Genomic DNA, 54,722 nt, shown 5'->3' on the forward strand with positions numbered 1-54,722 from the left:
TCAAAGTCGGCAATGCCGTTGCGAAAGACCTGCTCGAGAGCTACGCCAAGGCCGAATTCTTCACCAAGCTTCCCGAGGTCGAGGAAGAGATCAAGGTCGTCACCTATATCGCCGCCGAAGGCGATATCTCCACCGATCTTCTCAGCCCCGGTAACCAGGCGCACTCGCGTTCCGACCGTGAGCTGCACGGCAAATGCATGATCACGCCTGAGGCGCAGGCCGAGATCCAGGCGCTGCAGAAACAGCACCCGGACGCCCGCGTCATGCTGATCGCCGAAAAAGGCACCATGGGCGTCGGTTCGTCGCGTATGTCCGGCGTCAACAACGTCGCGCTCTGGACCGGCAAACAGGCCAGCCCCTATGTGCCTTTCGTCAACATCGCGCCGGTCGTCGCCGGCACCAACGGCATCTCGCCGATCTTCCTGACCACCGTGGGCGTGACCGGCGGCATCGGGCTCGATCTCAAGAATTGGGTCAAGAAGGTCGACAGCGATGGCAACCCGATCGTGAACAACGATGGCGATCCGATCCTCGAAGAGAAATACTCTGTCGCGACCGGGACCGTTCTGACGATCAACTCCAAGGACAAGACGCTCTGTGACGAGTCCGGCAAGGCGCTGGCCGATGTGGCTTCGGCCTTCACCCCGCAGAAAGTCGAGTTCATGAAGGCCGGTGGCTCCTATGCCGTGGTCTTTGGCAAGAAGCTCCAGACATTTGCCGCCGAGACCCTCGGTGTCGAAGCGCCTGAGGTCTATGCGCCCTCGAAAGAGATCACCAGCGAAGGGCAGGGTCTCACCGCCGTCGAGAAGATCTTCAACAAGAACGCCGTGGGCGTCACCGCGAAAGCGCCGCTTCTGGCCGGCTCGGACGTGCGCGTCAAGGTCAACATCGTCGGCTCGCAGGACACCACCGGTCTGATGACCAGCCAGGAGCTCGAGGCCATGGCCGCCACGGTCATCTCGCCCACGGTCGATGGTGCCTATCAGTCCGGTTGTCACACCGCCTCCGTGTGGGACAAGAAGGCCCAGGCCAATATTCCGAAACTCATGTCCTTCATGAACAAATTCGGCCTGATCACCGCGCGCGACCCGGAGAGCCATTATCACGCCATGACCGACGTGATCCACAAGGTGCTGAACGACATCACCGTGGATGACTGGGACGTCATCATCGGCGGCGACAGCCACACCCGGATGTCGAAAGGTGTGGCCTTCGGTGCCGATAGCGGCACCGTGGCTCTGGCGCTGGCGACCGGTGAGGCGACCATGCCGATCCCCGAGTCCGTCAAAGTGACCTTCAAAGGTCAGATGAAAGACTACATGGACTTCCGCGACGTGGTGCACGCCACTCAGGCGCAGATGCTCAAGCAATGCGGCGACAACGTGTTCCAGGGCCGGGTGATCGAAGTGCATATCGGCACGCTTCTGGCCGACCAGGCCTTCACCTTCACCGACTGGACCGCAGAGATGAAGGCGAAAGCCTCGATCTGTATCTCCAACGACGACACGCTGATCGGCTCGCTGGAACTGGCGAAATCCCGCATTCAGGTGATGATCGACAAGGGCATGGAGAACGAGGCCGGCACGTTGCAAGGTCTGATTGACAAGGCCGACAAGCGCATCGCCGAGATCAAATCCGGTGAAAAACCGGCGCTGACCCCGGACCAAGGCGCGAAATACTTCGCCGAGGTTGTCGTGGATCTCGACCTGATCGACGAGCCGATGATCGCCGACCCGGACGTGAACAACGCCGATGTGTCCAAGCGCTACACCCATGACACCATCCGCCCGGTCTCCTATTACGGTGCCGAGAAGAAGGTGGACCTGGGCTTTGTCGGCTCCTGCATGGTGCACAAGGGCGACATGAAAATCGTCGCGCAGATGCTCAAGAACCTCGAGAAGGAGACCGGCAAGGTCGAATTCAAGGCGCCGCTCGTGGTCGCTGCCCCGACCTACAACATCATCGATGAGTTGAAGGCCGAAGGCGACTGGGAAGTGCTGCAGAAATACTCCGGCTTCGAGTTCGACGATCTCTTCCCGAAAGCCCAGGCGCGCACCGAGTATGAGAACACGCTCTATCTCGAACGTCCGGGCTGTAACCTCTGCATGGGCAACCAGGAGAAGGCCGAGAAGGGCGACACCGTTCTGGCCACTTCGACCCGCCTGTTCCAGGGCCGCGTCGTGGAAGACAGCGCCGAGAAGAAGGGCGAAAGCCTCTTGGCTTCGACCCCGGTGGTGGTGCTCTCTGCGATCCTCGGCCGGACGCCGACGCTCGACGAGTACAAACATGCGGTCGACGGCATCAACCTGACCAAATTCGCCCCGCCGCTGGAAGTGCCGGGCACCGCGAAATCGGTCCATTTCTGAGGCCCGCGCAGGTCTGAGCCTGCGTGCGTTTGACATCGAGATCGGGGCGGCACAGTGCATGTGTCGCCCCGTTTCCGTTCCGGCCTTCCGTTCCGGGGGCGGTTCCGCCGCAGGGCCATTGGCTCTGTTTCATGCGCGGGCAGGTGATGAAAAACTGTCTAAAATTGTTCGGAATTGACCGGGGATTCAACATTTGAACGGCAAGATACGCAGGTTCGTTGTCCTGTTTAGAAATGGAATACCGTCATGTTGAAAGTCTTCGCTGCGCTGGTCGCCCCAGTGACCGCCCCCGTGACCACCGCTATGACCGCCGCGCTTGTTGCCAGCTCTCTGGCGGGCGTGCCCGCCACGGCCAGCGAACCGGTGCTCGACAGCGAATATACGCCGCTGATGCTGGTCTATATGCTTCTGACGGTGGAGAAATGGACCCATGATCCGGTGCTGATCGCGGCGATCCGGGCGCAGAATGCCGAGACCTCCGGCCTGTCCGACACGGATATCCTGGCCCAGGACGCGGCCTGGCGCACGGCCCAGTCCGCCGATCCGATGATCCGGCAGGTGCTGGACAATCCGGCCGCCGATCTGCTGCGGAACAAGAGTGCCGGCAGCGCTGGGCTGATCTCCGAGGTCATCCTCACCGATGCCAGGGGCCTCAATGTCGCCACCACCCAGATGACCTCGGATTACTGGCAGGGCGACGAGGCCAAGCATCAGGAGACCTATGGGATCGGGCCGGGGGCTGTGCATATCGATGATCTGGCCATCGACACCTCGACCGGCGTGTTTCAGGGGCAGGGGGCGATGACGGTGACCGACCCGGAGACCGGCGAGGCCATCGGCGCGATCACCGTCGGTTTCGTGCCGGGCATGTTCTGGGAGCGGGAAGACGAGCGGCGCAACTGACAGAGACCACCGAGAGAGGCGGCAGAGCGATCTGATGATCTGCGCCCCGTCACGGACCGCTTTCGGGCTGGTCCGGGCGGGGCGTTTCCATTTGAGATGTCAATCCGCCACAGGTTCCCGGCAAATTCACGTCAAACGCGGCTGTAACAGCTTCTCGCAAATCCTTGATTGGCCTCACGCGGGCGAAGCGCTTACATCTGTAGAGCAACCGATGGAGCCTCTATGCGACAGATTCTGGCAGTGCTGACCCACATGACCCCCTCCCGCAGTCTTGCAGGAGGGATTTTTGCGGCCAGCCTGACCCTGTTTGCGATTGGCCTCGGCCCGCAAGCGGCGAGCGCCCAGAGTGTCGCAGAGGCTGGCAGAGCCCCGGTCCCGACGCCGCAATTCGCCGACGAGCCACTGATCGTGGTGGAGCTGTTCACCTCGCAGGGCTGTTCGTCCTGCCCGCCCGCCGATCAGATGATGGGCGAGCTGGCGACCCATGACGGGGTGCTGCCGCTGTCGCTGCATGTCGATTACTGGGATTATATCGGCTGGCGCGATGCCTTTGCCCAACCCGAATTCACCCGGCGTCAGAAAGCCTATGCCCATGCCGCGGGCAAGCGCACGATCTACACGCCGCAGATGGTGGTGCAGGGCATCGATCATCTGGTGGGGGCCAAGCCGATGCTCCTGGCGGATCTGATCCTGAGACATCGGGAAAACGCCGGGGCGCCGGTGTCGCTGTCGCTGCGGCGCGAGGGCGAGGCCCTGTCGATCGAGGCGATCCCGACCGGCGTTCTGCCCTCTGCGATGCGGCTCCTGGTGGTGCGCTACGATCCGCATGAGCGGGTCGAGATCGACCGGGGCGAAAATGCCGGGCGGGTGATCGATTACACCAATATCGTCACCGAATTGCGTCCCGTGGGCGACTGGAACGGGGTGGCGCCGCTGGTGGTCTCCGATGTGAGCCTGCCGGGCCCGGCGCATACCGCCGTCATCCTGCAAACCGTGACCCCGCGCGGACCGGGCGCCATTCTCGCGGCCCAACGCGCCGACTGATCGCGTCATCGGGGGGCGGGGCTTGTCTGGTAGGCTGGTCCTCTGGTTGGCGGCGGCGGTCGGGGCGGCGGCGAAGCGTGCTCCGATATGGCGCCGCGGTGCAGCTTAATTTCATATAAAGAAATCATTTCTATTCATGGAAACTCTTAACCCGGGGGGATGTTGTGCGCCCTGTGGCCGACAGCCTCCCGGTTTTGACCTGTAGTGATCCATGGAGTCCCATATGCGCCTTTTTGAAAAAGCAACTGCCGTCGCCTTCTCCCTTGCTGTTCTGAGCAGCGGTTCCGGGGTGATGTCGGCACAGGCCGCAGAGGGATCAGACGCGTTGCGCAGCTATTTCGACACGGTGATCGCGCCGGAGCTGAGCGACCCGCTGCTGCTCGGCGCCATCCGCCAGCAGAACGAAAAGACCAGCGGGTTGAGCGAAGACAAGATCATCAGCCTCGACAAGGCCTGGCGGGCTCAGGTGGACACCGATGACCACCCGATGGTCGATGAGGTGCTCTCCGGCAAACTGCCCCGCAAACTGAACTCCGTCGTGGCCGCCGCCGGCGGGGTGATCACCGAGGTTTTCGTCATGGATGCGCTGGGTCTGAATGTCGCCGCCTCCATGGCCACGTCGGATTACTGGCAAGGTGACGAAGGCAAGTTCCAGAACACCTTTGGTGTCGGGGTCGGTGCGGTGGAGATCGGCGAGCCGGAATTCGACATTTCGACCGGCGTGTCCCAGGCGCAGATTTCCGCGACGATCACAGATCCGGCCACCGGCAAGCCGATCGGTGCGATCACCGTCGGGGTGATTGCCGATCTGCTGATGTGATCGCCCGGGCGGCTGAGCGCTGATCACCTGACCGCGACAGAAATCTGCGGCGTCGGAGGGGCCCGGCGCCGTTTCCATGTCAGAGTTGTTCTTCGTCCGGTTCGGGGCTGAGCTTCGTCTCCGGCGGCAGACGCTCCGGCTTCCAGCGCCGGTGAATCCAGAACCATTGCTCCATATGATCACGGGTGATCGCCTCGAGACTGTCGTTGAGCGCCTGCGCCATTTCTTCTGCCGTGCCATGCGGCACCGGGGCTTCGACCTGGACCTTGAAATGCAGCCCGTCTTCGAGGCGCACGCCGTAGATCGGGATCAGCAGAGCATCGTATTTCAGCGCCAGTTCGGCGGCCGAGAGCGCCGTGCGCACCGGCTTGCCGAAATAGGTCAGCATCGCGCCCTGATGCACATAGACATCCGAGAGAAAGCCGATCATTCCGCCGGATTTCAGATGTTTCAGCAATTGCGCATAGCCGCGGCGCCCGCGCGGGAACAAAGGCTGGCCGATGGTGCCGATCGCCTTCACGTAATGTTCGTTGAAGAACTTGTTCTTCATCGGATTGTAGAGCGAGCCGACATCATAGCCATGGGCAATGAGGGCGGCGCGCGGCACGTCGTAATTGCCGAAATGCCCGGTATGCAGGATCACCGGGCGTCGCGCGTCGCGCGCCTCGCGCAGGATCTCGGCACCGGGGCCGTCAAAGCGGATGTCCTTCATCTTGGCGATGAATTCGGAGCCTGAATAGATCTCGATCAGGGTGCGCCCGGCATTGTCGGCAACGTCGCGCATCAGCCGTTTGACCTCGGCCTCCGGCAGATCCGGCATCACATGGGCGAGATTGTCGCGCACCCGTTTGTCATAGCCCGCCAGGGGGGCAAAGACCCGCGACATGAACCAGCCCATGGCGCGCACCCGGCGGGCATAAGGCAGGGACAGCGCCAGCGCCAGCACGCCACGGGTGGCGAGATTGCCGATATACTGGCCGAGGCTGCCCTCGATCTCTCCGCGTTTGATCTTCATTCCCGTCCCGTTTCAGGTGGCGTCACGGCCCTTCGGGACCGTCTCGCGCGCCATGTTTTCCCTGTGCCAGACATAGAGCCCGGCCGCCACGATCACAAGGGCACCGAGCACGGTGAAACGATCCGGCACGGCGCCGAAGACCAGCAGCCCCCAGCCCGAGGCAGCCAGCAGACCGGCATAGGAAAAAGGCGCGATCGAGGAGGCCTCGGCCTCCGCATAGGCGCGGATCATCATCATCTGACCGATCGTGCCGAGACAGCCGATCACCAGCATCAGCGCCAGCGCGGGACCGTCCGGGGCGACCCAGCGGAACGGCACGATCAGGCTCAGGATGCCGGTGCAGATCAGCCCGGAATACAAAAGTCCGGTGAGCGGGCTTTCCTTGAGCCCGATGTGGCGGGTGGCGAGCGCATATCCGGCCAGACAGACGGCCGAGCCCAGCGGCCAGAGCGAGGCGAGCTGAAACACCGAACTGCCCGGGCGGATGATGATCAGCGCGCCGATCAGCGCCGCGGCGATCCCGGCCATGCGGCGCGTGCCGACCTTTTCGCCCAGGATCAGCGCCGCACCGAGGGTGATCAGCACCGGGGCGAGATCCGCCACGGCGGTGGCCTCGGCCAGGCCGACGGTCTGCAAGGCCTTGAAGAAACAGGCGGCGGCGGCAAGCTGCATCAACCCGCGGGCGAGTTGCAACCACGGGTGCTCGGTCCGGAGCGCGCGGCGCAAGCGCGGCGCGAAGATCAGCAAGAGCACCGCGAGCTGACCGCCATAGCGGGCCCAGAGCACCTGTGACAGATCGACTCTCTGGCCCAGCAGTTTCGCCACCATATCCATGGAGGCAAAGACCGTGACCGAGACCAGCATGTAGAGGATGCCGCGGGAATGCGCGGGCAGGCGGGAAAACCAAATCATGGCGAGACGCTAGGGGCGGGTCTGCATTTTGTCCATAGAGTCAAAATGCAAGCGGCATCTGCAGGCTGGCCTGCCTGTCACGACGGATGATGCCTGGCTGTCGTATGCCAGACGGCAATCGGGGCTCAATCGTCGCCGGTCAACAGGAAGATCTCGCCGGAGGATTCGAGATCGCGGATCGCGGCCACCACGGCGTTCATCGCCTCTTCGGCGTCGGTCTCCTTGACCTTGCCCAAGTTGTCCATTTCTTCGCGCAGCCCCTCGGCCATGCGTTTGGACATGTTCGAGAGGATGAACTCGGTGGATTTCGCGGCATCGCCGGTGGCGCCGGCAAGCGCCTTGATCAGCTGTTCCTGTTCGACGCCACGCACCACTTTGGCGACATCGCGCGGATCGATCCGTGTGGCGATATTGGCAAAGGTGAAAATGTTGCGGCGGACCTCGTCGGCGAAATCCTTGTCGGTTTCATCCAGCCCTTCAAGCACGCCTTCGCGGGTGGCCGAGGAGGAGAAATTGAGGATGGCGCCGACGCGTTCGGGGGGCTCTTCGGTGAAGGCAAAGGTCGGTTGCGAGTCGAGCTGGGCCGCCAGAGAGATGCCGATGCGCTGCACCACTTCGGGCGAGACGGAGGCGGTCATCGAGATCGCATAGGCGACGCGGCGGGCGCGCTCGCCCGGCAACATCGACATGAGCTGGGCGGCCTTTGCCACCTTGAGTTTCGACAGCAGAACCGCGCCCACTTCCACGCTTTCCTCCTGCAGGATTGGTAGGAGGCGGGGAATGTCCACATCGGCAATGCGCTGCCACGGATCACCAGTGAGCGAGAACCCGGCATTGGAACGCAGTTTCGAGGCGGTGGTGGGTGAGATCGTGCCGTCGAGCACATTGAGCGCGCCTTCGAGACCGCCGGGGAAAGACAGCCCGATGGCTTCGAGCTCTTCGAGGAATTCCTCGACCACGGAGGTCAGCGTGTTCTTGTCGATATAGCGCAGATCGGTGAGCTGATGCGCCAGTTCGACCTGCATTTCCTCGGGGAAGCTGGCCAGCGGCAGTTTGACTTCCTGCGCGGCGAGAAGTTTGACGATGATCGCCGCCTTGGCGCGTTTCGGCAGGCGCGCAGGCATGCGCGAGACCGGCGGGGGCATGTCGAAATCGCCCATCCCACCAAAGTCACCCAGATCGGGCAGAGATCCCATATCGTCGGAAATTTGCGGTAACCCGTCCACGCGCGCCTCTTTGCCTTTTCGTGATGCCTTTTCGCGATCACGTCACGATTCATGTCGTTGCTCATGTCGTCGCGACAGATCATGCGCGTTTCACACCATGACCGATTCATGTCGCAACGGGCCCACCATGGCGGAGGAGCCTTAACGCAAAGTGACTCGCGCGCGGAAATGATCCGGAAATTTACCAAAAATTTTGCGGGCTTGCGCGGAACGGCCGGGTGGCGCGGGCTGGGTTCAGCCCACCACCTGTTCGACGCAGCTGCCGGTTTCCTTGTCCCATGTATAGCCATCCGCGCAGGAGGCGGTCTTTTGTTCATGGGGGCAGGTGTAGCTCTGAGCCAGAGCAGGGCCGCCCAGCGGGGCGAGGAGGGCGAGGAGGAATAGAGTGCGTTTCAACATGAAAATCTCCCGAAAGCATGAGCCTCCAGGAGATCATATCATAGAATCACGAGATTTCTCAGTGTCGGCTGCCCCGGGCGGCGTGTCTTCGCCCGGGGCGCACAGTTATGCGCCACACATCAGCAGACACCGGGCCGGCGTGGTTGCGCCGAAGACCCGCTTGAAGCTCCGGCGCAATTATGCGCCGAAGACCCGCTTGAAGATCGTGTCGACATGTTTGGTGTGATAGTCCATGTCGAATTTCGCCTTGATCCCGTCTTCGCCAAGCGCCGCCACGACATCCTTGTCGGCCAGCAGCTGTTCCTGGAAATCGACGCGGTCTTCCCAGACCTTGAGAGCGTTGCGCTGGACCATGGAATAGGCGTCCTCGCGCGACACGCCGGCCTGGGTCAGCGCCAGGAGCACGCGTTGCGACATCACCAGACCCGGGAATTTGTTCATGTTGTCGAGCATGTTCTCCGGGAAGATCAGCATTTTCTCGACCACGCCGGCGAGGCGGTTGAGGGCAAAGTCCAAGGTCACGGTGGCATCCGGCCCGATGCCGCGCTCGACGGAGCTGTGCGAAATGTCGCGCTCGTGCCAAAGCGCCACGTTTTCCATCGCCGGGATCACGGTCATGCGCACCAGACGCGCCAGACCGGTGAGGTTTTCGGTCAGGACCGGGTTTTTCTTGTGCGGCATGGCGGACGAGCCTTTTTGCCCCATGGAGAAGAACTCGGCGCCTTCCAGAACTTCGGTACGCTGCATGTGACGGATCTCGATGGCGATATTCTCGATCGAGGAGGCGATGACCCCCAGCGTGGCAAAGAACATGGCGTGGCGGTCGCGCGGGATCACCTGGGTCGAGATCGGTTCGGGCTTGAGCCCCATTTTCTCGCAGACATGTTCCTCGACCGCCGGATCGATATTGGCAAATGTGCCGACCGCGCCGGAGATCGCACCGGTGGCAATCTCTTCCTTGGCGGCCTCGAGACGCGCCTTGTTGCGGTCCATTTCGGCATAGAAGCGGGCGAATGTCAGCCCCATGGTGGTCGGCTCTGCGTGGATGCCGTGGGAGCGGCCGACGCGCACGGTCATCTTGTGTTCCATGGCGCGGGTTTTCAGCGCGGCCAGAACCTTGTCGAGATCGGTCAGAAGGAGGTCGGCGGCGCGCACCAGCTGCACGTTGAGGCAGGTGTCCAGCACGTCGGAGCTGGTCATCCCCTGATGCACGAAGCGGGCCTCTTCGGAGCCGACATGCTCGGCCAGATGGGTGAGAAAGGCGATGACGTCATGTTTGGTGACGGCCTCGATCTCGTCGATGCGGGCGACGTCAAACTCGACATCCTTGGCTTTCCAGACCGCATCCGCGTTTTCCTGCGGGATCACGCCAAGCTTGGCCTGGGCGTCACAGGCATGCGCCTCGATCTCGTACCAGATTTTGAACTTGGTGGCGGGTTCCCAGATGTCGACCATCTCTTTGCGGGCATAACGGGGGATCATCGGCAGGCCTTTCGATTACAAACGCGTCGCGGCTCTCTTACGGGGAAGGGGGGCGCTGCGCAAGCCTGAGCCACGCCCGGCCTTCCGCCAAGCCTTCCGCTCGGTCAACCGTCAAAAAGCTTTGGAGCAGGAACGGAAAGTGGTAGTTTGATCATATTGGTTAATATCATTCCGCATAGGTGAGGAAATCCGGTGTTCGATTTTGGCGATCCGGAGATAACGTCGATGGCCCTCGAACTGCATGGCCGTGTCGCGGCGTCCGGCGTGTTGATCTACCGTGCGATTCCGAGCGAGGCCGGGGTCTTGCTCAAGGTTCTGGCGGCGACCAACCAACCGGTCGCGCACCGGCTCGACAATGTGCTTTTGCCAGAGAACACGATCGGCAATCTGGTGATGGAATTGAACCGCGAGATTGTCATCAATGACACGCTGACCCATCCTTTGGTCAAGGATTCAGGAGCGGTGTCGATCATGGGGATCATGGCCTATATCGGTGTGCCCGCGCGCCTCGACGGGCGGCCTTTCGGTGGCGTTTCCGTGGTCGATCAGCATCGGCGGCACTGGACCGAGGCGGAGGTCCTGGCGACCCGTGTCGCCGCGGCGCAGCTCGAGGCGCTGGCCCTTGAGCGGCGCAACGCAATGCCATAGGCCTGTCTTTGAGGGCGTGCGCCCGGAAAAAGGACAGGCGATGATCGGACTGCGGGATTTTATCGGGCTTTGGAAGCTGGACCGGGTGATTGACGATGCTTTGGCCGGGGCCGAGGCGCGGCTCACGGGCAGCTGTCGGTTCACCGCTGATCCGGAGGACGCGGGTACGCTGATCCAGGAGGAAAAGGGCCTCTTGCAGATGCCGGGGCTTGTGCGACCGGTGACGGCGGAACGGCGCTATCTCTGGCGGGCGCAAGGCGCTGACATATCTGTTTTTTTCGAGGATGAGCGGGTCTTTCACAGCTTCGACCCGAACCGGCCCGATCCGGCGGCCGAGCACGATTGTGCCCCTGACCGCTATGCCGTGCGCTATGATTTCTCCGCCTGGCCGGTCTGGTCGGCGGTGTGGACGGTGAAAGGTCCGCGCAAGGCGTACGTGAGCCGGACGCGCTACACGCCGCAACAGCTCGGAGACCTCAGCGGCTGAACAGCATCCGCATCACTGCGTGGCGGAGCGGATCGTTGGTGATCAGTACCAGGAGCAGCGCCACGAGACCGCCGATGCGAAACCAGAAAAGCCCGTCGATGAAGCGGGCGAAAGTGGATGTCCGGACGCGCTGAGCGTCATGCTCCGGGGGGCTCTGTCGTGCCAAGGCTCAGATCCTGATGAGGTGTCGCAATTCGAGCGCCGTCGCGATGAAATCTTCCCGGAGTGCGTCCCAGGCCGGCGCGATCCCCCCGGCAGATGAAATCATCAGCCCCAGGGCACCGGCGATCAGCAGGAGATGAAAGACATTCATCTGGTCCTGCTCGCGGCGCCCGCGTGTGGACCATTGGCCGCGCAGCATGGCGAAAATCCGCAGCTTCGATCCCAGGAGCAGGCGCAGCGGCAAGGGCACGCGTTTGATGGTCTCGCGCTCAATACGGGCGCGCTCTTGCCCGGTGAACCGGCCTTCGAGATAGCGCAGCTCGTGTTTCTGGCTTTCCGAGATATGGGGCTTGGCCTTGAGGGCCGCGATCCGTGCCCGCGTGCGCCGCGCATTTGGCGGCAGGAAGAAATGCCGCAGATATTGCGATTTCTCCGCCGTGCGGAATGTTTCGCGTTGGCGCGTCACGCTGCGCGCGACCCGGCGATTGTCCGGATGGCGGCTGTCGAGCGGGTGATAGGATTTTGAAAAGCCGAACATGGCGATCTCGTCTCGAGGCAACGGGGTGTCCTGTCGACCGGGGCCGACGGATTACTGTTAACCGCGGGACAAGGCGGGAATGGGGCAGGATCGGGATGATTTTCGATCGCGCTGTTCTCAGCCGTCGCAGGCGCATCCCGGGGCCTTGTGGCAGGTGTAGCTGCGGCTGATGCAGCTGTCGCCGCAGGCCTTGCCCTTTTTGCAGACCTTGCAACAGGCGGCGAGATAGAGCCGCGTGTCGCCGTTCGAAGTACTGACGAGTGCCTGCCAGAGATCGGTCGAGCGATCGGTGGGGACGGCGGCGGGAGCCCGTCCGATGGGGGTGCCGTCGGCGGCGAGCGCGGCGGGCAAGGCGAGAGACAGGCTCAGGCTGAGCGCGAGAAAGACGGGTTTCATCTAATGGGTCCGGTTTTGAAATCTGACCCATGTTAAGAAAGGTAAATGCCTCTGGGAAGGCGAAACCGCGTTTATGTCAGGCGTGTGCCGTGAAATCCCCCCTTGGCCACCTCGGTGCAGAGATCGACCCAGTCGCACCCGGCACAGGCGTTTCGGATCTCGCCGGTGGCGAAGGCGCTTCGAAGCCGGGTGAGGTACGCCTCGGTCAGGCTCAGCCGGGCGCCAGGGGCAATGTCGCGCCCCAGCAGCGCGGCGACATCACGCGCCGCCATGGCATCACGCGACAGCACCGAGGCGCCGTGGCAATGTTCGCGATGATCGCAGGCGATGGGCGCACAGATGTCGTCGGGGCCGGTGGTGATCTCGATCTCCTCGCCGGCGTTGAGACGGGGGGTGATCCCGTCGTAATTCTCCACGAAGCCGGGGGAATAACCCTTGCCGACATAGGTGAGCATGCACAGGAGGTGATGGGCGCGGAGGCGGATGGTCATGAAGGGCTTTGGAGCGCAGGGCGGATCACAGACATTGCGCCTGGACGGTCCAGCGTGCCTCGGGAACACCGCTGACCATTGAGAGCACGTCACTTCCCGGGGCGATGGCCGGACCATTGATCTGACATTGGGTCATGCCACGGACCAGGCTGACGGCAAGCCCGGCTTGCTGTGCTGCCGGGATCGTCGTCGGTGCTCCGCGCTTGCCCATGAAGAAGACGAGATAGCTCACTGTCCCCGTCGTTGCCTTGCCGGCGCGTTTGATTTCGACCGTCTCACCATTAACCCGCGCGGTACCGCCGGAGCGGCTGGTCTCATAGAGCATGTTAAATGTCGTCGTTGCCGCGGTCGGCGCCGCCTGCGCCAGAAGGGGCGCAGAGACCGTGACCGGGCCGGGCAGGGGGGCTGAGGTGGTGACGGGATTCGCCGGGGCGGGCACGTAGGGGGCTGGGATGATATTGAGCGGGCCAGTGCTTGCTGGCGTGCTCGCGGACAGGCTCGCATCTCCGTCGCCCGCCTGATGGATGCCAGAGGCATAGGGGTTTGCGGTCTTGTAGCTTTCATAATCCGGAGTGACATCGCCGCAGGCGCTCAGCGCCAGGAGCGCAATCGGAGAAAGGGCTTTGAAACTCAAATGCATAGAGGAAATCCTTTGGAATATTCGTGCTCAGCGTAGGGCAGCGGTCGGGACGAATCAAGGGTACCACCGCGTTCTGCGGATTGTTGTGGACAGCTAGGGGCGCGCGGCTGCGGATTGGGTCGCGGTCGCTTGGAAAACGGCCGGGTCTTCGATGTCGCTGCTCATGTGAACTCTGTTCTTGGAGAAGCGATCCTTTTGGTGTCGGACCCGAATGCGGCTGTGCGGGACGAAGGGGCGTTCGGCTGGTGAAGCGGTAGCCGTGACAAGCCTGCGGGGATAGGTAGGCGCGACGGCTTCGCCTTGTTCCGCACCGGAAGGCGAATGTCCCCAAAGGCCTCAAACCAGCCCTTCCTGGGCTGAGCAAGGGCAAGGAGCGCACAAAAGAAAAGGGCCCCCGAAGGCGCCCTTTCCGTAGTCGTGCAACTTCTGCCGCTTAGCAGGAGTAGTACATCTTGTATTCCACCGGGTGCGGGGTGTGCTCGTAGGCGTAAACCTCTTCCCATTTGAGGTCCATGTAGCCCTCGATCTGGTCTTTGGTGAACACGTCGCCTGCGGTGAGGAAGTCCATGTCTTTTTCGAGCTCTTCGAGCGCTTCACGCAAGCTTGCGCAAACGGTCGGGATCTCGGCCAGTTCTTCCGGCGGCAGATCGTAGAGGTCTTTGTCGGAAGCGGCGCCCGGATCGATCTTGTTCTTGATGCCGTCGAGGCCAGCCATCAACAGGGCGGCGAAGCACAGGTACGGGTTCGAGGACGGATCGGGGAAGCGGGCTTCCACACGTTTCGCTTTCGGGGATTCGGCCCACGGAATACGCACGCAGCCAGAGCGGTTACGGGCGGAATACGCACGCAGAACCGGAGCTTCGAAGCCCGGGATCAGACGCTTGTAGGAGTTGGTGGACGGGTTGGTGAAGGCATTGAGCGCTTTCGCGTGCTTCAGGATGCCGCCGATGAACCACAGGGCCTCATCCGAGAGATCGGCATATTTGTCGCCTGCAAACAGCGGCTTGCCGTCTTTCCAGATCGACATGTTCACGTGCATGCCGGTGCCGTTGTCGCCGGCGATCGGCTTCGGCATGAAGGTCGCCGATTTGCCATAGGCCTGAGCCACGTTGTGGATCACGTATTTGTATTTCTGCAGGTGGTCGGCTTGCTCGGTCAGCGTGCCGAAGATCAGGCCAAGCTCGTGCTGACAGGAGGCCACCTCGTGGTGGTGCTTGTCCACTTTCATGCCCATGTTGGCCATGGTGGTGAGCATTTCACCGCGGATGTCCTGACCGTCGTCGATCGGGTTCACGGGGAAATAGCCGCCCTTGACGCCCGGACGGTGGCCGGTGTTGCCCATTTCGTATTCGGTGTCGGTGTTCCAGGAGGCGTCGAGCGCGTCGACCTGGTAGGACACTTTGTTCATCTCGACGGAGTAGCGCACGTCGTCGAAGAGGAAGAATTCGGCTTCCGGACCACAGTAGAACGCGTCACCGATGCCGGAGGATTTGAGATAGGCCTCGGCGCGCTGGGCACAGCCGCGCGGGTCACGCTCGTAGCTCTCGCCGGTGTCGGGCTCGACCACGGTGCAGTGCACGCAGATGGTTTTCTCGGCGTAGAACGGGTCGATATAGGCCGAAGACGCATCCGGGATCAGCTTCATGTCGGATTCATCGATGGATTTCCAGCCAGCGATGGAGGAGCCGTCGAACATGAAACCTTCTTCGAAGAAGTCTTCATCCACTTCGGTGTGGCGCAGCGTCACGTGCTGCAGCTTGCCGCGCGGATCGGTGAACCGCACGTCAACATATTGGACGTCTTCGTCCTTCATGGTCTTGAGAACGTCTTGGATGCTCATTTGTGACCTTGTCCCTTTGGTTAAGTAACTAACATTTGGCGAAAGACGCGGCGGTGAAGCGGGCCCACCGCGGCGTCCTGCGCCTCCCTTAAAGCGCGTCTTCGCCAGACTCGCCTGTCCGAATGCGGATGGCCTGTTCGACCGGGGAGACGAAGATCTTGCCGTCGCCGATCTTGTCGGTCTTGGCGGCGGCAACGATGGCCTCGATGGCCCCGTCGACCTGATCGTCGCTCAGCACGACCTCGATCTTCACCTTCGGCAGGAAGTCCACGACATATTCTGCACCGCGGTACAGTTCCGTGTGGCCTTTTTGACGGCCGAAGCCCTTGACCTCGACGACGGAAAGCCCTTGCACGCCAATTTCCTGCAGCGCCTCTTTCACTTCGTCGAGCTTGAAAGGTTTGATGATCGCTTCGATCTTTTTCATGGACCTTCGACTCCCTAAACTTTGTTTGCTGACTGTGAGATCATTTCTCTTATCGGGTCACAATCGACTAACCTGAGGCCGTGACAAACGCCCACAGGATTCGCATATGTCTGCATAATATTTGTGCGATGCGGTTTTAAAAAGTGCGTTTTGAAAACTTTTGAGGCGAAACATGGCAGAATTGCTGACCAGTGCACAAATGCGCGCCATTCCTCCCGCGTCTTCGGGCACGGTCGCAACAGATGAGCGGAGATCAAAACGATGAGCGAGCTTCTGACAGCCGCACAGATGCGCGCCATTGAACAGGCCGCGATTGCGAGCGGCGAGGTCACCGGGCTTGAGCTGATGGAACGCGCCGGCCGCGGGGTGGTCGAAGCCGTCATGGAAGAATGGCCCGAGCTGGCGCAATCCTCCTACAAGGCCGTCGTGCTTTGCGGTCCCGGCAACAACGGCGGCGATGGTTTCGTGGTGGCCCGGCTGCTGAAACAGCGCGGCTGGGAGGTAGAGGTGTTTCTCTATGGCGACCCCGACAAACTGCCGCCAGATGCCAAGGCGAATTATGAGCGGTGGTGCGGGATGGGGGAGGTCCGGAATCTCTCCCTTAAATCTCTGAAAGAGGCGACACCTCGCCCCGCCGATCTCTGCGTTGATGCGCTTTTCGGAACCGGGCTGACGCGCCCCTTGGAGGGGGAGCTGTTCGACATCGTCTCCGCCATATCCACCGGGAATGGCGATTTCTTTGATCAACGCCTTGTCAGCATTGACGCCCCCAGCGGCCTGTGTCTCGACAGTGGCCGCGTTCTGCGGCAGCCTCCGTCGCAAGCTGCCATGAAACTCGCAGAGATATCCGGTCAAAAGGCCGAAGGTCCGGCACCGTTTTCGGATCTCTTCGCGAGACTTACGGTGGCCTTCGATTCACCCAAGCTTGGACATTATCTGGCCGACGGATCGGCGGTCTGTGGCAAACTGGTTGTGAAAGACATCGGTCTGATCAACTGGCGCTGCCTCCAAAGCCCGGCAAAAGCGAATGCAAAGACGCTAAACTTCATTGCCAGCGGCAGAGGTGTCCTGCGCCGTCCCGAGGTGAGGCTTGTCGAGCGCGAAAACCAAGTCGTGGATCTGCGTTGGTTTACATCGGGCCTGTTCGTGGGGCTTGAGAAGTTCTTCCCGTCTCATAAATCCCACAAATACGCTCACGGCCACGCTCTGATCCTTTCCGGCCTTTCCGGCAGGACCGGTGCCGCGCGTCTCGCCGCTCGGGCGGCTTTGCGCGTGGGGGCGGGGCTTGTGACGCTCGGTGTGCCGCACGAGGCGGTCACCGAGGTTGCGGCCCATATCACCGCCGTGATGCTCACCGAGATCGACACCCCGGAAATCTTATCCCGTGTGCTCACCGACGAACGCCTCAATGCGCTCTGCATCGGTCCCGGTTTCGGCGTTGTGCGCGCGGCGGAATTCCTGCCCGATGTGCTCGCTGCCAAACGCACCACCGTGCTCGACGCCGATGCGCTCACGGCGCTTTCCGAAAGCGAGATGGGCTTTGCCGATCTGCATGACAAATGCGTGCTCACGCCCCATGCGGGCGAGTTCAAACGGCTTTTCCCGGACATTGCGGCGCGTCTCGCCGAGCCGCCCGTCAAAGGCCCGGCCTATAGCAAGGTCGACGCCACCCGAGAGGCCGCCAAACGGGCGGGCTGTGTCGTGCTGTTCAAAGGCCCGGATACGGTGATCGCCTCGCCCAATGGCCGCTGTTCCGTCCATGCCGCCACCTATGAGCGTGCCGCGCCCTGGCTGGCCACGGCCGGCTCCGGCGATGTGCTCTCCGGGCTGATCACCGGGCTGATGGCGCGTGGCTTTGCGCCGCATCACGCCGCCGAGACCGCCGCCTGGCTTCATACCGAGGCCGCCCGCAGTTTCGGACCCGGGCTGATTGCCGAGGATCTGCCGGAGGAGTTGCCGAAGGTGTTTCGGGCGCTGGGGATCTAGGTCTTCTGTGAGCCCCTTTGGGGGCGCGGGGCAAGGCAACGCCGCCGCGCCTGTGCCTGCCCGTGTCACGCCGGGGGCGTGCTGCCAGCACGACCGGGCTGGCGCATTCTGAGCGGGTCCTGAGCTCATATGATGGTTGTATTTGGCACCATAAACTGCATCGCACAATCGTCGGAGCACCACCCCAGGGGCAGGCTTGTCACGGCTCTGTGCCTGGCCGCCAATGTCAGCGGCGTCCTGCAAAGCCGAGCCTCTCAGCACATGCAAAAGCCGCCCGGTGAGGCGGCGTTCCATCTTTCGAGACCGATGCGCAAATGTCACGCGGCGAAGGGCAATCCGCTCTCGCTCATCACCTGAATCCCGTCAGCATAGACCACTTCTTCGCGATCGAACACCAGTTTGAAGTGTTTCGGTGCGGTGGAATCGATGTTGCGCAGGGTGCGCATGCCGGCGCGCGTGATCACCCGGTCCCCCGGCTCGAGATATTCGACAGGCAGGATGCCATCCGCGGTCATGACCTGGGTGCCAAGGGGCAAGCCCTTGTCATGCTTGGGTAAAATGTCTCGCACGCGGAGCCGTTTCGACGGGTTTCGCCCGCCGTCATGCTCAAAACCGTGCCCGCTGCCTTTATAGGTCATGTCAGGGCCTCTAGATGGATCTGCCTCAGTATTTTCTTAAGAATATGGCAAGAATTCGTTAACGGGTAGAATTTTCTTGGGCGCGGGCGAAGGCCGGCGTGTCTGTGTGGCCAATTGCCCCTTTTCGATCCGGGATTGTTTTGCTATGCGGAGCGCCACGCGGGTGTGGCGAAATTGGTAGACGCACCAGATTTAGGTTCTGGCGCCGCAAGGCGTGGGGGTTCAAGTCCCTCCACCCGCACCACTTTGATTTTTCTTGATAAAAGTTGATTTCGGGTGGGGCTTTCGACTCGCGCCTTTACCGGGTTTGGCAGTCTGTTAGCACATTCACGTTTCGCTTTGTTCTGTCCCCGAGTCATCTGGGCTCGTTTCGAGGCCGCTTTCTGGCTCGCCCTTGCGGTATGTTTTTGCACCATCGAGCGTGTTTTGTGCCCGGTGACGGATTGGATGTCGCTCAGACCCACACCTGCGTCCGCGCGCTGCGTGGCCGCTGTGTCGCGCCATCCCTGCGGAACCAGACGGCTCTCGCCGGACATCACGCCAATTGTCTCGCGCACCTCCTCAACACATTTCTGGACCTGACGCTTTCCGATATGTTGGGTAAGGATCTTTGCGAGAATGTATTGGCCATTCTTTGGCTCTGACTTGAGAAAATCCTGAAGGCGAGACGGGCAATGGACTTGGATATTGGCGCCGCTTTTCTCCTGCACGACCTTCACATATTCGCCGTCGAAATCATCCCATTTCATGGCAATGCAGTCTCCGAGGCGCTGGCCGGTTCCAATGGCCAGCTCGTAGACGACACGAGCAGTGCCGTGCGGATCACAGGCGCTCTCGAAGGCTCTGAGCTTTGGCTCTGGCCAAGGCTCGTATTCGCCACCGGTCAGCTTCTCGATGTTGGTGACGGGATTGCGGTCAATCCATTCCAGATCGACGGCATGGCGCATCAGGATGGCCAGGACCGCGGTGCGTTCGTTCGCCTTGGACCAGGTGTCTTGTAACGCGTCACGGGCCTGGATCGCGAGTTTGCGCCGAAAAGAGCACACGTCTTTCACACCGTTTTTTTCACGGATCGCATTCACAATGCCGCCTGTAATTGGCGGCGGTTCCGGGGCAACCCAACGCTTTCGGCCCTTCCAGACATCGATCATACCGAGCTTCACTGCGCTGCGGTTTCACCAAGCCGACCATTTCGGCAAGAAGCAATATTCCTAACGCCCAAGCTCCGCTGGGCGGGCGACACAGACGTTCATCGGTCTAGGCTTCGGATTATTCATGAGCTTCGGAAATTGGCTTTGCGTCACGCCCCTCGCCGATAAACAGCACCATCACACCCGCCACGACCGCCAACCACAGCGATCCGATCCAGAGCAGGCGATAGCCCATGGTCGTGTCGAAGACATAGCCCCCGAGATAGGCGCCGAGTGCGCCGCCGATGGCGTGCCCGGCAGAGATCATACCCATGGCGAGGCCCATGCTGCGCAGGCCGACATGGCTGGCCACCAGGCTCGCGGTCACCGGCACGGTGGCGTAATCCACCGCGCCAAACAGGATACCAAAGAGAAACAGCGTCTCGATGGAACTGCCGGGCATGTTGACCAGCAGGAGGAAGGCCAGCGCGCGCAACAGATAGATGCCGGCCAGCAGCCGCCCCCGGTTGACCCGGTCACTCAGCCATCCCGCAGCGATCATCCCGATCAGGTTCACCGCCGACAGCAACCCGTAGGCGCCGGCGCTCGGCACCGGACCGAAGCCACAGAAGGCGGCGAAAGGCAGCAGGTGGGTTTCGATCACGCCCGTCGTGGTGAAACCGCAGATCAGAAAGCTCCAGAACAGCAGGTGAAAGGTGGGGCGGCGCAGCACGGTCCGGAGATCGTGGGTCAGGCCCGGCCCCGTGCCCAGGGTGCGCCCCATTGCCTTTGCGCCTCCAGCATCTTTCAGGCTCCGACACACACAGGGGATCAGCACCAAACAAGCAAGCGCCAGAACCGCGAAGCTCCAGCGCCAACTTGCAATGGCCATGAGGCTGGCGATGAGCGGCAGGATCAGAAACTGACCGCCGGTCGCACCCGAGGTCGCCACCCCGGTGGCGAGCCCCGCGCGGGCGGTGAAGGACCGCGCCACCGCCGTGGCGACCACATGGGTGGCGACGATCCCGAAGCCCAGGGCTGCGAAGCCGGCAAACCCGAGCATGAACATCGCCTGGCCAGTCATGGCCGCGACGAGGGCACAGCCAATGCAAAGCAGTCCGAGGCCCAGATTGAGCGTGAAACGCGGCCCCTTGCGATTGACGAGCCTGCCGGCAAAGGGCGCGACCAGTGCCATCACGATCAGCGCCGAGGCACCGACCCCGGAGATGAAGCGGCTCGACCAGCCGAACTCGGCCTGCCAGACCGGCATGATCAGCCCCAGCGCCGCGCGGGCTGAGAAGGCGAGCGACAGGGCGGCGAAGCCGAACAGGACGATGGTCCAGCTCAGGCGGGGCGGGGGGGAGCGGTCGATCTGTGTCATGCGGCTTCGATAGCCCCGGATCGGCCGCCGCGCATAACGAAGATCTGGCGGACTGACTTTAGCTGAGCTAAAGTCAGATATGGCCATCCCCATTCGAGACCTGCACACATTCCATGTCGTCGCCCGTTGCGGGTCGATGGTTGCGGCCGCGCGCGAGCTTGGCGTGACCCCCGGCGCGATCAGTCAGCGGATCAAGACCATAGAGGACAGATATGGCGCACGGCTGTTCACCCGCAGCCGCAAGGGTATCGCGCTGACCAAGGTCGGTGCGAGCTTCTGGTCGGAGATCCGCGAGGCTTTCGGAGCGATCGAAGCGGCCCATGCGGCGCAGCTTGCCGGACCGGCGACTCCGCTCATTCGCATCAACGCGGCACCGACCTATGCCTGGTCTTCGCTGGTCTCCGATCTCGGGGCCTTCCAGGCGGTGCATCCCAAGATCCGGCTCACAGTTGAGACAGAAGACCGGTTGGTCGATCTGCGCTCAGAACCCGTCGATCTCGCGATCCGTCATGGTCTCGGCACCTATCCCGGATTGAAATCGGTCTGGCTCTGCGCGCCGGAACTCATTGTCGTTGCCAGCCCCGACCTGCTGGCCGAGAAAGGGCCGATCCGCAGTGCCGCTGATTGCCTGAATTTCACCCTGTTGCCAGACTCGACCGGCAAGGATTGGCCGCTCTGGCTCAGGGCGCAGGGTGTCGACGAGACGCGGGCGCGCTACGGCACGGCGTTCAAGGATGATTTCCTGACCGTCAAGGCCGCGACCAAGGGGCAGGGCGTGGCGCTGCTCAATGATGTCTATGTCCGCGACGAGCTCGCCGCAGGCCGGCTGGTCCGCGCCCTCGATGCGAGCTGGCCCACGAAATTCGCCTATTACGCGGTGGGCCTGCCGGAGACATTCCAACGCCCGCCCGTCGCCGCGCTGGTCACGTGGCTGCAAGCGGCTTCGGGGCCTGAAAGAGGATGAGCGCATGCTAGGGGAACGCAGCATTCGGTCGTTTTGCATCCGCGCGACAGCTCGCGGCCCATGCCAACCATTTCTGTCGAGTGCGGCGAATGGCAAGAAGGTCCGCACATTTGACTTTGGTCCGAATCTTGGCCCACGGTTACTTCCGATCCATACCGGACTGAGCTGACCTCTTCGTTCAGATTAACGACAGGCCGCGAACAGTCCTTCCGGATCGTCGGTCGTGATCTGATCTACCCCCAACGTCATGAGGCGTTCGCAGAGCGCCACTGTCTCGGGCGTGATGGTTTGGACCGTGTAGGCGTCGATCCGGCGCCCCTCCGCATGGAACGCCGCGATCATGTCGAAACCGCGTCTGAGCGCATCGAAAATGAGCCGGATGTCGAGATAAATGAGCGTCGCCCGACCCGCCTCGGTCAACGCATGTGCGACAAACCCCGTATCATCTCCAGTCGCGGCCAGCGCGTCTCGCATGCCAAAATGACAGGGATCGTGTCCGACCTGCATGTCCGGCAAGGCCTGTGCCAGCCGCCTGACCGCTTTTGCGTCACCGCCAGACAGGACCAGGTGGCGCTGAACCGGTGCGACATCCCGTGCGAAGGCTTGGATGTCTGTCTCCGTGAGCGTCTCGGAGGTCTCTTTCAGATCGAGTTGCAGCAAGGCTCCTGCGCCGATCCGCGTCTCGGCAAGGCGTTGACAAAGATCGCCCAGAAGAGCGATCGGAGTCTCTGTGGCAAGGCCCGCATTGTCGCGCCGCGTGAGGGTCCGGAGCTCTGCCGCTGTGGCGGCGGACACAGGCCCCGTGCCGGTTGTTGCGCGATCCAGAGTGTCGTCATGCAGAACGGCAAACCCGCCGCCAGCATGCCGCACGATGTCGATCTCGACAGAGGCGCCGAGCTGCATGCCTTCGACAATCCGCGCCGGATCGAACTCCATGTCAGCGGCACATCGGCGCCCACGGTGCCATTTGAGCCAAGTGCGGCCTTTGGCGTGGTTCAGAGCAACGGGCGCGTCAGACATGTTCGATCTCACGCGTATCTGACGGCGTCACATCAGCGAGTTTTTCCGTGCCACGAAACACGGCAACATGGCTGGCTTTCAGTCCGACGGGCTCCCCCGTCGCAAGGCGCGTGGAGGGCGGGCACATGGCTTTGAGGCGGGTTCCGTCCTCCAGTTCAATGTCGACGAGGATATGTGTTCCATAGTCGGTTGTCCGGTGAACGCGCGAGCTGGCATTGGCATCGGGGGCGACCGTGATCGCCTCCGGCCGGATCGCCAGTTCGACAGGACCATCGTTGACCGGTGCCGAGATCTGGAAAAGCGGATGATCGCTGCGACCGCCGCGCATGTCGCAGGCGAGGAAGTTCATCGAGCCGATGAACCCCGCGACAAACCGCGTCTCGGGGGCACGATACATGTGATCGGGGCTGGCCACCTGTTCGATTTCGCCCCCTTGCAACACGACGATCCGGTCGGCCAGCGCCAAGGCTTCGTCCTGACCATGGGTCACGAAAAGCGTGGTGATGCCGAGGCGGCGCTGGATGTCGCGCAGTTCTTCGCGCAGATGTTCGCGCAGATGCTGGTCGAGGCTGGCAAAAGGCTCATCGAGCAAAAGGATTTTGGGCTCGAGCACAAGGGCCCGGGCGATCGCGACCCGTTGTTGTTGCCCGCCCGAAAGCTGCCAGACGCGGCGTTTGCCGTAGTCGGCGAGCCCGACCAGTTCGAGCGCCTCGGCCACTTTCGCCTGAATGTCCCGGCGTGGCATCCGGCGCAGTTTCAGGCCGAAAGCGATATTCTCCGCAACGGACATATGGGACCAGAGCGCGTGGCTTTGGAACACCATGCCGGTCGGGCGTTTCTCCGGCGGAATGCGTGTCACATCCTGACCGTCGATCAGGATGGAGCCCCGATCCGGCGTTTCAAACCCGCCGACCATGCGCAGGATGGTGGATTTGCCGGAGCCCGACGGCCCGAGAAGGCAGACCAGTTCGCCATCTTTGACATCGAGGGAAGTGTCGCGGATGACATCGGTTCCATCGAAGGATTTGCCGATATTCTTGAGAGTGAGTTGAGCCATGGTTTTCTCCTCAGACGCCGAAGCCCTTGGCAAAGGACGCGGACCCGACAAGGCGGCGGGTGAACATCAGCGCGAAGAAGCTGGGGACCCACAAGAGGACCGACAGCACCGCGCCATATTGCACAACGATCTGGTTGTTGATGAAAGTGATCATGAGAACGGGCATAGTGCGGATTTCCGGCGCACCGATGAGCCACGCGCCCTCGGTTTCGTAAAACGTGCCGACAAAGCTCAAAAGCACGGCGGCAAAGATGGTTGGGGCGGCCTGTGGCAGGCTGACTGACCAGAACACCCGCAACGGGCCTGCTCCGGCATCTCTGGCGGCGTCTTCCATGGCGCGGTCGACGTTTTGAAAAGCCGCCACGGGAATCCAGATCATCATCATCAGAGTGCCGACGAGTTGGATCAGAACGACGCCCCAGAAGGTGGAGATCAGCCCCAGATTGAGGAAAATCCCGGCGATGGCGACCAGAAGGCCGAATTTGGGAAAAGCATGCGAGGCGAGAAAGGAGAGGAACAACACGTTGCGCCCCGGGAAGTCCAGGCGCGCGAAGGCATAGGCCGCAGGCAAACAGATCAGCGCCGAGAGCATCGTCACCGTCAGGGAGAGGCGGATCGACAGGAACATGGCGCCCCAGACATCGGGCCGCGACAGGGTGTCGTTCCAGAACCGGAGCCCGAATTTCTGCGGCAAAAGGCTTGGGTAACGCCAAACCTCGGCAAAGGCCCAGATCGCGACGACGATGAGCGGGACAACAACGACAAGACCCAGGACGCCGGTGATACCGAGACCAAGCCAGTCTGTCTGTTTGGTCTTGTGGACTGGCACATGGGGGGCATGCGACGTGGTGGCGTGGTCTATGGCGGTCATTGCCGGGCCTCCCGGTTTTTGGCGATGGAGCGGACGTAGAACGCCCCGAACCCTGCACAGATGACAAAGGTGATGACGGCCTGTGTGACGGCCATGCGCGTGTCCTGAACCTGCGAGAACGTCCGCTGCATGAAGGGCCCCATCATTTCCGGCGAGGCGGGACCGAGGACATAGGGCAGGGTGAAGGCCGAGAAAATGCTCAGGACGGTAAAGGAGAGCACCACGAGCATCGCATTGCCGATCTGTGGCAAGATGATGTGGCGCAACAGGGCGACATGGCGGGCACCGGCGTCCCGCGCCGCTTCCACGGCATTGTCTGAGACACCGCCCAATCCTGCGACGAGCATCAGGGTCGTGAGGGGGATATTGTCCCAGACCAACCCGATCACCGGCCCCCAAGGGGTCAGATAGGGTGAGTTGATTTTCGGAAGCCCGATTGCATTCAGCACAAGATCAACGCCACCATTCGGGCCGATCGTTCGGATCAACGCATAGGCGAGAATGACCGACGGTACGAACATGGGAAAGAGCGCAAGGCCCTGAACGACCGCCGCGATCCGGCTTTTGGCAAAGCGCAGATACAGAGCCAGCGGCAGGCAAATGGCCATAAGCAATGCTGCGCAGACCACCGTGACCCAGAGCGTCAGCCAGAGATTGGCGAGCGAATAGCTGTCGGTGAAAAATCTCTGATAGGTGTCGAGGCTGAAACTTGCGCCGGCATCGCTGTTGACGAACAGGGTGCGGGCAACCGCGTTGAAGATCGGGTAGATGATGAGCCAACCCAGAAGAATGACCGGCGCAGCAACGAGAAGGAGGCCCGTGAGCCCCCTTCCGTGACGTTTCGCAAAGCCATCCTTCCGGACGTTGCTGTCCGGGGATGCCATGTCGGTCATTCTTGTTAGCCCCGCGAGATGCCCGGAGCGACGTTGCGATACCAACCGTCGTTGATCGCCGCGTCCCAATCGCCGCCCGGGAAGGTCGGGATCGAGGCCGGAATGACGTCTTTGTATTTTTCGCGCAGGGCGGTGTCGACATAGTCCCACGATACGCCCGGGAAACCGCCAAGCTCGGTGATGATCTTGGACTGAACCTCTTCGCTCAGAACGTAATTCGCAAGCTGCATCGCAACATCTTTGTGTGTGGCGTTGGTCGGCACGGTGATGCGGCTGAAGCCACCGCAAAGCGCGAGATCCTGAAGCTGAACGAGACCCGTGGTTTCCGGCAGGACGCCCATGCTGAGCGCCTGAAGCACCTGATCGGACCACACCGGCGTCATGGTCACCACGCCCTGCGCCAGAAGCTGGATCGACTGGGTATTGCCGGAGGTGTAAGCGCCTGCTTCATAGAGGCTCGGAGCCAGTGCTTTCAACAGTCCCCAAGCGCCCGGCAGCGTGTCGTTCGCATAGGCCTCGGAATAGTTGTCGAGGGTGAATTTCTGCGGATCGCGACCGTTGGCCTCGTGGATCGCACGACGCACAAAGTTGCCGCCGGAGCCACCTTTGTCCGGGCGGTTGTAGACGAATTGCCCCGGGTTCGCGTGAATCCATGCGGTCATTTCGTCCCAGGTTTTCGGCGCGTCTTCCGGGGACACGCGGGTGGCGTCATAGGCGAGCAGAACCTGAGATCCGCGGTACGGCAGATCGAAATCCGTCTGTTTCGCGGCAGGGTTCACCTTGTCCCAACCTTCCATGTCTGCTGCGGCAAAATTGATCCAGAGACCGGCTTCGATGGAGCCCGTAGTCTGGTCCGGCGTATAGGCTTCGAAAACATCGACCTGCGGGTCGTTGGATGTCCCAAGAGCCGCCATTGCACGATCGGCGATCGCACGCAGACCCGCACCATCCCCCGCATCGACAACACGCACCTTCGCGTCGCCGTTCACATTCCGAAAGCCCGGAAGAATGACGTTGGTCCAGAAATCAGAGATATTGCTGTCAGAGCCGGTGTAGACGTTGACGAAACCATCGGCGGCAAGGGCGATGCGCGGCATCGCGAGCGTCGCGGAGGAGACTGCGGCTGTTTTGAGGAAACCACGGCGAGAGATTTGGGAGGTCATGACATATCCTGTCTGGTCTTGGAATATCTCCGTCGAAAGGAAGATCGACGAATTGATCACGCAGCCTGATAAAAACGAACCAAAACGGTTTGATGATGGTTCGACGACACAAATATGAACTTAGGCAGCGCTAACATTCCTGCTTTGACAGGGCCTTGAAATGGTGATTGAGCAGGCGCGTTCTTTACCATCCGGACCGTCAAATGCCACTTTCCTTGCCTCTCACATTGCTTCCCGCCTGCATCTTCTTTGCCAATGCGACGCTCTATGTGACACTCTATTCCCGCCTGCCGGAAGTCAGCAGCGCTCAGGGGGGTTCGCCGTCGGCACTGGGGCTTGCGCTTTTGTCGCAAACGGCGGGCACATTGCTTGGCTTCCCAACTGCCTCGCCGTTGATTGACCGTTTCGGAGCGCGGCGCGTTGCGGGGGCGACCCTGCTGGCAGCCATGATCCTTCTGCCTGCCGCCGCAACCGGCATTATCGGTCCGGGGCTTTGGGGGATCGCCATTCCCTTGGGCCTCTATGGTTTTGCGATGGCCGTCATGGAAGTGGCAAAAAACCTGATCGCCGCGCGGATCGAAGAGCGTTCTGGTAAAAACGTGATTTCCAAAAGCCACGGCTTCTGGTCTGCCGGTCTTTTCGTCGGGGCGCTGATGGGCGGCTGGGCGGCGGGAGCGGGCATCTCTACCGGTGAGGAACTCCTCTGGATCGGTTGCGCCTTTCTACCGCTCGTTGGCCTTCTGCTTGTCCGGGCTGGTGATCCTGAGCCAATGGGACCTGCATCAGACAGCGAACCGCGATTTGCCAAGCCTGATGCCTTTGTCATCGGTCTTCTCATTCTGATCGCAGGGTTCAGCATCACCGAGGGGGTCGTCTACGACTGGTCCATGTTCTACCTTCGACAGGATTTGGCACTGGACGCCAACACGGCCGCGAAAATCTACGCCGCCTTCACCATCGGGATGTTCGTCGCGCGCATGCTCGGGGATGACCTGCGCAATCGTCTCCCGACGCCGCGCCTGATCCGCTTTATGGCGGTTTGCGTGGTGTTGGGCGTTGCGATCACGGTGTTCGGGCCGCACTTTGCCACCGGGCTGCTCTATGTCGGTTTCAGTCTGATCGGATCCGGTGTGGCCCTGGCCGCCCCCGTGGCGACAGCGCTGGCCATGCGCCATCCGACACGCTCGGCGACACGGACGATGGCCTCCTATTCACTCATTTCGCTTTTGGCGCTGTTTGCCGTTCCTCCGCTCATGGGCACGATTGTCGAAACCCACGGCGCTGTCTGGGCGATTGTCTTCGCATCGCCTCTGCTCGGCTTTGTTGCGATCTTCGCACCACGCATCGTCGCGCGCATGCGCAATCTCCCATCCGAACCACATTCATAGGAAAGCACCATGCCTCTGACATTCACCGGCCAGCTTGGCCTTGATCATATGGGCACGCATGTGCCACACGGTTTCACCCTGCCCGAGGGGGTCGGCACCCTGCGTCTGCGCTTTGCCCATGATCCTGCGCATCCGGGCAGCGGCGATATTCCGCACCAGTTGTCGATCTCCGTGTACGGGCCCGATGGCGCGCGCGGCACACGGCATAACAATGCCGACCAGAGCCCCGTGATCTCCACGCATTATGCGTCGCCCGGTTATCTGCCCGGTCCGATCGAGGCAGGGGAGTGGCGGGTCGAGATCGACGTTCACCGCATCCTGCCACCGGGCGGTGTCACTTACAGAATCGAGGTCGCATGGGACACCGAGGAACTGCGTGTCCCGAAAGCACCGCAGCCTCTCACCGGAGAGCGCAAACGCGGCGCCGGGTGGTACAAGGGCGATCTGCATGGCCATACGCTTCACTCCGATGGCCGCCTGACCGTCGAGGAATACCTCGACTACGCTCTTGAACGTGGCTTCGACTTCGTGGCCCTGACCGATCACAACACGACCTCCGCGCTGCCGGAGTTGATGGCGCGGGCGGGGGAGGCGATCACCATTATTCCGGGCGAGGAACTGACCACCTACAACGGGCATGCGCTGCTGCTGGGAACCACAGACTGGGTCGACTGGACCGTGCGCGACGGACAGACCATGGGCGCGCGCGCCCGTGATGCGGCCGAAGGCGGCAAGGTCTTTGTCATCGCGCATCCGAAGTCCGAGGGGCATCCGTTCTGCACCGGCTGTCGCTGGGCTTTCGCCGATCTTCTGCCCGGTGTCGCCCGTCATGTCGAGGTCTGGAACGGTCCATGGACATCCTGCCCGCAGAACCCCGGCGGGGTGGCACTGTTTTACCAATGGCTCAATCAGGGCTACCGGATGGTTGCAACCTGCGGCACCGACACCCATCGCCGCGCCGTCGCGGGACAGCGTTTCGGGTTCAATGTCATTCGAGCTGCGGACAACACGCTTCCTGCCCTGCTTGAGGGGCTGCGCGCGGGAGCGTCCTATGTCACCAGCGGTCCGTTGCTCTCGGCGTGGGCGAGTGGCTCAGGTGAGAGCGCCACATTCGGCGGATGCCTGCCCGAGGGGGACGTTGCGGCGACCTGCGTGCTCGGCGACGGCGATCTGCCTGACGGGCTTGGCCTGTCCTTGATCCACTGCGGTACCGTCATTGCACGCGCGCCCTGCGTCCCGGGCATGGAGCTGACCGAAACCTTCACGGCCGGCTCCGGAGAATGGCTCACATGGGAAATCAGGGACAGCGTCGGTCACCTTCACACACTCACCAACGCCATCCGCTTCGGCGGAGAAGAGGCATGGAGATAGGATATTGCCGCAGCTTTGCGAAACGGACTGACGCATAGCTGTCGTTCATGCCGGGGAGTGAACCGGTCCCAGTTTTTGGACCGGTTGGCAGCGTTTCCAAGGTGTATCCGGGTTAGGTTTTCTTCGTTGTCCTTCGGGGCATGCTGCCATTTTTTGATCACGGCCCTGCCAATATGCCTCCCTCGGTGTTCGATGCTCAAGGGAAGATTGGGGCGTTCGGTGTTGCAGAAGGTCATCCATCTGCTGATCACCCACCGCGTGTGGAAACCATCTGTGATTTCCTCGAGATAGAGGGCATCCTGTTTCAAGGAACGCCACTCGACCATTGTCCATCGGACCGATGGCGACCTCATGCCGAGCTGTTGCTGCGCCGCCAACTCAAGACCTTGCGGGTTGCCCAATCCATGGTCGCGACCAGATAGAGGAAGTGCGTCTGGTCATATCGACAAGATATTGCGCCGCGCGGCCACGGCGACGGCCTCGGACATCGTGAGCGCCGAGAGCTTGCGTCTTAGATTGCGACAATGCAGATCGACCGTGGGCAGCGAAATATTAAGCTGGTGGCCGATCCGGTCGCGTCGCAGTCCCGCAGCGGCCAGCTCCAGAACGGCGCGTTCGCGTGCGGTGAGGGAGGGGATCTGTTCGCTGACAAAGGTCGCATCGGGATTGTGCCAAAACACCACAATGCGCACCCGCTCAGGCTGAAATGGCAGGACATTGATCTGCACGGGCCCGTTCGAAGCGGGCACCTCGGGCAAGAGGACCGTCGAGTCGGGAGCAACCTGGCGGCTTGCGATCCAGAGCGCCGCATCGAACGCTGCGGCGGGGTCAATGTGGAGCCGCTCTGCCTCATCGCGACGGCAATAGCGCGGATGGAGTTCAAGAAACCGCCGCGCCATCGCATCACAGGAAAGAATCCGCGCCTCGAGATCGACATCGAGACAGGCTGTCGCGGTCGTCTCGGGCGAAAGAGCGACCTCATCCGGCGCGGGCAATGTCATGGTCCGTGTCATGATGTGAAGTCCAAAGCGGCAGGTGGAGAAAAGATCCGATATTGATCCGACGTTACTCTGCCCGCGGAATGGACCGCGCCCCCCTCAAGGGGGGTAAGAGGTCGAAAAAGAAGCTTAAAGTCATGGTTCTTCTTGTTTTGCCGTACGTTCTGGGGAAGCTTAGGGACATTCCCCTTCCCGAGGTCGTCGCTCAGGAACATCATGATGCGACAGCCCAAGAAGCAACCACGACCGGAGCCCATGGCGCGCCCCTCGCAATTCATTCAAATCCTCGCGACCGCGCTCAAGAAAGCGCCTGTCGCGCTCCCCTCGGAAGACGCGCTCCTGCTCAGTCCGAGAAACGAGGCCCAGAGCGAACGCTTTTTCTTTCGGCATTTCGCCCAATGTCGCCTGTCGATCAATCTCTATGACTCTGCTGGCACACGGCAGATCAACACCTATGCCCCCGATAGCGAGATGATCTTTCCCGCGCAGCTCAGGATGGCACGCCAGTCGGTTTCGGGCTGTGCCTTTACCGTCATCGAAGAAAAACTCTTCTTTCTCTATGACCGTGCCGAACACTGGCCCGACGTCCCTGATCATATCGCCTTTTTCGCGGTGCATCTCGACGGCTCCCATCTCGCGGCACTCTCGGCGGAAGCCCCGACAATGACGCTCACACCTTCGGAATATGTGCTTCTGGCACATCTTTTGAGCGGCAAGGACTTGCAGGGCGCGGCCGAGGCGACGGGCGCCTCTTACGACACCAAACGCAAACAGATCCGCACCGTACTCGACAAGTTCGGAGCCAAAACCCAGACCGCTTTGCTCCGCGCCCTCTCGCTCGACATCACCGCCGCGGTGCTCGACGAGATTTTGCCGCTGAAGGATCGTCGCCCCGAGACCGCCCAGATCAAGCGCCAGTTCGGCCGCGCCGTGGTCGTGAATCACCTCTCGATCGGCGAGAGCGATGAAATTCCGATTTGGGAATTCGGCGCACGTCGTGGTCAGCCGGTGCTCTATTTTCACAGTATGCTCTCGCCCGTACTGTTCGACGACGACATGATCCGGCCCCTAAAGGCACAGAATCTGCGCATGTTATTGGTCCCACGGCATTTCCTGAGCTTCACCCGCGAGGCAGAACCAGAGCTCCGCATGGCCCGCTTTTCCAAGGCGATGGCCGAGATCGTTGACTATATGATCGACGAGCCGGTTCTTTGTCTCGCGGAAAGCGCCGGCGTGCCCTGGGCCGCGCATTTCGTACGCCATCATCCGGATCATGTCTCAAAGCTTGTGCTTTGCGGCACCCCGCAGCTGTTCAAGGCCGTGAAGGATAGCGCTTCACCGACCATCTTTGTCGATATGTCGCACCGGCTCCGCTCGGATGCCCGCGTCCTCGTTGGGCTCACACAGGTCTATAACGCGCTGAGCCGCGTGCCCGCCTTTGCGCAAAAGGGGCTTGGTCACATGTTTCGAAAGTCCGAGGCCGATAGTGCCTGTCTCGATACACTGTTCGAGCGTGCGCATCTGTCCGACTGGTTGCGCTTGATCGCCAATCACGCGACCCTCGCCTCGATTGACGAGATGATCAGCCTGCAACGTGACTGGCACGCGGATCTTCTAGCCACACGCTGTCCGATGGTCCTGCTCCACGGCCGCGAAGACCCGATCAGCCCGATCGAGGATGCCGAAGCCATCGCCAGAGAGCTTCCCGAAGCACGCTTCGAACCTGTCGAAAATGCGGGACATCTCGTCTTCAGCGAGGCCATTCACCGTGTACTTTCGCACCTGATCTGCGACCAGTTCCAAGCAGAGGCGGCTCCCCGATACGCCTCTGGCCCTTAGAACCGATAATTCCAGCCGATCCGGCAATCCGTCGTTTCCGAGGAATAAAGCGCGATATTGGAGGTCTGGACCTTATAGCTGCAGGACAGTTTCGGCGTGCTGCCCATAATCTTGATCCGGCTGCTCGAGAGTGACACACCGATACGGTAAATCTCGTCGCGACGCGCAAAATCGACCGAGGGGAAAGCCGTGTCGTACTGGCGCAGCGTCGCGCCGAAATCGACACCGGCGCGCAACGTGTCGGACAGATCGAAATTGTACCCCGCCCGCAGGCTCGCCCCCCAGTAGCGATGATACTCGAGCGAAGGCGTACTGCGCTCAAGCGTCCCGCCCAGCGTCAGTCCCCCCGTGGCCATGACCCGTTTGCTCCAACCGAGACCAAGCGAACCATAGCGCCCTGACAGCGTGTCTTTGTCGAGATAGTCGCGATACTCGATCACCCCGCTCGCACTCAGTGTCTCGGCCCCCGACAGGCGGCGAGACCATGAGCCATGCAGACCGGTCGAGAGCCGATCAGAACTGGGCTCTTCCACTTCGGAATAGTAGACTCTATCAGCATGCAAACCCGCGCGGAAACTGCTGGCCTGCACGTCGGATTTCAGATCCACCGAAAGACGCCCGCGCCAGTAGCGCAGCTCCGGCTCTGGATACCAAATGCGGCGCAGAGACGACCCGAGCTCTACGCTCAACCCGTGTGAAATCGGACGTCGATAGAGCAGCTGAGCCGCTGCCTCTACGCCAACCCCAGAGGTCTCTTTGCCTCCGTCATCAATCAAGAACCGTCCCCAAAGCGTGTCGAAATAGGGTTCAGACGAGGTGTTTTTAATATTCGTGCTCGGCAAAAGCGCGAAGGAGGCGGAAAACTGGAGCGGATAGCGTCGCGCAAGCTCGGACAGCGCCGCAAGATAGAGAGCGGCATTCTCTTGTTGCGTCGGGTCCGCCAGGAGATGCCGCAGAAACGCCTCGGCGCGCCGCTGTTGCCCCGCTTGAGCCCAGGCCTCTGCGATCGCGAGTTGCGCGGTTGGGTCGGTCGGGGCCAGGTGCCAGGCTTTGGCAAAATACGAGACGGATTTTGCAGGTGCGCCCTCGGTCAGGACCGCACGCCCCTTTTGTATCAGCAGCTCATACGTCTCGGGGACACTCAAGGTCGCCTCGGCTGAGGCGACCTGCGCGTGGGATAGGAAGATCAACAGGAGGGTTCTGTATAGCGCCTGTCGGATCAAATATCTTTGTCGGGAAGGAGTACGTCTCATGTCACCTGACCTATGGTGGTCGTGCCGCGATCTCTCGCGGCACGATGATCGTTACCCATCGCTCTCGTTACAAAGGAGGGCGCAGGCTCACTCCTCGACCGCGGCAAAACCACCTTCGTAATAGTCGCCGTCTACCGTGCCTTCCAGATCGCCGTAGAGCGCCAGTTCACCTTCGTAATCGTAGAACGTGCCGGTCATACCCATATCGACGATATGGTCTTCGTCGTCTGTCAGCGTCCCTGCAGCATTGGCGGCCAAGGACGTGCCGGAGATCGTGCCGGCGATCGCGAGCGAGCCGGTCAGCTCGTCTTCAAGCACTTGCGTGTCTTCGTTGTAGAGCCCGAAACCGTCAGCCGTACCGGTCACTGTGCCGCCGGTGAAATCTGCGGTGAGGGTCATATCCCCGATGGCTTCGAGGTCTTCATTCTCGCCCACATCGCTGATCGCCAGAGCGCCGGACAGGGTCGCGGTGCCGCTCATCAGGCTTTCAGAAGCTTCTTCGAGCTCTCCGTTCTCTGCCTTCGAGACGAGATCCTCAAGGCTGTCGTATTTCTCGGGAAGGTCGACCCCGGACATATCCCCATCGACAGAGGAGCCCCCGCAAGCTGCCAAAGAGAGAGAGGCCGCCGACAAGGCCGCCATTGTAAAAAACCGCATTATAATTCTCCTAAATCTTTGCGCGTCGTTTTTTCTCAGATCCCTCGAGATCCGAAAAAATCATCCAAGATTTAAGAGAGCGGGCAACCTATGAGAAACTATAGGTTCATTGATTTCATTGTGAAATTTAGAGGTGCATTCTGCACTATTCGTCAGGACCCGCCTATCGTACCATCGCCTAGGATCGGGGTCGGCGCGCCGCTCAGCGAAGCGCTTGCGGCCGAGGCACGGTACGAACTCCCGAACCGCTTCGACAAACTTGGAGCGGTTCGGGAAGCCTTTGTGCTCAAGCGTTCGACGCGCTGAACCGCTTTGCTCGGGTTTGCCCAACTCATATTTGTGCGGCGATATAGGCCGCCGCGAGATCGAGCGTGGCAATTTGCGGATAGTCGACCTCGGGGATTTCGATGGAAAACCTTTTCGACAGGGCAATCACCAGATTCAACACATCCATCGAGTCCAGTTCGAGATCGTCCTGCAGGTGATCCGCGCCAGAAATCTCTGCCGGATCGAGGTCCGGGGCCACGCGGATGAGATCTTCGAGATAGGCGCGTCTGATGTCGTCTTCGGTCATAGCAGCTCCGGGGTTTGCAGATGATGTTCGATGGCTGTGAGGAACTTTGCGCCAAGGCGACCGTCGCTCACACGATGATCGGCGGCCAGCGTCAGAGTGACGGCCTGAGCGGCCACCAGAGCCCCGTCGCGCACCAATGCCGTCGGGCGCGGCGTGCCGGCTGTGACGATGGCGACCTGCGGCGGCACGATGATCCCGGCCATCGCATCGACACCGCGTTCGCCAAGGCCGGAAAAGGTGAGTGTCGCCATGGACATCTCCGAACTTTTGAGCCGGCCGGCTCGGGCGCGCGCGGTCACATCGCGCATGGCGGCCATCAACGCGGTGAGCGAAAGCTTGTCCGCGTCCATGATCGCCGGCGCGACGAGGCCGCCGCCGCGCAGCGCAATGGCGACGCCGAGATGGACCGGATCGGAGGCCTCAAAGCCGTTCTCGCCGAAATGCCCGTTGACAGGTTTGACCTCGCTCGCGGCCAGAGCGATGGCTTTCGATAGCACGGCCCCCATCAACACGCGGTCCTCGGGTGGTCGCGCCGCATTGGTGGCGGAGAGCCAATCGCTGGCCCGTGTCAGATCGATGGTGTGACTGACATAGTAATGCGGGATCTCCCGTTTCGAACGTGCCATGGCCGCGGCGATGGCGTTGCGCATTTCCGCCAGAAAATCCTGCCGTTCGGGCGGCGGCGTCGGTTGTGAAGGTTGTGCCGCCTCGACATCGGCCAGAACGATGGCACCGTTCGGGCCGCTGCCTTTGAGCATGGCGAGGTCGAGGCCCAATTCCCCTGCTCTGGCGCGGGCGGCGGGTGAGGCGGCGATGTCCTTGGTCCCGGGGCGCGCGGTGGGCGAGACCGGCAAAACTTGTTCTGGTGCGGTGGGCGCTGGTGCGACAGGAGACGCAGCTTTGTCCTCACGGGGCTTCTCCTCAGTCTCTTCCACGACCTCTCCCGAGCTGCGGATCATCGCCATCGGCGCCCCAACCGGAAGGGTTTCTCCAAGCTGGGCAAGCAACTTTTCGACGACACCCTCCTCGAAACTCTCGATCTCGATGGCGCCCTTCTGGGTCTCGACCACCGCGACGATATCGCCGCGTTTGACCGCATCGCCGGGTTTTACCAGCCATTCGACCAGCTTGCCGGCTTCCATATCTGCGCCGAGCGAGGGCATGTTGAAACTTGCCATCGCCTAGTCCTTTCCCAAAAGGGCCTTCACCGCGGCAACGATCACCGGGGGTTGCGGCACGGACACATCTTCAAGATGTTTCGGATAGGGGATTGGGACTTCTTCGGAGCAGACCCGTCCCACCGGCGCATCCAGATGCCAGAAGGCCTGTTCACCGATCCGTGCGGCAATCTCCGCCGAAAGCGACCCGCTGCGCCAACCTTCGTCGATGATGACGGCACGCCGGGTCCGCGCGAGAGACGCCATGATCGTCTCATCATCGAGCGGGCGTAGAACCCGCAGGTCGATGACCTCGGCCTCGATCCCGTCCCGGGCGAGTTCCGATGCGGCTTCAAGCGTTTTCCAGAGCGATCCGCCATAGGTGATCAGGCTGACATCCGTGCCCGTGCGCCGGATCGCCGCCTTGTCGATCTCCACAGCGCCGGCAGTCGCGGCCATCGTCCCGCTCATGTTGTAGAGCATGACATTCTCGAAAATTAGAACCGGATCCGGGTCTTCGAGCGCGGTCCAGAGCATGCCGCGCGCGTCCTCGAGCGTGGCGGGGGCCAGGATCCGCAGGCCGGGGATATGGGCATACCATCCTTCGAGCGAATGCGAATGCTGGGCGGCCAGTTGTTTGCCCGCTCCGGTGGCCAGACGGATCACCAGAGGTACGCCGAACTGGCCGCCGGACATATGCCGGATGGTGGCGGCGGTGTTCATGATCTGATCGAGCGCGAGCAGCGAGAAGTTCACCGTCATCAATTCCACGATCGGTCGCATGCCCGCGGCGGCGGCCCCGATCCCGGCGCCGGTGAACCCGGATTCCGAGAGTGGCGTGTCGCGGATGCGCGCCTCACCGAATTCGGCCATGAGGCCTTTTGAAACCGCATAGCAACCGCCATAGGCGCCCACATCCTCCCCCATCAGGAAGACACGATCATCGCGGCTCATGGCATCGCGAATGCCCTGTTTGACGGCTTCGCGGTAAGTTGTTTCGATGGTCTCCGATGCGGGGGCGGGCGGTGGCGGGGGGGCAGGGCGCTCTGTGCTCGTGACATGACGTGTCAGGGTTTCGAGCGGTTCCCATGGGCTGTTCTCGGCGAAGTCGACGGCCGCAGCGATCTCGTGATCCACGTCCTCCTCGATTTCGGCAACCTCCTCGGGGTGCAACAGGCCATTTCGGTTCAGCCAGTTCTGGAACCGCACGATCGGTCCTTTTTCGCGCCAGTGTTCCACCTCGTCCTTGTCGCGGTACAGTTGGGCATCAAACATGGAATGGGCGCGGAAGCGATAGGTCAGGCATTCGAGAAAGCGCGGTTCCCCGGTCTCGCGAATATCTGCTAGCACCAGCCGCGCGGCTGCCTCGACCGCCACCACATCCATGCCGTCGACCTGTGCGGCCTCGATGTCATAGGCGGCGGCCTTGGCATGAATATCCGTCTCGGCTTCGGTCCGGGTCAAGGCGGAGCCCATGGCGTAACCGTTGTTCTCGCACACGAACAACACCGGCAAAGACCACAGCCGGGCCAGGTTCATGGCCTCGTGGAATTCCCCCTCCGCGACGGCGCCCTCGCCAAAGAAACAGACGGTCACATTGGCCTCGTCGCGCATCTTATCGCGCAGGGCAAGCCCGACGGCCAAAGGCAGGCCGCCGCCGACGATGGCATTGCCGCCATAGAAATTTCGTTCGGCGTCAAAGAGATGCATGGAGCCGCCGCGCCCGCCCGAGATCCCGGTCGCCTTGCCGTACATCTCCGCCATCACGCGATCCATCGGCACGCCGCGCATCAGGGCGTGACCATGTTCGCGGTAGGTGGCGACGATGCGATCCTCCGGTCCCAGAACCGGGATGATCCCGGCGGCAATGGCCTCCTCACCGTCGTAGAGATGCAGGAAGCCACGGATCTTTTCCTGTGTGTAGAGTTCGGCGCATTTGTCCTCGAACCGGCGAATACGGATCATCGAGGACAGCAGCGCGCGGACATGTTCATGGGTCAGATGAGGTTTCTCGGCTTTCATCTCTCGTCACTCTCCAGCGTTGAAATATCTCCTTCGGGCAGGCCAAGTTCGCGGGCCTTGAGCAGGCGTCGCATGATCTTGCCCGACCGGGTTTTCGGCAGGGATGTGCGGAAGACCACTTCACGGGGTGCCACCGCCGGACCGAGCCTCTTGCGGGCGAGGCCACGGATGTCGCGTTCCAGCTCCTCGGAAGGTTCGAAGCCCGGGTTGAGCGCGACATAGGCCTTGACGATTTCGCCCGCGGTTTCGTCCGGAAGCCCGATCACGGCTGCCTCGACCACGGCGGGGTGTTCGATCAGGGCGCTCTCCACCTCGAACGGGCCGATCAGGTGGCCGGAGGATTTGATCAGGTCGTCGGCGCGGCCGACAAACCAGAAATAGCCTTCGGAATCCCGCATCGCGAGGTCTCCGGACAGATACCAGCCGGACACGAAACATTTCCTGTAGCGTTCCTCTTCGTGCAGATAGGCCCGCATCATCGAGGGCCAGCCCGGGCGCAGCGCAAGCTCGCCGATTTCGCCCGGCGCACAGAGGCGCAGCTCCGCCCCGTCCTCTCCGTCGCGTGCGACGATCCCGGCCTCGATCCCCGGCAAGGGCTTGCCCATCGAGCCGGGATGGATATCCATATCGGCGGTGTTGGCGATCATGATCCCCCCGGTCTCGGTCTGCCACCAATTGTCGTGGAAGGGACGCCCGAAGACCTCGTGACTCCAGATCACCGCTTCCGGGTTCAGCGGCTCGCCAACGGAGGCCATGAAACGCAGGCTGGAAAAATCATAGCGGGATGCAATCTCCGCCCCCGCGCGCATCATCATGCGGATCGCGGTCGGTGCGGTGTACCAGACCTCGATTTTCTCATCCTGCAAGAGACCGTACCAGCGTTCGAGATCGAAATCGGCCTCGTCGACGAGCATGCGCACGCGGTTCACCAAGGGCGAGATGATGCCGAAAGAGGTCCCGGTCACCCAGCCCGGATCGGCGGTACACCAGTACCGCGTGCCGGGGGTCAGTTCGAGCGCATAGCGCCCCGCCATGGCGTGCATCACGACGGCATTGTGGACATGGACCGCGCCCTTCGGCTTGCCGGTCGTGCCCGAGGTGAAATGGATCAGCGCCGGGTCTTCGGGGCGTGTCTGCACGGTTTCGAAGCGATCCGAGGCCTCGGTCATGGCAGGGCCGAGCGCCACGCATCCGTCCGGCGCGTCGTCACCGATGATCAGCACCAGTTTCAGCGAGGGCAATTCATCACGCCAGGCGGCGATCTTGCGACGATAGATCGTGGCGGTGGTGACGAGCGCATTGGCCTCGCCGATCTCCATCCGGGTGCGCAGCGGTTCGGGTCCGAAGGCTGAAAACAGTGGCGAAAACACCATCCCGGCCTTCAGCGTGCCCAGCGCCGCGACATAAAGCTCCGGCACCCGGTCGGCGAGACCGAAGACCCGGTCGCCGGCCGTGAGACCATGCGCGCGCAGGATATTGGCGAACCTCGCCGTTTCCGCGGTCAGATCGGCATAGGTCAAGCGCCGCGAGCGGCCATCCTTGCCGAACCAGAGCATGGCTTCCTCATTCCCATGTCCGGCCAGTACATGCCGGTCGAGGGCTTCATAGGCGATGTTCAGCCCGCCATCCTCAAACCCGTCGAGCTGGGCGCGGGCCTGAGCCCAATCGAAGCCGGCACGCAACTCCTCTGTCAGAGTGGCCTGTGCCTTCTCCGTCGCGGTCTTTTTAATCGTCGTCCAAGCCATCTCCTCTCCTCCCAGGTGATGTTTGCCAGGTGACGCTTGTCAAAGCCCCGTCATCAGGGCTTGAAGTGTGATCGGTCTTGGTTTCCTCCCAAGATAGCCTCCCTCACGCAGCCGAATCCCACTTCACAATGCCATTATACACCAAACCGGAGACAAACCGGCCAGCGCAGTTGCGGCCAACTGCCACGCTCACATTGCGCGGCATCAACCGGGAGTGCTTCGTTCTGTGCCAGACTTAGATACTTAGGAGGAAGCGGAGGCTGCAGCGTGCAGTTTGACGGCGGTGCAAGATGTCATGCGCGGGAGGGGGCCATGCCTTACGGTGACTGTCGCTTCAAAGACCGATCCGAAGCGGGGCGGTTCACTATCGCATTTGACTGCCGCCAGTTTCCGCTATGGGTCGCAAGCGGCAGCGTGCAGCTTGGGAAGGACGCAGCCCTTCGCGACAGCTGTAGAACCGCTCGAAGCTGACGTGGACATCCGTGTCTTTCGCATTCTCGCGGATCGGTTCGAATGCGAGTATACCTTGCGTCGCTGAACGCCACAAAGACGGAAGTATCGACCGGTCATGGCGCCGCCACGCGAGGGGGCCAAGTCCCTCCATCCGCACCAATGGCGCTTTGCGTGAGCGAAGGGGCCGATTTTGCCGAAGCTTACAGAAACATATGCATATGGCCGCCGTTTCGAAGAAGCGATGAGAGCGTCTGGTGCTCGGTCTCTCCCATCAGGTGCGCCAGATTGGCCTGGCCCACCGCCGTCGGTGGCTTGAAGCCGGTTTGGAGTGAACTGCGCCTCTCGCGCAATCGCCTCGGTCGATCTCATCGCGGTCGGCGAGAGGGGGGCGTTCAATTTGCGTCGCCAAGACCGGAGGGGCGTGGCAGGGCATCTGCGCGATGCCCTGTTGCGTGATGCCGTTCAGGCGATATCTGCCGCGAGCTGTCTTTTCTTTCCTTGCGTGCCCGGCCGTCTGGCCAGGCTGCGCCAGACCAGAAGGCAGAGCCCGCCAAGCAGGATCTCGAGGGCGAAGGCGCTGGCGATCTTGTCGCCCGGCCAGCCGTCGAGGGGCCAGGACACCGCGCGGCCAAAGGCAAAGGCCAGGAAGACGAGCGTTGCCAAGGCGGCGGACAGGCGGGCGAGGGCCGGTCGGAGCGCCCCCGCGAAGATCACCGCGCCCAGGGCCGCGAGATTGGCGCCGGGGGCGCGGAGTTCGCTGAGCCGGGCCGGATCGCTGCCGATGTCGAGCCCGTAGCCGGTGTAGAAGCCATGCGGCACGAAGGTGATGGCGAGGCCGATGCCGAGCGCGGTGAGGCCGGCGGCGCCGAGGGTCAGTTTTGCAAAAATGGACATGTGAGATTCCTTTCAGTCAGGTGGGTCAGCCAGACAGGGTCTATCTGGCGAGATCAGGCGGCGTCGGCCCAGGCGCCTGCGCGGGCGGCGGTATGTGCGAAAGTGGTGAAATCGCGCGGCGCGCGTCCGAGCGCGCGTTGCACCCCGTCGGCGAGCGAGGCATTGCGCCCGTCCAGCGTTTCGCGGGCAATCTCGGTCAGCACATCGGCGATCGTCTCGCCCTGTTCCTGCAAGATGGCGGCGTGGAACGCGTCGAAAGAGATCGGCACATAGGCGACCGGTCGTCCGCTGGCGCGCGCGAGGATATCCGCCATGTCAGCAAAGCGCATCAGGCGCGGCCCGGTGACCTCGTAAACTTCGCCGTCATGGCCCTTTTCGCTCAGCGCCGCCACGGCCACATCCGCGATATCGTCGACATCGACGATGGGCTCCTGGACGTCCCCGCCGGGCATCGGCAGGACCCCGGCCATGACCGGCGCATGGAGCGCGCCTTCGGAGAAGTTCTGGGCGAACCATGCGGCGCGAACGATGGTGAAGGGCAGCCCCGAGCTGCGCACGACCTCTTCCGCGCGCTGGGCGTGATATTCGCCGCGACCGGTCAGAAGCACGAGCTTCTCGACACCGGCTTCACGGGCCTTGGCCACGAAGGCGGCGACAGTCTCCACCGCGCCGGGAACCGCGATGTCCGGGTAGTAGGAGATATAGACGGCGCCGACGCCGTCGAGCACCGGTCCCCAGGTCTCCGGCGTTCCAGTCAAAGGGCAGGGCGGCCTGACGCGCGCCGCGGCGCAGTGGCAGCTCGCGGGCCTCGAGGCGGTTGGCGATCCGAAGACCGGTCTTGCCGGTCGCGCCGAGAACGAGAATGGGTTTGATGTGCATGATCTTTATCCTTGGGGTCGAGTGAAGTTTGCTTGGTCGCTGTCGTTGATGGCCCAAGATCCCCTGAATTGATTGGATGAACCATTCCCGGAAGTCTTTAGATCTTGCCTGATCGTCCTGAGTGTCTGGACGCAGCGTGAAATGAACGCCACTCTGTTCCCCATGACAGAGCCACATGTTCCAGACCCGTCCAAACTTGCCCAACCCATCGGAGATCCCTTGGGCGAGATTTTGCACCTGCTCAAACTGACCGGCACATTCTACTGCCAGTCCCGCATGACCGCGCCCTGGGGCATTGCCATCCCGGGCTTTCCCGAGGTGATGAACTTCATCGTCGTCATCGACGGGCGGGCCTCGCTCAAGATCGGGGAGGATGCGCCGTTCGAGATCGAGAAGGGGGATCTGATCCTGATGACCCATGGGGCGCCGGTCAGCCTGTTCAGCGGACCGGAGGCGCAGCTCATGCAACTCGAGGAACTGCCGATCCGCAAGGTGACCGAGCTTTACGAGACCCTGGAATTCGGCGGCGGCGGCACCGAGAGCAGCGTCATGTACGGTCTGGCGCGGCTCGATCACGCCTCGAGCCCGATGCTGATGGCGCTGCTGCCGGATGTGCTGAGAATCGATCCCTGGGACGAAGAGGCCGGAAGCTGGCTACAGGGCACGCTGAGGTTCATTGCCAGCGAGGCGCGCGAGCTGCGTCCCGGTGGCGAGACCGTGATCACGCGACTGGCCGACGTGGTGGTGATCGAGGCGATCAGGCGGTGGCTGCGCCGCGCCCCGGAGGCCAACCGTGGCTGGCTCAAGGCCGCTCGCGATCCGCAGATCGGGCGCGCCATCGTGGCGATCCACCGCGACCCTGCGGCGGATTGGTCGGTCGAAGGCCTGGCGCAGGTCGCCGGGCAATCGCGCTCCGCCTTTGCAGCGCGTTTCACCAGCCTCGTCGGAATCCCAGCCATGCAATATCTCGCCGAATGGCGGATGAATCTTGCCCGGCAAAGGCTGCGTGAAACGCGCCTGCCCATTGCCACGATCGCGGCCGATCTGGGCTACCAATCCGAACCGGCGTTCAACCGCGCCTTCAAACGGGTTTTCGGGACGACCCCGGGTCAGGCGCGGCGGAGCCAACAGGATATATCCGGATGACGGGTCACTATCACCACCACTATCACCACCGACATCACCTCCAATATCACCTCTGCCGCTTCGAAAGGCGCGCCGGCCTCTGAAACCGGCGTCGATTTCGCGCCTCTGCCGGTGGTCTCTGAGTGGCTGCGAGGCACGCCGCAGCGCGAGATCGCCCGAGCAGTCGCAGCATATCCCGGGGGATTGCCGGAATGCTCCGCGGGCAGGGCGGATTGGCCTTGCGCGATTGGGATTCTGCCCCTAGAAGAGCCACTGATTTACATGGTCGCCCTTGGGCGATCCGTTGAGACGTAAGACAAGACGTAAAAAGGACGCCCACGATGCAGGTCACCGAGACCCTGAACGAAGGTCTGAAGCGCGGCTATCAGATCACCATCACCGCCGCCGAGCTGGATGAGAAAGTCAACGCCAAGCTGAAAGAAGCCCAGCCGGAAGTCGAGATGAAGGGCTTCCGCAAAGGCAAGGTGCCGATGGCGCTCCTCAAGAAGCAATTCGGCCCGCGCGTGCTGGGCGAAGCCATGCAGGAAGCTGTCGATGGCGCGATGAACGATCACTTCGAGGCGACCGGCGACAAACCGGCGATGCAGCCCGATGTGAAAATGGATGCCGGCGAAGAGTGGAAAGAGGGCGACGATGTCGTCGTCACCATGACCTACGAAGCCCTGCCGCAGATCCCGGAAGCCGATCTCTCCACCGTGACGCTCGAGAAACTCGTCGTCAAAGCCGGTGCGGATGAGATCGAAGACGCGCTGAAGAACCTCGCTGCCACCGCGCAGAACTTCGAGGACAAGGACGGCGCCGCAGAAGATGGCGATCAGGTCGTGATCGACTTCCTCGGCAAGGTCGACGGCGAAGCTTTTGACGGCGGTGCCGCCGAAGATTACCCGCTGGTGCTGGGCTCCGGCTCCTTCATCCCGGGCTTCGAAGAGCAGCTCGTTGGTCTGAAAGCCGGTGACGAGAAAAACGTCGAAGTCAAATTCCCCGAGGAATACGGCGCCGAGAACCTCGCTGGCAAAGACGCTGTCTTTGAATGCAAGGTGAAAGAAGTCAAAGCCCCGGCCGAAGCCGCGATCGACGACGAGCTTGCCAAGAAATTCGGTGTCGAGGATCTCGCCACCCTGAAAACCCAGGTCACCGAGCGTCTCGAAGCCGAATATGCCGGTGCCGCCCGCGCCGTGATGAAGCGCGGTCTTCTCGACCAGCTCGACGCCGTGGTGTCCTTCGATCTGCCGCCGTCGCTGGTGGAAGCCGAAGCGAAACAGATCGCGCATCAGCTCTACCACGAGGAAAACCCGGACGATCACGGCCATGAGCATGGCGAGATCGAGACCACCGAAGAGCACACCACCCTGGCCGAGCGCCGCGTGCGCCTTGGGCTGCTGCTGGCCGACATCGGTCAGAAGCAGGAAATCCAGGTCACCGACGCCGAGTTTACCCAGGCTGTCATGACCCAGGCCCGCCAGTATCCGGGTCAGGAGCGTCAGTTCTTCGAATTCGTGCAGCAGAACCCGCAGATGCGTCAGCAGATCCAGGCGCCGCTGTTCGAAGATAAAGTCGTCGATTACATCGCCGAGAACGCTCAGCTGACCGAGAAAGAAGTCTCGAAAGAAGAGCTCGAAAAAGCCGTCGAAGCACTCGACGAAGAATAAGTCGGAGCGCCGACTGCGGGCCACTGGCGCCGCAGCTCGAACAGCACGCAGCCGACATCTCGCCAATGAGCGAGGGACAGAGGGCCGCTCCCGCCGGGGGCGGCCTTTCTTTTGTGCCGGGAAATTTATACCGGAATTTATGCCGGGATTTGTGTCAGGGATTTATGCGGTAATCAAAGCGGGGCGTGCCGGAAAGTCGAGTGAAACGTGCCTGTCGGCTTGGGCTTCGCACAGTGCCGCCTTCCCGTTTTTCTCACCATATTTTCTCTTTCGATGTAGGGCTTTATGGCGGTTTCAGTGGGAATTTCCCCGTTTCGTGCGCGCATCCGGCTGGTACTGAGGGACAGTTTTCACAGGAGGAAACTGTAATGATTAAGAAAATTTTGGCCGAAGGCATCGGGACCTTCTGGCTGGTGTTCGGGGGCTGTGGCAGTGCGATTTATGCCGCCGGTGTGCCGGATGTCGGGATTGGCTACCTCGGTGTGGCGCTGGCCTTCGGTCTGACGGTTTTGACCATGGCCTATGCGGTTGGTCATATTTCCGGCGGGCATTTCAATCCGGCTGTCACGCTCGGTCTGGTTGTCGCGGGACGCCACCCGGCGCGTGAACTGCCGGCTTACTGGGCGTCTCAGGTGGTGGGGGCGATCCTCGCGGGTGGCGCGCTCTACGTGATTGCGTCCGGCATGGATGGGTTTGCGGGGGCGGGCGGTTTTGCCTCCAACGGCTATGGTGAGCTGTCGCCGCAGGGCTATTCGATGGTTGCCGGCCTGATGATCGAGGTGATCCTGACCGCCGCTTTCCTGTTCATCATCCTTGGAGCAACCTCGACCGGCGCCCCGGCGGGGTTTGCCCCGATCGCAATCGGTCTGGGCCTGACGCTCATTCATCTGATCTCCATCCCGGTGACCAACACCTCAGTGAACCCGGCGCGTTCCACGGGTGTGGCTTTGTTTGCAGATACCGCAGCCTTGAGCCAGCTCTGGCTGTTCTGGGTTGCGCCGCTTATCGGTGCCGTGATCGGTGGCGTGCTGTGGCTTTTGCTGCGGACGACCGAGGACTGATCTGGTGCAGATCGAAAAGCAGAAGGCCGCCCCATCGGGGCGGCCTTTTCCATGTCGTGTGACGCCACAGAGGGATCAGGTCCTGAGCCCGGTTTCGTACAGCAGCCCCAACCGTTTCGCCTCGTAATAATAGCCTTTGGCATACCACATCATTGCGGCATCGATGTCGCCATCGGCGACGAGATAGGCACCCCGCAGATATTTGCCCGCATATTCAAGGTTCACATCCGGGTCCAGAAGCTCGCTCGCGGGGCCGCGATGGCCCATGGTGCGGGCGGTCTGGGGCAGGATCTGCAACAGCCCCCAATAGGGCCCGTTGCGCGCCGCCGGGTTGTGCGTGCTCTCGCGAATGGCCTGACGGTGCACCAGCTCGCGCGGGATCTGGTAATGGTCCGCCCATTTGTTGATCAGCGCTCGCAGCTCCGGCGTTTCATTGGGGAACAGCGGCGGGTTGTAGCCGCGCGAGACCTCGGGTTTGCGGCGGCCACAGGCGGCGAGCGCCAGCGGGGCGAGCAGAAAAAAACGGCGGGTGAACAAGGGCATGCCTCTCGATGATTTGCCTCAGATCAGCATGAAAGCGCGGGCGCGCCAAGGGGAAAGCGCGCCCGGCGGCGGGGTTGGCAAAGCTCAGCCGAGCCTGGACGACGCGCCTTAGCCGATCACCTTGTAGCCGCGGCCCTGCAGGCAGCGGATCACCACGTCGCGACGGGCGTCGCGCACCTCGTCCTGCGAGGACAGGGCGCCCACGAGCGCGCCGACGGCGGCGCCGCCCACGGCCCCTTCGAGCTCGTTTGAATTGTCGTCATCGACCGCGCCAAGCACGCCGCCGATCGCCGCACCGGCGAGCGCGCTTTGGGTGATCTCTTCGGATTTGTAGCTCTCGGCCAGGGATTTGCACTGCGCCAGATCGGCCTCGTAGCCGGCTGAGCTTTGGCTCGAGCTGCGGGGGCCGTCGAATGTATAGGGCGCGTCCATCGGACGGTCGCAGGCGGCCAGAAGGCCGAGAGAGGTGGCGGAGATCGCGAGGAATTTGTGAATTTGCATGGCTGTTCCTTTCTAGGTGATTCAAATTCTGAGCCGGGGAAATAGAGCGGGTATTGTTATGAATCAAGAAAAATGTTTTATGAAAATCATAAAAACATTTTCGAGTCGCGATGTGATGCGCATCGTGCTATCACCCTTCGGACCCGCCGGGTCCGGTCCTTTGAGGAGTCTCCAGATGCAAGGTTTTGCACGTTTCATGATTTTTGCCTGCGCCGCCGTGATGGGGCTCGCCTGTCTCGGGGTGAGCCTGTCGCTCCTGATGGGGGATGTCGGCCCGCTGTTCGATCTGATGGATCTGCCGGTCGATCTGCCGCGGCCGCCGCTGATGGTGCTCTCGGGGGCCTTTGGTCTCTTCGTGATCCTGGCGGCCGGGTTGCTCGCCGCGCTTTGGGCGCTCTACAAGCTGTTGAACGTCGCGGGGCGTGGCGATTTCCGCGCCCTGAGCAGCTATCTGTCGCGGGGCGGGCAGGGGCTCATCCTGTTCTGGTTCGGCTATGCCACGCTGAGCTATGCCTACCCGTTCGCCATGCTGTGGAACGTGCCGCGGGCGGACTGGCCCATGGTGGAATGGTTTCCGTTCAACCTCGATGCCGTGGCGCTGGTGATCGGCGTGGTGTTCCTCGCCCTGGCCGAGGCCTTCCGCAAGGCCGACGCGATCGAGCAGGAAAATCAGGCCTTCATCTAAAGGAGAGGCGCATGGCGATCGAAATCACCCTCGACATGATGCTGGTCAAGCGCAAGGTCACCTCGCGCGAACTGGCGCAGGCGATCGGCCTGTCGGAAACCAACCTGTCGCTGTTGAAATCCGGTAAGGTGAAAGGCGTGCGTTTTCAGTCGCTCGATGCGATGTGCAAATACCTCGACTGCCAGCCGGGCGATCTCCTGCGCTATGTGCCGGATGAGGGGGAGGCGTAGGTTCGTCTGTGCGGCGGAGATCTGCCCTCACTCCTCCATCAGACACTTCGTGAAGTCTCGGGTTCGGCGCTCGATCAGATCGAGATCACCAAGGCGGTCGCGGTCAAACCCAGTCGTCGCAAACAAGGGTTCTTCTTTAATAATTATTTTGCAGCTCGGATTTAGGGATTTTTCCGCAGATGAGCAGGCCAAGACTGCATCGACATTCTCCGGAGAAAGCGCTTTCGGCGTGATTGTATGGACATAGAATTCATCATGCGTAGTCGGACGGGGATCAGAATATTCTACTCCTCGCCAGCCTTGTAATAGGGTTTCTCCCGTGAACTCATAGCCTTCAGACGAATAGTAGGTTGTACCATTTTGGTTCGTAAGTAGCTCGCGTTTGCCCATTGGCATCCCTGCATAGAGCCCGAGCATAGAATAGACCGGATAATAATCCACAGCTCTGATGGCAACATTCAACTGATCTGGATGGACCGGCGCAAGGCGTTTGGGTTCTCCTGTGTCGATCAGGATTTGGAAACCCATATCCGGGTCCGTCTCCGTCGCTTTACCATCCACCACTTTCGGCCCGAAAATCCGACCGTTGCGCGGCCAGTGCAGGGTGATCCAACGCGGCGGCGCGATTATACCGTGGTGATGAAAGGTCGATACCTGCAGGTCACTGGTGACGATTTCTCCCACCCGGTAAGGGGAACAATCCAACTCTTCGGCGGTGAGGGGGCTGCTCAGGGTCATCGCAAGCCCGAAGAGTGCTCCGGCACGGTGCAGAGAGATTGGCGGTCGGTCGTTCGTAATCATGAAATCGCTCGTCTCAAAATGGGTCAGGCCTTTATGGCGTGAAATGCCGCCAAAGAAAAAGCCCCGTCCGAATGGCGGGGCTTTTCCAAGTCTGTCAAAGGCGAGAAGATTACTCTTCTTCGGCCTCGGTCGCCGGGGCTTCGGCGGCCAGCTCGTCGTCGTCGGAGGCGGCAGAGCCGATGTCGTCGAAGAGTTCGGAAATCTCGAACTCGGCCTGAGCTTCGGCTTCAGCGGCCAGCTCCTGGATCGACTTGCCTTCGGCTTGCAGCTCGGCTTCCTCGACGGAGCGGGCGACGTTCAGCACGATGGTGGCTTCGACTTCCGGGTGCAGGATGACGTGCAGCTCGTGCAGGCCGAGATCCTTGATCGGAGCTTTCAGAGCGACCTGCTTGCGGTCGACGGTGAAGCCGTTCTCGGTGGCGGCGTCTGCGGCGTCACGCGGGGTGACGGAGCCGTAGAGCGAGCCGGCGTCAGACGCGGAGCGAATCACGACGAACTGCTGACCGTCGAGTTTTTCGGCCAGAGCTTCGGCCTCTTTCTTCGACTCGAGGTTGCGGGCCTCGAGCTGGGCTTTCTGAGCTTCAAAAGCCTTGATGTTGGCGTCAGAAGCACGCAGCGCTTTTTCCTGCGGCAGCAGGAAGTTGCGGGCGTAGCCGTCTTTGACGGACACGACATCACCCATTTGGCCAAGCTTGGCCACGCGTTCGAGAAGGATAACTTCCATTGGATCTACTCCTTACTTCACAGCGTAGGGCAGCAGGGCGAGGAAACGGGCGCGTTTGATGGCGCGAGCCAGCTCACGCTGTTTCTTCGCAGAGACTGCGGTGATACGGGACGGAACGATTTTGCCGCGCTCGGAGATGTAGCGCTGCAGCAGACGGGTGTCTTTGTAATCGATCGCGGGAGCATTGTCGCCAGAGAAGGGGCAGACTTTGCGACGGCGGAAAAACGGTTTAGCGGCCATGGTTTAGGTCCTTTCCAAACAAGATCAGTTGCGACGCGGACGGCGGTCTTCGCGCTCGTCGCGTTTCTGCATCTGGACGGAGGGAAGCTCCTTGTGCTCGTCGACCTTGATGGTCAGGACGCGCATCACGTCGTCATGCAGGCGCATCAGGCGTTCCATTTCCTGCACGGCGTCAGACGGAGCGTCGGAGCGCAGGAAGGCGTAGTGGCCCTTGCGGTTCTTGTTGATCTTGTAGGCCATCGTTTTGACGCCCCAGTACTCGTGATCCACGAGTTTACCGCCGTTGTCGGCGAGGACGGTGCCAAAATGTTCGATGAGACCTTCGGCCTGCGCGTTGGACAGGTCCTGACGCGCAATGAAGACATGCTCGTAAAGCGGCATGGTGACTCCAGTTCATGTGCAAGCGCATTTCATAGGACGGGCAATGGACCCTTTCGCGGCCCGACCACGAGAGACTGCGCGGTTCATAAGTGTCTTGCGAAAGGATGCGCCTTTATACGCATTTCGGGCTTCGGTTCAAGCGCGAAATCCCGGCATTTTGCGATGCCTTATAATACCACGCAACTCGCATGCCTGGTGGACCTTGCGGGCCGGCCCGCGCGACACGGTTGGATCTGCGCTTTGGCCGGCACGGTGAGCAGGGCGTGGTACTGACGCTGCTCGAGGGGCGCGAGTTGGCTTTGCGCGGCTGGTGGCGCGATCTGACTCTCAATCTTCGCCCCGAGGACGATCCGGGGTTGAGCGGGCAGGCGCCTCACGCGCCGGGGTCTTTCGCGCGGTCGCCGAGCGGCGCGGCCTGAGACATTCCCCGTTTGCGCCGGGGCTGTGGACCGGTTTTGCGGATCTGTTTAGGGGGCTGGCTTTGAGGGGGCTTTCTGCTCGCCGGTTTTGCTGAGTCTCTGTTGCATGTTTTTTGCGAGACGCGGCAGGCGGCCGGATGCATTGCGGCCAAAACGCGGCCGGATCTGGGCCGAAAAGGTTAAATTTTTCCCGATTTCGTCGTTTAAAAGTCGTAAACATGTCCATTAAGGCTTTGATATTCATATAAATTGCATATTCCAGCATGTTAACCAATTCGCTTGCTTTTCCTATGGTCCAATCGCGCTTGGGCGTAGAATTGGAGCAAGGAAAAGGTGAGCGACATGTGGTCGATGGGATTGGGAAAACACTACGCACGGGCCGAGGACGGCGCGGTGACGGTCGATATGATCGGCCTCATCGCAGTCGCTGCGCTCGTCGCGATCGGTGCCGTCAGCTCCATCTCCAGCGGTGCGCTCGATTTCTCCGATGCCTTGTCCGAACATATCGCTGCCATCGAAGGCAGCAGCTTCTCCGACGCCATCCCGGATGATTTTAACGGCGCGGGCGACAGTGAGGTTGTCGGCAATCCGGGCAATGACGATGCGGTTGGCGAGGCCGGTGAGACGCCGGACGGCTCCGGCACCTGGGGCTCCGGCAGCACGGGCAAGAGCAGCTGACGCCGCTGATCCGTGTCGGGCCGAATTCGGACCAAGGCCAGTCCTTGCCAACACGTTTTCGCGCAGAGTGAACTGGTCTCTCTTCTTTCTGGCCTCATGTCTTCTTGTTGCTCTCATGTCTTTGCCGGACAGCGCGTTGCGGGACCGGGGTGCGCAGCGCAGTGTTTGCGCGTATGTGCCGTAGGAATATGTGCCGCAGGAAATCCACGGTCGGGCTTGCCGCGCGCCTGCCGGGCGTTTAGACCCGTCTGCAACATTGAGACAGAGTTTGGAGGGGCGAGCATGACGCGCGCATTCGTTTTCCCGGGGCAGGGCGCCCAGACCATTGGCATGGGCAAGACGCTCGCAGAGGCCTACCCGGCCTCGAAAGCGATTTTCGACGAGGTGGATGAGGCGCTTGGCGAAAGCCTGTCGGCGCTGATCTGGGAGGGCGATATCGAGACGCTCACCCTGACGCAGAATGCCCAGCCGGCCTTGATGGCCACCTCGCTGGCGGCGATGCGGGCGCTCGAGGCCGAAGGTTTCGCGGTGACCGATGCGGCCTTTGTTGCGGGTCACTCGCTTGGCGAATATTCGGCGCTGGCCGCCGCGGGCGCGATCTCCGTGGCCGATACGGCGCGTTTGCTGCGCACCCGTGGTCTGGCCATGCAGGCCGCCGTGCCGGTGGGTGTCGGCGCCATGGCGGCGCTTCTGGGGCTCGATTTTGCGACCGTGAAAGAGGTTGCCGAAGAGGCCGCACACGAAACGGGGGGCGGCAAGATCTGTCAGGCGGCCAATGACAATGACCCGGGCCAGGTGGTGGTTTCCGGCCATAAGGAAGCGGTCGAGCGCGCGGTCGAGATCGCCAAGGCGAAAGGTGCCAAACGCGCCGTGTTGCTGCCGGTCTCCGCCCCCTTCCATTGCGCGCTGATGGAGCCCGCCGCCGATGTCATGGCCGAGGCGCTCGACGATGTGGAAATCACCGAGCCTGCCGTGCCGCTGGTCGCCAATGTGCGGGCCGCCGCCGTCACCGACCCGACACTGATCCGGGCGCTGCTGGTCGATCAGGTCACGGGGTCTGTGCGCTGGCGCGAGAGCGTGACCTATATGGCGGGCGAAGGCGTCACCGAAATCTGGGAGATTGGCGCCGGCAAGGCGCTCTCGGGCATGGTGCGCCGGATCGAAAAATCCATCGCCTGCTCCGCCGTGGGCACCCCGGACGATATCGCGAAACTCAAGGGCTGAGACCCGCAGAACACAGGCCAGATCCGAAACGACTGGCTGCGAGGAGAATTACATGTTTGATCTGACTGGTAAAAACGCGCTGATCACCGGCGCATCCGGGGGTATCGGTGGCGAGATCGCCAAGGCGCTTCATGCTGCGGGGGCCACCGTTGGCCTGTCGGGCACCCGCGTCGAGCCCCTGGAAGCGCTGGCCGCCGAGCTTGGCGAGCGCGCCCATGTGCTGCCCTGCAACCTCTCGGACAAGGAGGCGGTCGAGGCGCTGCCGAAACAGGCGGCCGAGGCGATGGGCTCCGTCGATATTCTGGTGAACAACGCCGGCATCACCCGCGACAACCTGTTCATGCGCATGTCGGATGACGAATGGGACAGCGTTCTTAACGTCAATCTGACATCCACCATGAAGCTCTGCAAAGGCGTGCTGCGCGGTATGATGAAGGCGCGTTGGGGCCGGATCGTGAATATTTCCTCGATCGTCGGCGCCACTGGCAACCCCGGTCAGGGCAACTATGCCGCCGCGAAAGCCGGCATGGTCGGCATGTCCAAATCCCTGGCTTATGAGGTCGCGACCCGCGGCATCACCGTGAACTGCGTCGCCCCGGGGTTCATCGCCACGGCGATGACCGACAAGCTCACGGATGATCAGAAAGACAAGATCAACGCCCAGATCCCGGCCGCCCGTATGGGCACGCCGGAAGAGATCGCGGCGGCTGTCCTGTATCTGGCTTCGAATGAGGCGGGTTACACCACCGGCACCACCTTGCATGTCAATGGCGGCATGGCCATGCTCTGATCGCATGAGACCTTTCCGGACGCGGCGTCACAAAACATTTGCCACCGGGGAGGATTGTGTTATGAGCAGCGCAGATTAAGCCGCGGCGGCATAAGCAACCGTGGCATATGTCAATGTTCGGGGTTGAAACCCACTGTGGACGGCGGCATGTAGAGAGAGTGGCCCGAGGGCCGAAAGCTGAAGCGGGCAACGGGCCCCAAACTGTGAGGAAAGAACATGAGCGACATCGCAGATCGCGTGAAAAAGATCGTTGTCGAGCACCTCGACGTTGAAGAAGACAAAGTGACGGAAACCGCGTCCTTCATCGACGATCTCGGCGCTGACAGCCTCGACACCGTCGAGCTGGTCATGGCATTCGAAGAAGAGTTCGGCATCGAGATCCCGGACGACGCTGCCGAGACCATCCAGACCTTCGGCGACGCGGTGAAGTTCATCACCGAAGCCTCCTAAGTCGGACGGCTTTCACCGGGCAGGGTGCCCGGGAGAGATCAAAGAATTTGAAACGGCACGCCTTCGGGGGTGCCGTTTTCTTTTGCAGATTTCTTTTGCTGCGCGGCTATTTTTTTGGGAGGGCGAGATCAGGCGGCGTTCGGATTCTCCGCCGCACCGTCATCTTTGCCAGTCTCCTCAGATAAGCCCGTGTCCGACCAGTCGCCCTCTGGCAGGGTCGTCTCAGGCCCGGCCTGGACCGGGCCGTCCTCTGTTTCGATCTCGGCGGCTGCGGCGTTCTCTGTGGTATCTGGCGTTGTGATGTCTGGCGTTTCCGCCGGCCCGGTTCCGGTTTGCGCCCGGGAGGTGCGGTTGCCGGCGAGGCTCGGCATGAGGGTGAGGCCGAATTTTTCGGCCTCGGCGCGTTGCTGGGCGATTTGCTTCGAATATTCTCCCAGAAGCTCCTTGAGCTCGACCTCGCTAAGCGGCTTGTCGAACCGGACCCCGGCGAAATGGTTGTTGCGCCAGACGATCCTGGCTTTGCGCGCCACGGGACCACAGGTGATCTTGATCTTCTGGCGTATCTGCAGGTCGAGACCGATCTCGATCTTGCAGCCGATTTGCGAGACATCGAGCATGGTGCCGACGGCCGGCATGATCCCGTCGAAGACGACGGTCGGCAGCACGCAGGGGTAGCGGGTGGCGCGGCGTTGCACGATGCCGTAGCGCATCCAGGCCCAGGCCGAGATCGCGGTGAAAAAGGTGAAAAGCCCGAGGACGAAGGCGGCGTTGCCGGAGGGGTTGAGTTCGACCGTCGGCGGTTTCACGGTTTGTTGGCCGGCCATCGAGCTGCGGAACTCGTCGAAATTCGCCGGGTCGGCGTAAATTGGCGCGGTTTCATCTTCCCCCTGGGTGACGGCGGTGACGATATCAGTGATTTCGGCGACGCCGCTGCTCAGCCGATCCGCGAAGCTTTGCTCTTGCCCGCCATTGCCGTTGAGAAAATCCGGCGCGTTCGGGTCGCATTCCGTCCCGGCGATATATTGGCGCAGGCTCTGGGATTGTGCGTTGAACCGCGGATCGTTGCCGTAG

General features: G+C 61.8%; 57 protein-coding genes, 1 tRNA gene and 1 pseudogene (2 of these 59 only partly in view). 23 read left to right on the forward strand and 36 right to left on the reverse strand.

Going from position 1 to position 54,722, the window contains the following annotated elements:
* The 4 genes from BM151_RS02315 to BM151_RS02330 all read left to right on the forward strand — a co-directional run.
* Positions 1–2,366, forward strand: partial view of a bifunctional aconitate hydratase 2/2-methylisocitrate dehydratase gene (locus BM151_RS02315; RefSeq protein ID WP_090056654.1) — the 3' portion only. Its footprint begins 424 nt before the window's first position; the window shows 2,366 of its 2,790 coding nt (coding positions 425–2,790); its start codon lies off the left edge, out of view; its stop codon occupies positions 2,364–2,366.
* A gap of 246 nt (positions 2,367–2,612) precedes the next feature.
* The gene (locus tag BM151_RS02320) at positions 2,613–3,269 is read left to right on the forward strand and encodes a hypothetical protein (RefSeq protein WP_090056657.1); all 657 of its coding nucleotides are present in this window, start codon (positions 2,613–2,615) and stop codon (positions 3,267–3,269) included.
* A gap of 222 nt (positions 3,270–3,491) precedes the next feature.
* Positions 3,492–4,313, forward strand: coding sequence for a DUF1223 domain-containing protein (locus BM151_RS02325; RefSeq protein ID WP_245781068.1), 822 nt, complete (start codon positions 3,492–3,494; stop codon positions 4,311–4,313).
* A gap of 223 nt (positions 4,314–4,536) precedes the next feature.
* Entirely contained in the window at positions 4,537–5,133 is a 597-nt protein-coding gene (locus tag BM151_RS02330; protein ID WP_090056660.1) for a hypothetical protein, read from the forward strand.
* Positions 5,134–5,212: 79 nt separating this feature from the next.
* Here the strand turns inward: BM151_RS02330 and BM151_RS02335 are convergent, their stop codons facing one another.
* The 5 genes from BM151_RS02335 to purB form a co-directional block, all read right to left on the reverse strand.
* Entirely contained in the window at positions 5,213–6,148 is a 936-nt protein-coding gene (locus BM151_RS02335; RefSeq protein WP_090056664.1) for a lysophospholipid acyltransferase family protein, read from the reverse strand.
* Between the two features lie 12 nt (positions 6,149–6,160).
* Positions 6,161–7,060, reverse strand: a complete 900-nt coding sequence (locus tag BM151_RS02340; protein ID WP_090056668.1) for a DMT family transporter — start codon at positions 7,058–7,060, stop codon at positions 6,161–6,163.
* Between the two features lie 125 nt (positions 7,061–7,185).
* Positions 7,186–8,220, reverse strand: coding sequence for a flagellar motor switch protein FliG (locus BM151_RS02345; protein WP_425429532.1), 1,035 nt, complete (start codon positions 8,218–8,220; stop codon positions 7,186–7,188).
* 300 nt (positions 8,221–8,520) lie between these two features.
* The gene (locus tag BM151_RS21545; RefSeq protein WP_177213000.1) at positions 8,521–8,685 is read right to left on the reverse strand and encodes a hypothetical protein; all 165 of its coding nucleotides are present in this window, start codon (positions 8,683–8,685) and stop codon (positions 8,521–8,523) included.
* A gap of 177 nt (positions 8,686–8,862) precedes the next feature.
* Positions 8,863–10,167 carry an adenylosuccinate lyase gene (gene purB / locus BM151_RS02350; RefSeq protein ID WP_090056676.1) on the reverse strand — a complete coding sequence of 435 codons (1,305 nt, stop codon included), beginning with the start codon at positions 10,165–10,167 and terminating at the stop codon, positions 8,863–8,865.
* 225 nt (positions 10,168–10,392) lie between these two features.
* On the opposite strand from purB, the gene BM151_RS02355 reads away from it, so the two are divergent.
* Positions 10,393–10,815, forward strand: coding sequence for a GAF domain-containing protein (locus tag BM151_RS02355; protein WP_143093019.1), 423 nt, complete (start codon positions 10,393–10,395; stop codon positions 10,813–10,815).
* A 40-nt stretch (positions 10,816–10,855) separates the two neighbouring features.
* Positions 10,856–11,302, forward strand: a complete 447-nt coding sequence (locus BM151_RS02360; RefSeq protein ID WP_090056683.1) for a DUF6314 family protein — start codon at positions 10,856–10,858, stop codon at positions 11,300–11,302.
* On the opposite strand, the gene BM151_RS21550 is transcribed toward BM151_RS02360, so the two are convergent.
* The 7 genes from BM151_RS21550 to BM151_RS02390 form a co-directional block, all read right to left on the reverse strand.
* Entirely contained in the window at positions 11,292–11,468 is a 177-nt protein-coding gene (locus BM151_RS21550) for a hypothetical protein (protein WP_177213001.1), read from the reverse strand. The genes BM151_RS02360 and BM151_RS21550 overlap by 11 nt on opposite strands.
* A 3-nt stretch (positions 11,469–11,471) precedes the next feature.
* Positions 11,472–12,002, reverse strand: coding sequence for a hypothetical protein (locus tag BM151_RS02365; RefSeq protein WP_090056687.1), 531 nt, complete (start codon positions 12,000–12,002; stop codon positions 11,472–11,474).
* A 117-nt stretch (positions 12,003–12,119) separates the two neighbouring features.
* Positions 12,120–12,398, reverse strand: a complete 279-nt coding sequence (locus tag BM151_RS02370; protein WP_090056690.1) for a hypothetical protein — start codon at positions 12,396–12,398, stop codon at positions 12,120–12,122.
* Between the two features lie 71 nt (positions 12,399–12,469).
* The gene (locus tag BM151_RS02375; RefSeq protein WP_090056694.1) at positions 12,470–12,889 is read right to left on the reverse strand and encodes a DUF1284 domain-containing protein; all 420 of its coding nucleotides are present in this window, start codon (positions 12,887–12,889) and stop codon (positions 12,470–12,472) included.
* A gap of 25 nt (positions 12,890–12,914) precedes the next feature.
* A complete protein-coding gene (locus BM151_RS02380) occupies positions 12,915–13,529 on the reverse strand; it encodes a hypothetical protein (protein ID WP_090056698.1) in 615 nt (204 codons plus the stop codon).
* Positions 13,530–13,962: 433 nt separating this feature from the next.
* On the reverse strand, positions 13,963–15,369 hold the full coding sequence (gene glnA / locus BM151_RS02385; RefSeq protein WP_090056702.1) for a type I glutamate--ammonia ligase: 1,407 nt from the start codon (positions 15,367–15,369) through the stop codon (positions 13,963–13,965).
* Between the two features lie 88 nt (positions 15,370–15,457).
* Complete coding sequence (locus tag BM151_RS02390) at positions 15,458–15,796, reverse strand: P-II family nitrogen regulator (protein WP_090056705.1); 339 nt, start codon at positions 15,794–15,796, stop codon at positions 15,458–15,460.
* Between the two features lie 261 nt (positions 15,797–16,057).
* Between BM151_RS02390 and BM151_RS02395 the strand changes: the two genes are divergently transcribed.
* On the forward strand, positions 16,058–17,782 hold the full coding sequence (locus BM151_RS02395; protein WP_090056709.1) for an NAD(P)H-hydrate dehydratase: 1,725 nt from the start codon (positions 16,058–16,060) through the stop codon (positions 17,780–17,782).
* Positions 17,783–18,099: 317 nt separating this feature from the next.
* On the opposite strand, the gene BM151_RS02400 is transcribed toward BM151_RS02395, so the two are convergent.
* Positions 18,100–18,420 carry a Hint domain-containing protein gene (locus BM151_RS02400; protein ID WP_090056713.1) on the reverse strand — a complete coding sequence of 107 codons (321 nt, stop codon included), beginning with the start codon at positions 18,418–18,420 and terminating at the stop codon, positions 18,100–18,102.
* Between the two features lie 159 nt (positions 18,421–18,579).
* Between BM151_RS02400 and BM151_RS02405 the strand changes: the two genes are divergently transcribed.
* Positions 18,580–18,664, forward strand: a tRNA-Leu gene (locus BM151_RS02405).
* A 205-nt stretch (positions 18,665–18,869) separates the two neighbouring features.
* Here the strand turns inward: BM151_RS02405 and BM151_RS21995 are convergent.
* A pseudogene (locus BM151_RS21995) lies at positions 18,870–19,169 on the reverse strand (integrase); the annotation flags it as partial.
* Here BM151_RS21995 and BM151_RS21795 point away from each other — a divergent pair.
* The gene (locus tag BM151_RS21795) at positions 19,095–19,421 is read left to right on the forward strand and encodes a hypothetical protein (protein WP_245781070.1); all 327 of its coding nucleotides are present in this window, start codon (positions 19,095–19,097) and stop codon (positions 19,419–19,421) included. The pseudogene BM151_RS21995 and the gene BM151_RS21795 sit on opposite strands and share 75 nt — an antisense overlap.
* 268 nt (positions 19,422–19,689) lie before the next feature.
* Here BM151_RS21795 and BM151_RS02415 read toward each other — a convergent pair whose 3' ends face one another.
* The gene (locus BM151_RS02415; RefSeq protein ID WP_090056716.1) at positions 19,690–20,931 is read right to left on the reverse strand and encodes an MFS transporter; all 1,242 of its coding nucleotides are present in this window, start codon (positions 20,929–20,931) and stop codon (positions 19,690–19,692) included.
* A gap of 79 nt (positions 20,932–21,010) precedes the next feature.
* Between BM151_RS02415 and BM151_RS02420 the strand changes: the two genes are divergently transcribed.
* On the forward strand, positions 21,011–21,895 hold the full coding sequence (locus BM151_RS02420; protein ID WP_090056720.1) for a LysR substrate-binding domain-containing protein: 885 nt from the start codon (positions 21,011–21,013) through the stop codon (positions 21,893–21,895).
* Between the two features lie 183 nt (positions 21,896–22,078).
* Here the strand turns inward: BM151_RS02420 and BM151_RS02425 are convergent, their stop codons facing one another.
* From BM151_RS02425 to BM151_RS02445, 5 genes are read right to left on the reverse strand one after another with little or no spacing between them, the layout of a single operon-like run.
* Positions 22,079–22,915, reverse strand: a complete 837-nt coding sequence (locus tag BM151_RS02425) for a glycerophosphodiester phosphodiesterase (RefSeq protein ID WP_090056723.1) — start codon at positions 22,913–22,915, stop codon at positions 22,079–22,081.
* Positions 22,908–23,972, reverse strand: coding sequence for an ABC transporter ATP-binding protein (locus BM151_RS02430; protein WP_090056727.1), 1,065 nt, complete (start codon positions 23,970–23,972; stop codon positions 22,908–22,910). Before BM151_RS02430 ends, BM151_RS02425 begins: the two co-directional genes overlap by 8 nt.
* A gap of 10 nt (positions 23,973–23,982) precedes the next feature.
* Complete coding sequence (locus tag BM151_RS02435) at positions 23,983–24,843, reverse strand: ABC transporter permease (RefSeq protein ID WP_090056731.1); 861 nt, start codon at positions 24,841–24,843, stop codon at positions 23,983–23,985.
* Positions 24,840–25,727 carry an ABC transporter permease gene (locus BM151_RS02440; RefSeq protein WP_090059127.1) on the reverse strand — a complete coding sequence of 296 codons (888 nt, stop codon included), beginning with the start codon at positions 25,725–25,727 and terminating at the stop codon, positions 24,840–24,842. Before BM151_RS02440 ends, BM151_RS02435 begins: the two co-directional genes overlap by 4 nt.
* 14 nt (positions 25,728–25,741) lie before the next feature.
* A complete protein-coding gene (locus BM151_RS02445) occupies positions 25,742–26,899 on the reverse strand; it encodes an extracellular solute-binding protein (RefSeq protein WP_245781071.1) in 1,158 nt (385 codons plus the stop codon).
* 203 nt (positions 26,900–27,102) lie between these two features.
* Here BM151_RS02445 and BM151_RS02450 point away from each other — a divergent pair, with 203 nt between their 5' ends.
* The gene (locus tag BM151_RS02450) at positions 27,103–28,287 is read left to right on the forward strand and encodes an MFS transporter (RefSeq protein WP_090056735.1); all 1,185 of its coding nucleotides are present in this window, start codon (positions 27,103–27,105) and stop codon (positions 28,285–28,287) included.
* A gap of 9 nt (positions 28,288–28,296) precedes the next feature.
* Positions 28,297–29,658, forward strand: a complete 1,362-nt coding sequence (locus tag BM151_RS02455) for a CehA/McbA family metallohydrolase (protein ID WP_090056739.1) — start codon at positions 28,297–28,299, stop codon at positions 29,656–29,658.
* A gap of 437 nt (positions 29,659–30,095) precedes the next feature.
* Here the strand turns inward: BM151_RS02455 and BM151_RS02460 are convergent, their stop codons facing one another.
* Complete coding sequence (locus tag BM151_RS02460; protein WP_090056742.1) at positions 30,096–30,671, reverse strand: helix-turn-helix transcriptional regulator; 576 nt, start codon at positions 30,669–30,671, stop codon at positions 30,096–30,098.
* A gap of 204 nt (positions 30,672–30,875) precedes the next feature.
* Between BM151_RS02460 and BM151_RS02465 the strand changes: the two genes are divergently transcribed.
* A complete protein-coding gene (locus BM151_RS02465) occupies positions 30,876–32,495 on the forward strand; it encodes an alpha/beta fold hydrolase (protein WP_177213002.1) in 1,620 nt (539 codons plus the stop codon).
* Here the strand turns inward: BM151_RS02465 and BM151_RS02470 are convergent.
* The 8 genes from BM151_RS02470 to BM151_RS02510 all read right to left on the reverse strand — a co-directional run bounded on the left by BM151_RS02470 (position 32,492) and on the right by BM151_RS02510 (position 42,008).
* Positions 32,492–33,640, reverse strand: coding sequence for a porin family protein (locus tag BM151_RS02470; protein ID WP_177213003.1), 1,149 nt, complete (start codon positions 33,638–33,640; stop codon positions 32,492–32,494). The two genes, BM151_RS02465 and BM151_RS02470, sit on opposite strands and share 4 nt — an antisense overlap.
* Positions 33,641–33,835: 195 nt before the next feature.
* Positions 33,836–34,405 carry a hypothetical protein gene (locus tag BM151_RS02475; protein ID WP_143093020.1) on the reverse strand — a complete coding sequence of 190 codons (570 nt, stop codon included), beginning with the start codon at positions 34,403–34,405 and terminating at the stop codon, positions 33,836–33,838.
* A gap of 331 nt (positions 34,406–34,736) precedes the next feature.
* Positions 34,737–34,979 carry an acyl carrier protein gene (locus BM151_RS02485; RefSeq protein WP_090056760.1) on the reverse strand — a complete coding sequence of 81 codons (243 nt, stop codon included), beginning with the start codon at positions 34,977–34,979 and terminating at the stop codon, positions 34,737–34,739.
* Positions 34,976–36,157 carry a dihydrolipoamide acetyltransferase family protein gene (locus tag BM151_RS02490; protein WP_090056762.1) on the reverse strand — a complete coding sequence of 394 codons (1,182 nt, stop codon included), beginning with the start codon at positions 36,155–36,157 and terminating at the stop codon, positions 34,976–34,978. The genes BM151_RS02485 and BM151_RS02490 overlap by 4 nt, the downstream gene beginning before the upstream one ends.
* A gap of 3 nt (positions 36,158–36,160) precedes the next feature.
* Positions 36,161–38,158, reverse strand: coding sequence for a pyruvate dehydrogenase (acetyl-transferring) E1 component subunit alpha (pdhA, locus tag BM151_RS02495; RefSeq protein WP_090056765.1), 1,998 nt, complete (start codon positions 38,156–38,158; stop codon positions 36,161–36,163).
* Positions 38,155–39,903 carry an acetate--CoA ligase gene (gene acsA / locus BM151_RS02500; RefSeq protein WP_090056767.1) on the reverse strand — a complete coding sequence of 583 codons (1,749 nt, stop codon included), beginning with the start codon at positions 39,901–39,903 and terminating at the stop codon, positions 38,155–38,157. Before acsA ends, pdhA begins: the two co-directional genes overlap by 4 nt.
* 915 nt (positions 39,904–40,818) lie before the next feature.
* Positions 40,819–41,250 (reverse strand): DUF4345 domain-containing protein, encoded by a 432-nt coding sequence (locus BM151_RS02505; protein ID WP_090056771.1) that lies wholly within the window; start codon positions 41,248–41,250, stop codon positions 40,819–40,821.
* A gap of 53 nt (positions 41,251–41,303) precedes the next feature.
* Positions 41,304–42,008 (reverse strand): NmrA family NAD(P)-binding protein, encoded by a 705-nt coding sequence (locus BM151_RS02510; protein WP_245781072.1) that lies wholly within the window; start codon positions 42,006–42,008, stop codon positions 41,304–41,306.
* A gap of 340 nt (positions 42,009–42,348) precedes the next feature.
* On the opposite strand from BM151_RS02510, the gene BM151_RS02515 reads away from it, so the two are divergent.
* The 3 genes from BM151_RS02515 to aqpZ all read left to right on the forward strand — a co-directional run bounded on the left by BM151_RS02515 (position 42,349) and on the right by aqpZ (position 45,985).
* Positions 42,349–43,275 (forward strand): AraC family transcriptional regulator, encoded by a 927-nt coding sequence (locus BM151_RS02515; protein ID WP_218151316.1) that lies wholly within the window; start codon positions 42,349–42,351, stop codon positions 43,273–43,275.
* Between the two features lie 320 nt (positions 43,276–43,595).
* A complete protein-coding gene (tig, locus tag BM151_RS02520) occupies positions 43,596–44,924 on the forward strand; it encodes a trigger factor (RefSeq protein WP_090056779.1) in 1,329 nt (442 codons plus the stop codon).
* Between the two features lie 368 nt (positions 44,925–45,292).
* Positions 45,293–45,985, forward strand: coding sequence for an aquaporin Z (gene aqpZ, locus BM151_RS02525; protein WP_090056782.1), 693 nt, complete (start codon positions 45,293–45,295; stop codon positions 45,983–45,985).
* 75 nt (positions 45,986–46,060) lie between these two features.
* Here the strand turns inward: aqpZ and BM151_RS02530 are convergent, their stop codons facing one another.
* Both BM151_RS02530 and BM151_RS02535 read right to left on the reverse strand, forming a co-directional pair.
* Positions 46,061–46,528 (reverse strand): lytic transglycosylase domain-containing protein, encoded by a 468-nt coding sequence (locus BM151_RS02530; protein WP_090056785.1) that lies wholly within the window; start codon positions 46,526–46,528, stop codon positions 46,061–46,063.
* Positions 46,529–46,636: 108 nt separating this feature from the next.
* Positions 46,637–47,029, reverse strand: coding sequence for a glycine zipper 2TM domain-containing protein (locus BM151_RS02535; RefSeq protein WP_090056789.1), 393 nt, complete (start codon positions 47,027–47,029; stop codon positions 46,637–46,639).
* A gap of 175 nt (positions 47,030–47,204) precedes the next feature.
* Between BM151_RS02535 and BM151_RS02540 the strand changes: the two genes are divergently transcribed.
* Both BM151_RS02540 and BM151_RS02545 read left to right on the forward strand, forming a co-directional pair.
* Positions 47,205–47,714 (forward strand): hypothetical protein, encoded by a 510-nt coding sequence (locus BM151_RS02540; protein ID WP_090056792.1) that lies wholly within the window; start codon positions 47,205–47,207, stop codon positions 47,712–47,714.
* Between the two features lie 11 nt (positions 47,715–47,725).
* Entirely contained in the window at positions 47,726–47,944 is a 219-nt protein-coding gene (locus tag BM151_RS02545) for a helix-turn-helix domain-containing protein (protein ID WP_090056796.1), read from the forward strand.
* A 27-nt stretch (positions 47,945–47,971) separates the two neighbouring features.
* Here BM151_RS02545 and BM151_RS02550 read toward each other — a convergent pair whose 3' ends face one another.
* The 4 genes from BM151_RS02550 to rpsF all read right to left on the reverse strand — a co-directional run bounded on the left by BM151_RS02550 (position 47,972) and on the right by rpsF (position 50,090).
* Positions 47,972–48,745 carry a hypothetical protein gene (locus BM151_RS02550; RefSeq protein WP_090056800.1) on the reverse strand — a complete coding sequence of 258 codons (774 nt, stop codon included), beginning with the start codon at positions 48,743–48,745 and terminating at the stop codon, positions 47,972–47,974.
* 109 nt (positions 48,746–48,854) lie between these two features.
* Complete coding sequence (gene rplI / locus BM151_RS02555) at positions 48,855–49,469, reverse strand: 50S ribosomal protein L9 (protein ID WP_090056803.1); 615 nt, start codon at positions 49,467–49,469, stop codon at positions 48,855–48,857.
* A 12-nt stretch (positions 49,470–49,481) separates the two neighbouring features.
* Complete coding sequence (rpsR, locus tag BM151_RS02560; protein ID WP_005852865.1) at positions 49,482–49,709, reverse strand: 30S ribosomal protein S18; 228 nt, start codon at positions 49,707–49,709, stop codon at positions 49,482–49,484.
* Positions 49,710–49,733: 24 nt separating this feature from the next.
* Positions 49,734–50,090 carry a 30S ribosomal protein S6 gene (rpsF, locus tag BM151_RS02565; RefSeq protein WP_090056805.1) on the reverse strand — a complete coding sequence of 119 codons (357 nt, stop codon included), beginning with the start codon at positions 50,088–50,090 and terminating at the stop codon, positions 49,734–49,736.
* A 188-nt stretch (positions 50,091–50,278) separates the two neighbouring features.
* Here rpsF and BM151_RS02570 point away from each other — a divergent pair, with 188 nt between their 5' ends.
* The 5 genes from BM151_RS02570 (at position 50,279) to BM151_RS02590 (ending at position 53,651) form a co-directional block, all read left to right on the forward strand.
* Entirely contained in the window at positions 50,279–50,509 is a 231-nt protein-coding gene (locus BM151_RS02570; RefSeq protein ID WP_143093021.1) for a hypothetical protein, read from the forward strand.
* A 342-nt stretch (positions 50,510–50,851) separates the two neighbouring features.
* A complete protein-coding gene (locus tag BM151_RS02575; RefSeq protein ID WP_090056813.1) occupies positions 50,852–51,187 on the forward strand; it encodes a hypothetical protein in 336 nt (111 codons plus the stop codon).
* Positions 51,188–51,469: 282 nt separating this feature from the next.
* Entirely contained in the window at positions 51,470–52,411 is a 942-nt protein-coding gene (fabD, locus tag BM151_RS02580; RefSeq protein WP_090056817.1) for an ACP S-malonyltransferase, read from the forward strand.
* Positions 52,412–52,463: 52 nt separating this feature from the next.
* Positions 52,464–53,201, forward strand: a complete 738-nt coding sequence (gene fabG, locus BM151_RS02585) for a 3-oxoacyl-[acyl-carrier-protein] reductase (protein ID WP_090056821.1) — start codon at positions 52,464–52,466, stop codon at positions 53,199–53,201.
* Positions 53,202–53,417: 216 nt separating this feature from the next.
* The gene (locus tag BM151_RS02590; protein ID WP_009571390.1) at positions 53,418–53,651 is read left to right on the forward strand and encodes an acyl carrier protein; all 234 of its coding nucleotides are present in this window, start codon (positions 53,418–53,420) and stop codon (positions 53,649–53,651) included.
* 128 nt (positions 53,652–53,779) lie between these two features.
* Here the strand turns inward: BM151_RS02590 and BM151_RS02595 are convergent, their stop codons facing one another.
* Positions 53,780–54,722, reverse strand: the 3' portion of a protein-coding gene (locus BM151_RS02595; protein WP_090056825.1) for a PilZ domain-containing protein. The gene runs 392 nt beyond the window's last position; the window shows 943 of its 1,335 coding nt (coding positions 393–1,335); its start codon lies off the right edge, out of view; its stop codon occupies positions 53,780–53,782.

It is taken from the genome of Celeribacter neptunius (assembly GCF_900113955.1).
GTDB classification, from domain to species: domain Bacteria; phylum Pseudomonadota; class Alphaproteobacteria; order Rhodobacterales; family Rhodobacteraceae; genus Celeribacter; species Celeribacter neptunius.

What these genes read in the sequence shown, in the direction of transcription:
- BM151_RS02320 (WP_090056657.1), top strand. Translation starts at nt 2,613, where the DNA reads ATGTTGAAAGTCTTCGCTGCGCTGGTCGCCCCAGTGACCGCCCCCGTG.
- BM151_RS02325 (WP_245781068.1), top strand. Translation starts at nt 3,492, where the DNA reads ATGCGACAGATTCTGGCAGTGCTGACCCACATGACCCCCTCCCGCAGT.
- BM151_RS02330 (WP_090056660.1), top strand. Translation starts at nt 4,537, where the DNA reads ATGCGCCTTTTTGAAAAAGCAACTGCCGTCGCCTTCTCCCTTGCTGTT.
- BM151_RS02335 (WP_090056664.1), bottom strand. Translation starts at nt 6,148, where the DNA reads ATGAAGATCAAACGCGGAGAGATCGAGGGCAGCCTCGGCCAGTATATC.
- BM151_RS02340 (WP_090056668.1), bottom strand. Translation starts at nt 7,060, where the DNA reads ATGATTTGGTTTTCCCGCCTGCCCGCGCATTCCCGCGGCATCCTCTAC.
- BM151_RS02345 (WP_425429532.1), bottom strand. Translation starts at nt 8,220, where the DNA reads ATGGGCGATTTCGACATGCCCCCGCCGGTCTCGCGCATGCCTGCGCGC.
- BM151_RS21545 (WP_177213000.1), bottom strand. Translation starts at nt 8,685, where the DNA reads ATGTTGAAACGCACTCTATTCCTCCTCGCCCTCCTCGCCCCGCTGGGC.
- purB (WP_090056676.1), bottom strand. Translation starts at nt 10,167, where the DNA reads ATGATCCCCCGTTATGCCCGCAAAGAGATGGTCGACATCTGGGAACCC.
- BM151_RS02355 (WP_143093019.1), top strand. Translation starts at nt 10,393, where the DNA reads ATGGCCCTCGAACTGCATGGCCGTGTCGCGGCGTCCGGCGTGTTGATC.
- BM151_RS02360 (WP_090056683.1), top strand. Translation starts at nt 10,856, where the DNA reads ATGATCGGACTGCGGGATTTTATCGGGCTTTGGAAGCTGGACCGGGTG.
- BM151_RS02365 (WP_090056687.1), bottom strand. Translation starts at nt 12,002, where the DNA reads ATGTTCGGCTTTTCAAAATCCTATCACCCGCTCGACAGCCGCCATCCG.
- BM151_RS02370 (WP_090056690.1), bottom strand. Translation starts at nt 12,398, where the DNA reads ATGAAACCCGTCTTTCTCGCGCTCAGCCTGAGCCTGTCTCTCGCCTTG.
- BM151_RS02375 (WP_090056694.1), bottom strand. Translation starts at nt 12,889, where the DNA reads ATGACCATCCGCCTCCGCGCCCATCACCTCCTGTGCATGCTCACCTAT.
- BM151_RS02380 (WP_090056698.1), bottom strand. Translation starts at nt 13,529, where the DNA reads ATGCATTTGAGTTTCAAAGCCCTTTCTCCGATTGCGCTCCTGGCGCTG.
- glnA (WP_090056702.1), bottom strand. Translation starts at nt 15,369, where the DNA reads ATGAGCATCCAAGACGTTCTCAAGACCATGAAGGACGAAGACGTCCAA.
- BM151_RS02390 (WP_090056705.1), bottom strand. Translation starts at nt 15,796, where the DNA reads ATGAAAAAGATCGAAGCGATCATCAAACCTTTCAAGCTCGACGAAGTG.
- BM151_RS02395 (WP_090056709.1), top strand. Translation starts at nt 16,058, where the DNA reads ATGAGCGAGCTTCTGACAGCCGCACAGATGCGCGCCATTGAACAGGCC.
- BM151_RS02400 (WP_090056713.1), bottom strand. Translation starts at nt 18,420, where the DNA reads ATGACCTATAAAGGCAGCGGGCACGGTTTTGAGCATGACGGCGGGCGA.
- BM151_RS21795 (WP_245781070.1), top strand. Translation starts at nt 19,095, where the DNA reads ATGGACTTGGATATTGGCGCCGCTTTTCTCCTGCACGACCTTCACATA.
- BM151_RS02415 (WP_090056716.1), bottom strand. Translation starts at nt 20,931, where the DNA reads ATGACACAGATCGACCGCTCCCCCCCGCCCCGCCTGAGCTGGACCATC.
- BM151_RS02420 (WP_090056720.1), top strand. Translation starts at nt 21,011, where the DNA reads ATGGCCATCCCCATTCGAGACCTGCACACATTCCATGTCGTCGCCCGT.
- BM151_RS02425 (WP_090056723.1), bottom strand. Translation starts at nt 22,915, where the DNA reads ATGTCTGACGCGCCCGTTGCTCTGAACCACGCCAAAGGCCGCACTTGG.
- BM151_RS02430 (WP_090056727.1), bottom strand. Translation starts at nt 23,972, where the DNA reads ATGGCTCAACTCACTCTCAAGAATATCGGCAAATCCTTCGATGGAACC.
- BM151_RS02435 (WP_090056731.1), bottom strand. Translation starts at nt 24,843, where the DNA reads ATGACCGCCATAGACCACGCCACCACGTCGCATGCCCCCCATGTGCCA.
- BM151_RS02440 (WP_090059127.1), bottom strand. Translation starts at nt 25,727, where the DNA reads ATGGCATCCCCGGACAGCAACGTCCGGAAGGATGGCTTTGCGAAACGT.
- BM151_RS02445 (WP_245781071.1), bottom strand. Translation starts at nt 26,899, where the DNA reads ATGACCTCCCAAATCTCTCGCCGTGGTTTCCTCAAAACAGCCGCAGTC.
- BM151_RS02450 (WP_090056735.1), top strand. Translation starts at nt 27,103, where the DNA reads ATGCCACTTTCCTTGCCTCTCACATTGCTTCCCGCCTGCATCTTCTTT.
- BM151_RS02455 (WP_090056739.1), top strand. Translation starts at nt 28,297, where the DNA reads ATGCCTCTGACATTCACCGGCCAGCTTGGCCTTGATCATATGGGCACG.
- BM151_RS02460 (WP_090056742.1), bottom strand. Translation starts at nt 30,671, where the DNA reads ATGACACGGACCATGACATTGCCCGCGCCGGATGAGGTCGCTCTTTCG.
- BM151_RS02465 (WP_177213002.1), top strand. Translation starts at nt 30,876, where the DNA reads ATGCGACAGCCCAAGAAGCAACCACGACCGGAGCCCATGGCGCGCCCC.
- BM151_RS02475 (WP_143093020.1), bottom strand. Translation starts at nt 34,405, where the DNA reads ATGCGGTTTTTTACAATGGCGGCCTTGTCGGCGGCCTCTCTCTCTTTG.
- BM151_RS02485 (WP_090056760.1), bottom strand. Translation starts at nt 34,979, where the DNA reads ATGACCGAAGACGACATCAGACGCGCCTATCTCGAAGATCTCATCCGC.
- BM151_RS02490 (WP_090056762.1), bottom strand. Translation starts at nt 36,157, where the DNA reads ATGGCAAGTTTCAACATGCCCTCGCTCGGCGCAGATATGGAAGCCGGC.
- pdhA (WP_090056765.1), bottom strand. Translation starts at nt 38,158, where the DNA reads ATGAAAGCCGAGAAACCTCATCTGACCCATGAACATGTCCGCGCGCTG.
- acsA (WP_090056767.1), bottom strand. Translation starts at nt 39,903, where the DNA reads ATGGCTTGGACGACGATTAAAAAGACCGCGACGGAGAAGGCACAGGCC.
- BM151_RS02505 (WP_090056771.1), bottom strand. Translation starts at nt 41,250, where the DNA reads ATGTCCATTTTTGCAAAACTGACCCTCGGCGCCGCCGGCCTCACCGCG.
- tig (WP_090056779.1), top strand. Translation starts at nt 43,596, where the DNA reads ATGCAGGTCACCGAGACCCTGAACGAAGGTCTGAAGCGCGGCTATCAG.
- aqpZ (WP_090056782.1), top strand. Translation starts at nt 45,293, where the DNA reads ATGATTAAGAAAATTTTGGCCGAAGGCATCGGGACCTTCTGGCTGGTG.
- BM151_RS02530 (WP_090056785.1), bottom strand. Translation starts at nt 46,528, where the DNA reads ATGCCCTTGTTCACCCGCCGTTTTTTTCTGCTCGCCCCGCTGGCGCTC.
- BM151_RS02535 (WP_090056789.1), bottom strand. Translation starts at nt 47,029, where the DNA reads ATGCAAATTCACAAATTCCTCGCGATCTCCGCCACCTCTCTCGGCCTT.
- BM151_RS02540 (WP_090056792.1), top strand. Translation starts at nt 47,205, where the DNA reads ATGCAAGGTTTTGCACGTTTCATGATTTTTGCCTGCGCCGCCGTGATG.
- BM151_RS02545 (WP_090056796.1), top strand. Translation starts at nt 47,726, where the DNA reads ATGGCGATCGAAATCACCCTCGACATGATGCTGGTCAAGCGCAAGGTC.
- BM151_RS02550 (WP_090056800.1), bottom strand. Translation starts at nt 48,745, where the DNA reads ATGATTACGAACGACCGACCGCCAATCTCTCTGCACCGTGCCGGAGCA.
- rplI (WP_090056803.1), bottom strand. Translation starts at nt 49,469, where the DNA reads ATGGAAGTTATCCTTCTCGAACGCGTGGCCAAGCTTGGCCAAATGGGT.
- rpsR (WP_005852865.1), bottom strand. Translation starts at nt 49,709, where the DNA reads ATGGCCGCTAAACCGTTTTTCCGCCGTCGCAAAGTCTGCCCCTTCTCT.
- rpsF (WP_090056805.1), bottom strand. Translation starts at nt 50,090, where the DNA reads ATGCCGCTTTACGAGCATGTCTTCATTGCGCGTCAGGACCTGTCCAAC.
- BM151_RS02570 (WP_143093021.1), top strand. Translation starts at nt 50,279, where the DNA reads ATGCCTGGTGGACCTTGCGGGCCGGCCCGCGCGACACGGTTGGATCTG.
- BM151_RS02575 (WP_090056813.1), top strand. Translation starts at nt 50,852, where the DNA reads ATGTGGTCGATGGGATTGGGAAAACACTACGCACGGGCCGAGGACGGC.
- fabD (WP_090056817.1), top strand. Translation starts at nt 51,470, where the DNA reads ATGACGCGCGCATTCGTTTTCCCGGGGCAGGGCGCCCAGACCATTGGC.
- fabG (WP_090056821.1), top strand. Translation starts at nt 52,464, where the DNA reads ATGTTTGATCTGACTGGTAAAAACGCGCTGATCACCGGCGCATCCGGG.
- BM151_RS02590 (WP_009571390.1), top strand. Translation starts at nt 53,418, where the DNA reads ATGAGCGACATCGCAGATCGCGTGAAAAAGATCGTTGTCGAGCACCTC.